60 protein-coding genes, 1 tRNA gene and 2 pseudogenes (2 of these 63 running past the window's edge) are annotated in these 55,667 nt (G+C 69.0%); 29 read left to right on the forward strand and 34 right to left on the reverse strand.

Translation table 11 applies throughout. The annotated features are described in order from the left end of the window. Both QE412_RS17210 and QE412_RS17815 read right to left on the reverse strand, forming a co-directional pair. Nucleotides 1-407, reverse strand: partial view of a DUF5677 domain-containing protein gene (locus QE412_RS17210; protein ID WP_307486744.1) — the 5' portion only. It extends 346 nt beyond the left edge of the window; 407 of the gene's 753 nt are visible here — the first part of the coding sequence; its start codon is at nt 405-407; its stop codon lies beyond the left edge, outside the window. A gap of 72 nt (nt 408-479) precedes the next feature. Further along, on the reverse strand, nt 480-926 hold the full coding sequence (locus QE412_RS17815; protein ID WP_373426560.1) for a DUF2510 domain-containing protein: 447 nt from the start codon (nt 924-926) through the stop codon (nt 480-482). Between the two features lie 183 nt (nt 927-1,109). Here QE412_RS17815 and QE412_RS17215 point away from each other — a divergent pair, with 183 nt between their 5' ends. Together QE412_RS17215 and QE412_RS17220 are read left to right on the forward strand one after the other, a co-directional pair. Next, a complete protein-coding gene (locus QE412_RS17215) occupies nt 1,110-1,391 on the forward strand; it encodes a helix-turn-helix transcriptional regulator (protein WP_307486747.1) in 282 nt (93 codons plus the stop codon). A gap of 277 nt (nt 1,392-1,668) precedes the next feature. Then, nucleotides 1,669-1,854: a hypothetical protein gene (locus tag QE412_RS17220; RefSeq protein ID WP_307486749.1), complete on the forward strand. Its 186-nt coding sequence runs from the start codon at nt 1,669-1,671 to the stop codon at nt 1,852-1,854. A 39-nt stretch (nt 1,855-1,893) separates the two neighbouring features. Here QE412_RS17220 and QE412_RS17225 read toward each other — a convergent pair whose 3' ends face one another. The 11 genes and pseudogenes from QE412_RS17225 to QE412_RS17270 form a co-directional block, all read right to left on the reverse strand. After that, a complete protein-coding gene (locus QE412_RS17225) occupies nt 1,894-2,109 on the reverse strand; it encodes a hypothetical protein (RefSeq protein ID WP_307486751.1) in 216 nt (71 codons plus the stop codon). 41 nt (nt 2,110-2,150) lie between these two features. Beyond that, nucleotides 2,151-2,876, reverse strand: coding sequence for a hypothetical protein (locus QE412_RS17230; protein ID WP_307486753.1), 726 nt, complete (start codon nt 2,874-2,876; stop codon nt 2,151-2,153). 74 nt (nt 2,877-2,950) lie between these two features. Continuing rightward, nucleotides 2,951-3,556, reverse strand: a complete 606-nt coding sequence (locus QE412_RS17235) for a tyrosine-type recombinase/integrase (protein ID WP_307486756.1) — start codon at nt 3,554-3,556, stop codon at nt 2,951-2,953. Between the two features lie 64 nt (nt 3,557-3,620). Then, nucleotides 3,621-3,887: pseudogene (locus tag QE412_RS17820) on the reverse strand (site-specific integrase); the annotation flags it as partial. A 41-nt stretch (nt 3,888-3,928) separates the two neighbouring features. Beyond that, complete coding sequence (locus QE412_RS17240; protein WP_307486758.1) at nt 3,929-4,171, reverse strand: WhiB family transcriptional regulator; 243 nt, start codon at nt 4,169-4,171, stop codon at nt 3,929-3,931. Nucleotides 4,172-4,207: 36 nt separating this feature from the next. Beyond that, nucleotides 4,208-4,852 (reverse strand): hypothetical protein, encoded by a 645-nt coding sequence (locus QE412_RS17245; protein ID WP_307486760.1) that lies wholly within the window; start codon nt 4,850-4,852, stop codon nt 4,208-4,210. Between the two features lie 9 nt (nt 4,853-4,861). Then, nucleotides 4,862-5,215: a hypothetical protein gene (locus QE412_RS17250; RefSeq protein ID WP_307486762.1), complete on the reverse strand. Its 354-nt coding sequence runs from the start codon at nt 5,213-5,215 to the stop codon at nt 4,862-4,864. A gap of 239 nt (nt 5,216-5,454) precedes the next feature. Next, on the reverse strand, nt 5,455-5,844 hold the full coding sequence (locus tag QE412_RS17255) for a hypothetical protein (protein WP_307486764.1): 390 nt from the start codon (nt 5,842-5,844) through the stop codon (nt 5,455-5,457). Beyond that, nucleotides 5,844-6,428, reverse strand: coding sequence for a hypothetical protein (locus QE412_RS17260; RefSeq protein ID WP_307486766.1), 585 nt, complete (start codon nt 6,426-6,428; stop codon nt 5,844-5,846). The genes QE412_RS17255 and QE412_RS17260 overlap by 1 nt, the downstream gene beginning before the upstream one ends. After that, the gene (locus QE412_RS17265) at nt 6,425-6,856 is read right to left on the reverse strand and encodes a hypothetical protein (protein ID WP_307486768.1); all 432 of its coding nucleotides are present in this window, start codon (nt 6,854-6,856) and stop codon (nt 6,425-6,427) included. Before QE412_RS17265 ends, QE412_RS17260 begins: the two co-directional genes overlap by 4 nt. A gap of 220 nt (nt 6,857-7,076) precedes the next feature. Next, complete coding sequence (locus QE412_RS17270; RefSeq protein ID WP_307486771.1) at nt 7,077-7,988, reverse strand: hypothetical protein; 912 nt, start codon at nt 7,986-7,988, stop codon at nt 7,077-7,079. A 258-nt stretch (nt 7,989-8,246) separates the two neighbouring features. On the opposite strand from QE412_RS17270, the gene QE412_RS17275 reads away from it, so the two are divergent. The 15 genes and pseudogenes from QE412_RS17275 to QE412_RS17345 all read left to right on the forward strand — a co-directional run bounded on the left by QE412_RS17275 (nt 8,247) and on the right by QE412_RS17345 (nt 22,111). Continuing rightward, nucleotides 8,247-9,212: a hypothetical protein gene (locus QE412_RS17275; protein WP_307486774.1), complete on the forward strand. Its 966-nt coding sequence runs from the start codon at nt 8,247-8,249 to the stop codon at nt 9,210-9,212. A gap of 68 nt (nt 9,213-9,280) precedes the next feature. Beyond that, nucleotides 9,281-10,150 (forward strand): hypothetical protein, encoded by an 870-nt coding sequence (locus QE412_RS17280; protein WP_307486777.1) that lies wholly within the window; start codon nt 9,281-9,283, stop codon nt 10,148-10,150. A gap of 34 nt (nt 10,151-10,184) precedes the next feature. Beyond that, nucleotides 10,185-10,295 (forward strand): annotated as a pseudogene (locus QE412_RS17285) (DUF4244 domain-containing protein); the annotation flags it as partial. A gap of 14 nt (nt 10,296-10,309) precedes the next feature. Next, the gene (locus QE412_RS17290) at nt 10,310-10,651 is read left to right on the forward strand and encodes a TadE family protein (protein WP_307486778.1); all 342 of its coding nucleotides are present in this window, start codon (nt 10,310-10,312) and stop codon (nt 10,649-10,651) included. Then, nucleotides 10,651-10,971: an Rv3654c family TadE-like protein gene (locus QE412_RS17295; RefSeq protein WP_307486780.1), complete on the forward strand. Its 321-nt coding sequence runs from the start codon at nt 10,651-10,653 to the stop codon at nt 10,969-10,971. The genes QE412_RS17290 and QE412_RS17295 overlap by 1 nt, the downstream gene beginning before the upstream one ends. Before the next feature lie 68 nt (nt 10,972-11,039). After that, nucleotides 11,040-13,754, forward strand: a complete 2,715-nt coding sequence (gene topA / locus QE412_RS17300; protein WP_307486782.1) for a type I DNA topoisomerase — start codon at nt 11,040-11,042, stop codon at nt 13,752-13,754. Next, on the forward strand, nt 13,751-14,425 hold the full coding sequence (gene tmk / locus QE412_RS17305; protein ID WP_307486785.1) for a dTMP kinase: 675 nt from the start codon (nt 13,751-13,753) through the stop codon (nt 14,423-14,425). Before topA ends, tmk begins: the two co-directional genes overlap by 4 nt. 42 nt (nt 14,426-14,467) lie before the next feature. Continuing rightward, nucleotides 14,468-15,646: a DNA polymerase III subunit delta' gene (locus tag QE412_RS17310; protein ID WP_307486787.1), complete on the forward strand. Its 1,179-nt coding sequence runs from the start codon at nt 14,468-14,470 to the stop codon at nt 15,644-15,646. Then, a complete protein-coding gene (locus tag QE412_RS17315; protein ID WP_307486789.1) occupies nt 15,643-17,175 on the forward strand; it encodes an alpha/beta hydrolase in 1,533 nt (510 codons plus the stop codon). Before QE412_RS17310 ends, QE412_RS17315 begins: the two co-directional genes overlap by 4 nt. Nucleotides 17,176-17,237: 62 nt before the next feature. Further along, the gene (deoC, locus tag QE412_RS17320; protein ID WP_307486791.1) at nt 17,238-17,909 is read left to right on the forward strand and encodes a deoxyribose-phosphate aldolase; all 672 of its coding nucleotides are present in this window, start codon (nt 17,238-17,240) and stop codon (nt 17,907-17,909) included. 71 nt (nt 17,910-17,980) lie between these two features. Further along, nucleotides 17,981-18,056: transfer RNA gene (locus QE412_RS17325), tRNA-Thr, on the forward strand. Between the two features lie 152 nt (nt 18,057-18,208). Then, nucleotides 18,209-18,766: a hypothetical protein gene (locus QE412_RS17330; RefSeq protein ID WP_307486794.1), complete on the forward strand. Its 558-nt coding sequence runs from the start codon at nt 18,209-18,211 to the stop codon at nt 18,764-18,766. 65 nt (nt 18,767-18,831) lie between these two features. Further along, nucleotides 18,832-19,227 (forward strand): hypothetical protein, encoded by a 396-nt coding sequence (locus tag QE412_RS17335; protein WP_307486796.1) that lies wholly within the window; start codon nt 18,832-18,834, stop codon nt 19,225-19,227. Between the two features lie 41 nt (nt 19,228-19,268). Next, entirely contained in the window at nt 19,269-21,536 is a 2,268-nt protein-coding gene (locus QE412_RS17340) for an MMPL family transporter (RefSeq protein ID WP_307486799.1), read from the forward strand. Continuing rightward, nucleotides 21,533-22,111: an isochorismatase family protein gene (locus QE412_RS17345; protein WP_307486801.1), complete on the forward strand. Its 579-nt coding sequence runs from the start codon at nt 21,533-21,535 to the stop codon at nt 22,109-22,111. Before QE412_RS17340 ends, QE412_RS17345 begins: the two co-directional genes overlap by 4 nt. Here the strand turns inward: QE412_RS17345 and QE412_RS17350 are convergent. The 3 genes from QE412_RS17350 to QE412_RS17360 all read right to left on the reverse strand — a co-directional run bounded on the left by QE412_RS17350 (nt 22,092) and on the right by QE412_RS17360 (nt 25,881). Next, nucleotides 22,092-23,114: a PAS domain-containing sensor histidine kinase gene (locus QE412_RS17350; protein ID WP_307486803.1), complete on the reverse strand. Its 1,023-nt coding sequence runs from the start codon at nt 23,112-23,114 to the stop codon at nt 22,092-22,094. The genes QE412_RS17345 and QE412_RS17350 overlap by 20 nt on opposite strands. 197 nt (nt 23,115-23,311) lie before the next feature. Continuing rightward, complete coding sequence (locus QE412_RS17355) at nt 23,312-24,898, reverse strand: molybdopterin-dependent oxidoreductase (protein WP_307486805.1); 1,587 nt, start codon at nt 24,896-24,898, stop codon at nt 23,312-23,314. 41 nt (nt 24,899-24,939) lie between these two features. Continuing rightward, nucleotides 24,940-25,881, reverse strand: a complete 942-nt coding sequence (locus tag QE412_RS17360) for a DMT family transporter (protein ID WP_307486808.1) — start codon at nt 25,879-25,881, stop codon at nt 24,940-24,942. Between the two features lie 80 nt (nt 25,882-25,961). Here QE412_RS17360 and QE412_RS17365 point away from each other — a divergent pair, with 80 nt between their 5' ends. Both QE412_RS17365 and QE412_RS17370 read left to right on the forward strand, forming a co-directional pair. Beyond that, nucleotides 25,962-26,432: an Lrp/AsnC family transcriptional regulator gene (locus QE412_RS17365; RefSeq protein WP_307486811.1), complete on the forward strand. Its 471-nt coding sequence runs from the start codon at nt 25,962-25,964 to the stop codon at nt 26,430-26,432. A 107-nt stretch (nt 26,433-26,539) separates the two neighbouring features. Then, complete coding sequence (locus QE412_RS17370) at nt 26,540-27,238, forward strand: hypothetical protein (RefSeq protein ID WP_307486813.1); 699 nt, start codon at nt 26,540-26,542, stop codon at nt 27,236-27,238. A 6-nt stretch (nt 27,239-27,244) separates the two neighbouring features. Here QE412_RS17370 and QE412_RS17375 read toward each other — a convergent pair whose 3' ends face one another. The 3 genes from QE412_RS17375 to QE412_RS17385 all read right to left on the reverse strand — a co-directional run bounded on the left by QE412_RS17375 (nt 27,245) and on the right by QE412_RS17385 (nt 29,583). Then, on the reverse strand, nt 27,245-27,430 hold the full coding sequence (locus QE412_RS17375; protein ID WP_307486815.1) for a hypothetical protein: 186 nt from the start codon (nt 27,428-27,430) through the stop codon (nt 27,245-27,247). Between the two features lie 102 nt (nt 27,431-27,532). Further along, nucleotides 27,533-28,570: a methionine synthase gene (locus tag QE412_RS17380; protein ID WP_307486818.1), complete on the reverse strand. Its 1,038-nt coding sequence runs from the start codon at nt 28,568-28,570 to the stop codon at nt 27,533-27,535. Between the two features lie 20 nt (nt 28,571-28,590). Then, nucleotides 28,591-29,583, reverse strand: coding sequence for a putative oxygenase MesX (locus QE412_RS17385; protein ID WP_307487286.1), 993 nt, complete (start codon nt 29,581-29,583; stop codon nt 28,591-28,593). Between the two features lie 123 nt (nt 29,584-29,706). On the opposite strand from QE412_RS17385, the gene QE412_RS17390 reads away from it, so the two are divergent. Then, nucleotides 29,707-30,675 (forward strand): LysR family transcriptional regulator, encoded by a 969-nt coding sequence (locus QE412_RS17390; RefSeq protein WP_307486820.1) that lies wholly within the window; start codon nt 29,707-29,709, stop codon nt 30,673-30,675. Nucleotides 30,676-30,756: 81 nt separating this feature from the next. On the opposite strand, the gene QE412_RS17395 is transcribed toward QE412_RS17390, so the two are convergent. Beyond that, on the reverse strand, nt 30,757-30,975 hold the full coding sequence (locus QE412_RS17395; protein WP_307486822.1) for a hypothetical protein: 219 nt from the start codon (nt 30,973-30,975) through the stop codon (nt 30,757-30,759). An 82-nt stretch (nt 30,976-31,057) separates the two neighbouring features. Here QE412_RS17395 and QE412_RS17400 point away from each other — a divergent pair, with 82 nt between their 5' ends. Both QE412_RS17400 and QE412_RS17405 read left to right on the forward strand, forming a co-directional pair. Beyond that, complete coding sequence (locus QE412_RS17400; protein ID WP_307486824.1) at nt 31,058-31,189, forward strand: hypothetical protein; 132 nt, start codon at nt 31,058-31,060, stop codon at nt 31,187-31,189. A 219-nt stretch (nt 31,190-31,408) separates the two neighbouring features. Next, nucleotides 31,409-32,683 (forward strand): hypothetical protein, encoded by a 1,275-nt coding sequence (locus QE412_RS17405; RefSeq protein WP_307486825.1) that lies wholly within the window; start codon nt 31,409-31,411, stop codon nt 32,681-32,683. Nucleotides 32,684-32,782: 99 nt separating this feature from the next. Here the strand turns inward: QE412_RS17405 and QE412_RS17410 are convergent, their stop codons facing one another. The 9 genes from QE412_RS17410 to QE412_RS17450 all read right to left on the reverse strand — a co-directional run bounded on the left by QE412_RS17410 (nt 32,783) and on the right by QE412_RS17450 (nt 44,220). Beyond that, a complete protein-coding gene (locus QE412_RS17410) occupies nt 32,783-35,491 on the reverse strand; it encodes a S8 family serine peptidase (RefSeq protein ID WP_307486828.1) in 2,709 nt (902 codons plus the stop codon). A gap of 79 nt (nt 35,492-35,570) precedes the next feature. Then, on the reverse strand, nt 35,571-36,752 hold the full coding sequence (locus QE412_RS17415) for a sensor histidine kinase (protein ID WP_307486830.1): 1,182 nt from the start codon (nt 36,750-36,752) through the stop codon (nt 35,571-35,573). Then, complete coding sequence (locus QE412_RS17420) at nt 36,752-37,426, reverse strand: response regulator (RefSeq protein ID WP_307486832.1); 675 nt, start codon at nt 37,424-37,426, stop codon at nt 36,752-36,754. Before QE412_RS17420 ends, QE412_RS17415 begins: the two co-directional genes overlap by 1 nt. A gap of 217 nt (nt 37,427-37,643) precedes the next feature. Further along, nucleotides 37,644-39,059 carry an NtaA/DmoA family FMN-dependent monooxygenase gene (locus QE412_RS17425; protein WP_307486834.1) on the reverse strand — a complete coding sequence of 472 codons (1,416 nt, stop codon included), beginning with the start codon at nt 39,057-39,059 and terminating at the stop codon, nt 37,644-37,646. Between the two features lie 18 nt (nt 39,060-39,077). Then, nucleotides 39,078-40,289, reverse strand: coding sequence for an acyl-CoA dehydrogenase family protein (locus QE412_RS17430; RefSeq protein ID WP_307486836.1), 1,212 nt, complete (start codon nt 40,287-40,289; stop codon nt 39,078-39,080). Further along, entirely contained in the window at nt 40,286-41,473 is a 1,188-nt protein-coding gene (locus QE412_RS17435) for an acyl-CoA dehydrogenase family protein (RefSeq protein WP_307486837.1), read from the reverse strand. The genes QE412_RS17430 and QE412_RS17435 overlap by 4 nt, the downstream gene beginning before the upstream one ends. Then, nucleotides 41,470-42,132, reverse strand: a complete 663-nt coding sequence (locus tag QE412_RS17440; RefSeq protein WP_307486840.1) for a methionine ABC transporter permease — start codon at nt 42,130-42,132, stop codon at nt 41,470-41,472. Before QE412_RS17440 ends, QE412_RS17435 begins: the two co-directional genes overlap by 4 nt. Further along, nucleotides 42,125-43,171, reverse strand: a complete 1,047-nt coding sequence (locus tag QE412_RS17445; RefSeq protein ID WP_307486843.1) for a methionine ABC transporter ATP-binding protein — start codon at nt 43,169-43,171, stop codon at nt 42,125-42,127. The genes QE412_RS17440 and QE412_RS17445 overlap by 8 nt, the downstream gene beginning before the upstream one ends. Before the next feature lie 59 nt (nt 43,172-43,230). Continuing rightward, nucleotides 43,231-44,220 carry a MetQ/NlpA family ABC transporter substrate-binding protein gene (locus QE412_RS17450; RefSeq protein WP_307486845.1) on the reverse strand — a complete coding sequence of 330 codons (990 nt, stop codon included), beginning with the start codon at nt 44,218-44,220 and terminating at the stop codon, nt 43,231-43,233. Between the two features lie 260 nt (nt 44,221-44,480). Here QE412_RS17450 and QE412_RS17455 point away from each other — a divergent pair, with 260 nt between their 5' ends. Further along, entirely contained in the window at nt 44,481-44,789 is a 309-nt protein-coding gene (locus tag QE412_RS17455) for a MazG nucleotide pyrophosphohydrolase domain-containing protein (protein ID WP_307486848.1), read from the forward strand. Between the two features lie 268 nt (nt 44,790-45,057). Here QE412_RS17455 and QE412_RS17460 read toward each other — a convergent pair whose 3' ends face one another. From QE412_RS17460 to QE412_RS17480, 5 genes are read right to left on the reverse strand one after another with little or no spacing between them, the layout of a single operon-like run. Next, the gene (locus QE412_RS17460) at nt 45,058-46,077 is read right to left on the reverse strand and encodes an ABC transporter substrate-binding protein (RefSeq protein ID WP_307486850.1); all 1,020 of its coding nucleotides are present in this window, start codon (nt 46,075-46,077) and stop codon (nt 45,058-45,060) included. Then, nucleotides 46,074-46,886, reverse strand: coding sequence for an ABC transporter ATP-binding protein (locus tag QE412_RS17465; RefSeq protein WP_307486852.1), 813 nt, complete (start codon nt 46,884-46,886; stop codon nt 46,074-46,076). The genes QE412_RS17460 and QE412_RS17465 overlap by 4 nt, the downstream gene beginning before the upstream one ends. Beyond that, nucleotides 46,883-47,992: a FecCD family ABC transporter permease gene (locus QE412_RS17470; protein ID WP_307486854.1), complete on the reverse strand. Its 1,110-nt coding sequence runs from the start codon at nt 47,990-47,992 to the stop codon at nt 46,883-46,885. Before QE412_RS17470 ends, QE412_RS17465 begins: the two co-directional genes overlap by 4 nt. Continuing rightward, the gene (locus QE412_RS17475; RefSeq protein WP_307486856.1) at nt 47,989-49,674 is read right to left on the reverse strand and encodes a prolyl oligopeptidase family serine peptidase; all 1,686 of its coding nucleotides are present in this window, start codon (nt 49,672-49,674) and stop codon (nt 47,989-47,991) included. Before QE412_RS17475 ends, QE412_RS17470 begins: the two co-directional genes overlap by 4 nt. Further along, complete coding sequence (locus QE412_RS17480) at nt 49,671-50,879, reverse strand: hypothetical protein (protein ID WP_307486859.1); 1,209 nt, start codon at nt 50,877-50,879, stop codon at nt 49,671-49,673. The genes QE412_RS17475 and QE412_RS17480 overlap by 4 nt, the downstream gene beginning before the upstream one ends. 114 nt (nt 50,880-50,993) lie before the next feature. Here QE412_RS17480 and amiA point away from each other — a divergent pair, with 114 nt between their 5' ends. The 6 genes from amiA to QE412_RS17510 all read left to right on the forward strand — a co-directional run. Continuing rightward, nucleotides 50,994-51,092 carry a streptamidine family RiPP gene (gene amiA, locus QE412_RS17485; protein ID WP_268768111.1) on the forward strand — a complete coding sequence of 33 codons (99 nt, stop codon included), beginning with the start codon at nt 50,994-50,996 and terminating at the stop codon, nt 51,090-51,092. 103 nt (nt 51,093-51,195) lie between these two features. After that, nucleotides 51,196-51,972 carry a hypothetical protein gene (locus QE412_RS17490; RefSeq protein WP_307486861.1) on the forward strand — a complete coding sequence of 259 codons (777 nt, stop codon included), beginning with the start codon at nt 51,196-51,198 and terminating at the stop codon, nt 51,970-51,972. Then, entirely contained in the window at nt 51,969-52,943 is a 975-nt protein-coding gene (locus QE412_RS17495; RefSeq protein ID WP_307486864.1) for a CocE/NonD family hydrolase, read from the forward strand. The genes QE412_RS17490 and QE412_RS17495 overlap by 4 nt, the downstream gene beginning before the upstream one ends. Further along, entirely contained in the window at nt 52,940-54,331 is a 1,392-nt protein-coding gene (locus tag QE412_RS17500) for a YcaO-like family protein (protein WP_307486866.1), read from the forward strand. The genes QE412_RS17495 and QE412_RS17500 overlap by 4 nt, the downstream gene beginning before the upstream one ends. Before the next feature lie 10 nt (nt 54,332-54,341). After that, entirely contained in the window at nt 54,342-55,379 is a 1,038-nt protein-coding gene (locus tag QE412_RS17505; RefSeq protein ID WP_307486869.1) for a hypothetical protein, read from the forward strand. 171 nt (nt 55,380-55,550) lie between these two features. Beyond that, nucleotides 55,551-55,667, forward strand: the 5' end (the start) of a protein-coding gene (locus tag QE412_RS17510; RefSeq protein WP_307486871.1) for an ATP-binding cassette domain-containing protein. 1,353 nt of this gene lie beyond the right edge of the window; 117 of the gene's 1,470 nt are visible here — the first part of the coding sequence; its start codon is at nt 55,551-55,553; the stop codon falls past the right edge of the window.

Below are 55,667 nucleotides of genomic sequence, written 5' to 3' on the forward strand. Positions count from 1 at the left end.
GTAACGGTTTGGGTGTTACGCGCCTCCTCCGCGTCGAGTTGATCGCGCAGTTCCGTCAGGTCCGCGAGACCCAGATTGGTTACCTCGGTGAACATCGTGCGACGGCTTTTGGTGTCGACCGCGCTCAATGCGGCTCCGCCGTCGTCCGTCAGGAGTAGCCATGCAGCGTTCATGGCGCACTCCATGGTTTGTCGAATCAGTGGCATTGCCTCAAGGTCGTGGCCAGCTTGATGGAGAGCGAGAACGGCGCGCGAAAGTCGAGAGGCGTGATGAGCGAACGTCCACACTTGGACGGCATTGGAAGGTTGCATGCCGTCCTTGGGCGTGAAGGTGCGCGAACTGAGCTGCTCCCAGAGGGTGACCAGTCTCTGAGTTTCGACGGCGCCATCCGGCCACTTGTCGCTCATGGCCCGAATCTATCTCGCGCGTCTGTTGTCGGCGCCTCGCACAGCTTCTCGAATCCGTCGCTCTCCGTGTTATCAGCGATAGCCGATGCCGGAGCTGAGCGCAGCAGCGATTAGAGACAAGACGATTCCAACGAACGTACCCACGATGGCGACGACAATCGCGACGACGCCCGGCCACTTGGCACGGCCTCGGAGGCAAGCTGCGATAACACCTAAGACGAGAGCGACCGCCAGGAGTGCGAATCCCATTACCGGGTAGGCGAACCCAACGAGGAACAGAGCGCGAGAGCAGGCCAAGCCGAAGCCAAGTACTGCCAGCGCTATGGCGGCGAGTCCAAGGTAGTTGGGTTGAGACGCCTGCGGCCGGGGGCCAGAGTGTGCCCGCGCTGCCACACGAGGCGCAGCAACTATCCGTCGAGTGCGTGCAGTCCAAGACCGCCCGTTCCAGTACCGCACCACCCCCGGCATGGAGCGATCCGCGTACCAACCGGCTGGAGCCTGGGGCGCGTTTTCGGTCATGGTTTCCTCATCTTCTGTGGCACTGATCGATCATCTGGGTGTCTTGCAGCATCCGGGCGTGCCAACTGCCGCTCGTGCTCCAGAGCTGAGCGCAGACGTGGCACCCTGTTGGCGCCGCTGACATTCCTAGTTGTGCTGTAATTACATAACATAGCTCGACCCCATCCCGGGTTGCGTTGTCGAGTGCCCGAAGGACCGATCCCTGACCCAAACTTTGACGCTCTCCGACTACACCTCGCTCAGCTTCGTGCGGAGCGCGGCTGGTCGTTCGACGAGCTTGCCGCTCGGGCTGGGATCGGTCGGGCGACGCTGGTGACGCTGGAATCAGGTAAGGCACGGGCGACTACCGCCGGCCCTGCATCGCAAGGGACCTTGGCGACTTGGTGGAAGATCGCCACGGCGCTCGGGGTGAGTCTCGAAGAACTGACACGTCCCCTGTATGAGGGCACCGGTCTCGACGTCTAGAAGGACGGTGTCGGACGCCCTTGTAAGCACGCTGGCTACCCATGCCAGGCTCAGGGTGAGAGCGACCGCAGGAAGCGCGTGCCGTGGATCATAATTATCGTGTTGGGTGTCCTGAGCCTCATTGCCGCCGTGGTCAGGGTCGCGATGATTATCAGCGAGGGGCGCATTGACGGTGGAACCATCGTCGGCGCGTTCGGATCACTAATTGGGGGTATCGCGTGCACCTCATTCGGGTGGACGACGCTTAGTCGGTCACGCAATCCCATTGAGGGCAACGATGAGCGGTAGAACGTGGGCGGGGGTGATCTGCGTTGCGGTGATCCTGCCCTTCGCCGTGGCCATGACGGTGCACGACTTCTCGGTCGGACAGTTCCCCGCCCGTCCGGTCGCGATCATCGTGCTGGTCATCGTGGGGGTCGTGCTGTGGCTGCGTCGTAACACGCGCGACGACAAAGACGCCTAAGCCGTCAGGCGGTAAGCGCTCTCATGGCACGACGGGGTTCTAGCTAGCAGGCCAGACCTCAGGCTCGGGCACCGGGCGCAGGCTGAGCGCGCCGATCGAAGCCCAGGGGACGATCTCCGTCTCGTCCCGGTTCTGGAAGACGAGGAAGCGATCGTCGTAGTCGATTAGCTCGCGTTCCTGCTCGCCTCGGCTGGCGTCGAGAAATGTGACTTTGACTGCGGCGGGAAGAGACGGGATGTATCCGCGAAGGTTCATGGCCAGACAGTAGCCCCGTCGCGGCCCGCCCTCGTGCATGCTCAGGCCGACGGCATCGTGTCGTCCTTGACGATACGCGCTCGCACCAAAGCAATACCCTGCTGGTGTGCCCGGTCGGCCTCTCGGATGCGCTTACGCAGGAGCACGGCGTGTGCCAGGAAGAACACGCTGGCTGTCCCCGTGAGCTTCTCGATCTGGAGTTCCCTGTAGAGACGGTGCGTGTATCGCTCGCGTAGTTCGTCGCAGGCTTCCTGCGCGGCCTCCAGGTCGACGATGGCGGTAAGCAGGTCCGACTGCTGAGTCCCCGCATTGACGGCATCTACGACCTCGGCGCGCTTGTCGTCGAATGCGCGCATCGCCGTGTAGGTCTCGTCTGAGGCGAAGACGTGGGCCTCGGCCATGACGGTACGCCAGGCCTCGGTGGCGGCGATGACGCGGGCATCCTCTTTTGGGCTGAGCGTGTCTGCGTCGACATTGACCGTGACGGTTCCGGAAGCCCCCGCGGCGGCTTGCGCGCGGAGTCCAGCCTCTATCCCTTGCAGGCCTTGCAGTCGGGCGCGGATGAGCTGGCCGGTAGCGACCCCCAGAACGTTGACGGCTGAGACCGCCCGCACCTGGAAGGCTCGGCGCTCGCGTTCGTCGTCGCGCAACATGTCGATCAAACGGCCACGAAGGGACGATCGCGCCGCCATCCATCCGCCGATCGCGACCGCAACGGCCCCGACCGCGGCGACGACGAGGGGCACGACGGCGGAGTTCCAGTCCATGGGCGGCACCATACCGGGCCGTGACGCGAGAGAGGCCCCCGCCGCCCCACGAGACGCGCCAAGGGCCTGGGCGGTCAGCTCAGCACGGATGCCACGGCGTAGGCGCTGCTGCGCTCCAGGCGGGCACGGGCGCGATCGTATCGGCGGGTCGTGCGGGGGTCGGCGTGGCCCATTGAATCCTGGAGGTCGCGGAGGGGTACCCCGGCGTCCAGGGCGAGGGTCGCGTGCGTGTGACGAAGGCCGTGCGGCGACACCTGGCCCTCGATGCCCGCGGCTCGCGCCAGGCGCTGGACAGTACGGAACGCCTCGGATGCGGCCCAGCGCTTGCCTGTGCTCGTGGTGAAGATCGGCGCGTCCGTCTGCGCGGAGGCGTTCGTGATGACCTCGGCCCCTTGGGCGGTGGATGCGCCGAGATATGCGGCGAGGGCATCCAGAACGGGGGCGGGTAGGGCGATCTTGGCGCGCTTGCCACCCTTGCGGGAGACGACGAGCACGCGGTGGCCGGTGTCGTGCTGGAGGTCGTCGTGGGTGGCGGCGAGAGCCTCGGAGATGCGCACGCCCGTGTGCACGAGAAGCGCGGCGAGGGCACGGGATCGGGGGCCGTCCTTGGCGGCGGCATCCAGGAACGCGACGGCCTCGGTCTTGGACAGTCCACGGGTCGAGCTGTGGTCCGCATCCACACGGGGGGCGGATGACGCGGCGCACCGGGTGCGGGTCGTCGGCGGACATTGCGCCCTCCTCGGCGGCGTAGCTGTAGAACGACGAGGCCGCAGACAACTTGCGGGCGGTGGTCGAGGCCGCACCTGTCAGGGTGCTGCGCCATAGGTCGACGTGGCGGCGCTGAGCCTGGAGGGCGTCCACGCCGCCGGAGTCGAGGAACGCGAACAGCTCGTGAAGATCGCGACGGTAGGCGCGGCGGGTGTTCTCGGAGGCGAGCGAGAGGAGCCATTCGCCTGCGAGGCCGCCGTGCCGTTCGGCGTTGGTCGAGCCGTGGGTGGCGAGCGTCGTCATACACACATGATAACTGACATTATCGTGTGTGTATGACGATGCTAGTCGTCGTCCAGGCCGTACAGGCCGGCAGACCGACAAACCAGGCCACCGAGCACGCCATAGACCTTTCCGGCGAGGTTGGCGAGCGCGAGAGCACGGCACTGCGTCAGGAGGGGGCACCCACGACACACCAGCTTCAACGCCGCGGGGTCGCTCTCATCGCTCGTGAAGCGGCTGTCGCCATGGCACGCTGGCGACGTCGTGCGCAGGGCCACCTGGAGCGCGGCGAACGCCTGCGCCACGGTCGGGGCGTCGGCGGTCTTCGCCCAAGGCGCGGCTCAGCCGTCCGAGAGGCCGTCGGCCAATCGCACGAGGCGGTCGACCTCGCTGTCGCCGCTGGTGGCGCCGTCGTCCATGGTGGCCGCCAACGCGACGAGTCGGTCGACCTCGCGAGCGTCGCCGGTGGTCGCCCTGGCTGCCACGTAGCTGTTGTCGATCATCGGAGCGGTGGAGGCCGACAGGCTGAGGAGCTTATCCAGGCGGGCCGCCTCGGCTGCGGTGACGTCCTTCCCCTCGATCGGTCGCCCGCCGGTGCGCTCGCCGATCTTGGCCAGGAGCTTTTCCAGCTCCGTCTGGTTCTCGGGGGTCACGGCGGCGACATCGAGCCATTCGCGGATCGCGTCGACCTGCTCGGCGCTCCAGCCGATGACCTCGACGACGCCGCCCACGCTATCGACGAGGACGTGCACCGCCTTGCCAGCGCGGGCGAGGAGCACGGGCGCGCCATCGATCTTCGTCGCCCGCGCCTCGAAGCTGCGGGGCAAGCGGATGACGTGGGCACCGACGGCATGCGCGGTCGCCTTTGGATCAGTCGGAGCGGGCGCGAGGAACGTCGGACGCACCATACGGAGGTCGTCCGGCTTGCCGGTCGGCTGAGCACCCGTGATGTTCGCCGGAAGGCGGAGGGGGGTGAGGTTGGTCATGGCGGACTCCTACGAGTTGGTGGGAAACAACGTGCGGCGGAGGCGCACGAGGACGTCGGCAGGGACGCCTGTCAGCTCGCGCACACCGCCGCGGGTGCCGACGAGAACGTGGAGACGGCTGTGGTCCTGGGAGCTGCCGCGACGGGTGTCGAGCACGTAGCAGTGGTCGATCCCCCGGGACCGTCCGAAGGCGATGCCGATGCCGCCGGGGAGCCGGTGCTGGTGCCCGCCGAGGAAGACGAACGGCCCCTGCGCGTCGCCCAGGATCGTGGGGTGCACGAGCTGCTGGTCGCCCACGACGAGGCTGTCGAGCGCGTAGGCGTCGGGCGCGCCCTGGGCGAGCTTGGAGCTGATGTCGCGCATGGTCGTCCTGTCGTGGTGGGAGGGGAGCTGGGCGCCCGGGAAAGGTTGAGCCAGGCGCCCGGCCGTCGAGGGGTGCCCCGCTCGCCGGGAGACCCTCCAGCGAGCGGGGCGTGACGCCGGGTCCTGACTCCCGGGTCGCCGCCGCAGATCGCCATGCCCAGCGAGATGCGACGGAGCTTGTGTTGAGTTGTGGCCTGCCCCTGCTCGGCGATGTCCGGACTCCGAGAAGGGGCAGGGGCTTAGGGGGTCGAGCTGCTGCGCAGGAGCTTCGCGAAGTCCGTGAGGGACAGGACGACGAGCGAGTCACCAACCGATCGGCCGCTGCGCCACTGGCAGAAGGCCGCCACAGGCTTGCCGGTGATGTCGGCGCCGACGCGGGCGCGGTCCAGGTCGTCCCAGGGCCGGAAATCCTGCCTGCTCGTGACGTTCACGTAGATGCCGTCGAGGCCGCGAACGTCGCCGTCAAGGCCGTTCTCCAGACCGGCGGCGAGCGCGTCGCTGATCTTGGACCCACGGGCTAGGAACGGCTTCGGGGTGGCGGGAAGTCCGGCGTCCTCCAGGAAGGTGCTCACGAGCTGCACGACACCTCTGTGCATGGCGCGGTTCACGTTGCCGATGGCGGCGCTCATCATCGGCCCCGAGGGAGGTCGCCGTCGTCGCCGCGGTAGACCGTCGAGGAGCTGTTGGACGCGGGCGGCCCCCCGAATCGGGCGTTCACTGCGGCGATCGCGTCGGCGCGCTCGTGCGGGTCTCCCAGGGCAGCGGCGGCCAGCATGGCGCGCTCGCGAGCCTCGCTCCAGTCGCGGTCGCCTCTTACCCAGGGTTCCATCCCCACGGGGCGGGGACCGGGAACGATAACGACGTGACCCCAGCGCCGCATCTGCTCCGACGGGTCGTGGACGAGGGCCAACCATCCCGGCTGACCGAGGCGGTTCCGTGCCGCCTCGCGGTGACGCTCGGTGATCACCAGCTCATCGCCGCGGGTCATCGGGCGGTTGCCGGGGCCGCCGAAGAGTTCGTGATCCAGGGACTGCGGCACCGAGAAGCCGGACCGCACGAAGTGGACGGTCTCACCGACCTGGGCCACACGGGGGCCGTCGTCGGGGGCGGCGGGGTCCGCGGTGGCGGCGGCCTTGCGCTCCGCAAGTTCTGCGGCCTCGGCGCGCAGGGCGGCCAGGCGTTCCTGGGCGGGGGTGAGAGTCGAGTCGGTCATGCGGATGCCTCCGGGGCGTCGGTGCGAGTGCTGTCGAGAAGGTCGTCGGCGAGGTCGTCTCGGTCTCGACGGTGAAGATCGGCGGCAAGGAGTGCGGCCAGCTCGGGGTGCTGCTGGGCGACGGTGAGCGCACTCCGGGCGAGCACGGCCACGCCCTGCTGGAGGAACACGTCGGCCTCGGTGTCGATCCCTGCCCCGCCGAGTGCCTGGAGGGCGCGTAGCTCGCTGTCACCGGCCGCGAGGACGCCACGGCGGTCCCGGGCCTCCTGCGCCTCCAGGGCGGTCTCCCTTGCACGTCGAGCGATGTCGACGACGCGAGCCGCGATCGAGGTCGCGTCGAGACCGTGCGCTCGTGCGACCTCCTCAGCGATCGCTGCCGGAAGGTGACCGCCCTGCACGTGGCGCCGGATGGAGTCACGGCTGGGCATCTCGTGATTGCGCGAAATGCGCGCAATGCTGTGACCGGCGAGGAGGGCCTGCTCCAGCCGCGATCGACGAACGGGATCGAGAGAACAGCACTCACAGCGACGCCCACGACGGGCGGGGGCTGCTGCTAGTGCGTTCATGTCGACTCTCCCTCACCTCAAGATGTCGACCCACGCGCTGCGATCGTGCATCGAATCGCGTATCCCGCGCGTGTCGGGATGCTCAGCCCCTGCCCGAGGCCAACCATTTGTCGAAGTCGATTGGAGATTCAGAGGTGGGGGGATCCAGGCGGACGTGGGCGGTGTCGGCGTTGCGGGAGAGGGTGCCGTACTGGCGTACAAGACCGCGGTGTCGTGCTGCGTCGAGATACTCCCGGTATGCGAGGAGGTCGTCTGCATCGCCCGCGTGTGCTCCAGCGAGAAGATCACCGGGGTACCGACCCAGCTTTGTTTCCGGGGCGCGCTTCAGGAGCGTCTGCTTGGTGACGTACTCGGCCATGTCGTCGGCGCTGAGATCGTCCCGCATCCAGGAGAACGTCTGTAGGTGTTCTGCGGCGTCATGGCCCAGGTGACGAGCGGCACGTACCCACCGGGCGGTTACGGCCTGCTGAAGGCGCCGACGGCCTGCTGGAGAGGAGTTCTGGTCGAAGGTGAGGATGACGTGGGAGTGCACGTTCCAGCCGTCTGAGGTCTTCGTCAGCTCCTCAGTGACGGCGTACCCGGTAATGCCGTGCTGTTTCTTGAAATGAGACCAGTCCCCCCTCTTCGTGAACCGAACGAGGATCGCATCGAGGTCCGACCACTCCTCGGCCAACGGCTTCGTGTCGTGGCGGAACGTCAGCGACACCATGACGGCGGCGGGCGCTACGCGCAGGGCTGCCGCAAGGGTGGCTTGACGCTCGGCCATGCGGTAGACGGAGCACGTGACGCACCGGAGGGTGCTGTCGCACTCGTGCCCACGACGGCAGAGGCGCACGGTGTTGTCGTCTACCAGCGCCCTGTTCCACTCATCCTGGGATGCATTCTGAGCACTCTCTTTGACCACGAGAAAACGGAGCGACGGCGGGCGCTCATATTTTGCACGTGACGCACTAACCAAACGGAGAGGGTCGTCGGTGCGGTAGTCGAAGGGCACACGCCGAGGAGTGCGCGGGTATGGGTGATCGTCTACGATCGTCACAAGAGAACATCTCCGTAAGCCGCCACTGACCTTGGTACGTCGGGGGCGGCTTTCTCTTTGCCCACGGGCGGATGTCGCCGACAGTACACGCATTCTGAGATGTATGCTCTCACCAGGTATTTAGTGCGCGTTACGCACTAGTCTTATCCCCAGGGTTCTCCCCAGTTTCGTCCACAGGCGGCACGGTTCCGTCGCCGTCGACATGATGGAGCCGTGGACGACGAACGCGAAGAGCGGGAAGACCAGTCAGAGATCTTTCGAGACTCGTGGCGCCGCCTTGCATGGGTAGAGGCACAGGTGGATCGCGTGCAATCCCTAACCCAGCCTTGGGATGAGATGCCCCGCTATGCACGGCTAGAAGGTCATCTTCACGAGGAAACCGTGCGCAAGGGCTACTTCGAGTTCTCGGTGAGCGTGACTGAGCTAGCCCACCCCGCCGAAGAGGTGAACTTCCGGCTGGGCAACATCGTCACGGACGCCCGCTCCTGCCTCGATATGGCGATAGAGCAGATCTGGAAGGAGTACGGCATCGATCGGAGCTTCGGCAGGAAGGGGACGTTGACGGTCCAGTTCCCACTGGAGGACAACTTCGAGGAGAAGCGCAAGAGCGAACGCTTGCAGGCGTTCCTGGCTCGCATGGACGAGCGTTTTGTCGAGGTCATCGAGGCGGCCCAGCCCGATTACACGATGCGTGACATACCCGGCAACATCTCGGCCCTCTTCATCCGCAACTTCTCGAACGCTAACAAGCATCGGAACATCACGCCCGTGCAAGTCGTCCAAGATCACGTCAGCACGGGTACGAACGGCTACGGTCTCAAACTGGACCGGATCGGGGACCCTCAGGTAGAGAAGGACTTGCGATTCGCGCTGACGTACAAGTCCGAGCACTATTCCGAGTCCGAAGCGCGTTCGTGGCTCCCCATTCTTAACGATCTGCGGGCGTGCCCTATTCACGTCACTGTGATGCAACGGCTGGTCGTGACCGGCGACGAGCTGCTCATCTATCCGCCACGCCTCGGTGGCCAAGGCGTGCCATGGCGAGCGGAGCTGGACGATCTTCTGCGCCAGGTCCCGGCTTACGTGCGCCTCACGCTGCGAAATCTCAACCGTGTGCACAACATCATCCGTGAGGGTGGCGACGCCTTCTACATGCTCGACTGGGATGGCGCACTATGAAGACGTCTTGACGCGGGCCGAGCAAGTGCCGCATCAAGTCGTGCTGACGGCGTGGCAGGATCTGCGCCATGGGGAATCTCTTCGACCGACTGACGGGGCGCGCTGAACGTAGAGTGAGTCAACGCTCTGAAACACCAGCTAGAGACGCCCCCACGCCGCTGTCAGACCGCCCACCCGGCCCCGCGGACGAGTTGCTTCCGATCAAGTTGGGGCGGGCGCTTCTGGACGCGCGCTGGCAGGCAGACCCCAGCTACAAGTCGATGGTCACTCGTCACACATGGATTGTGGGACTAGCAGTACTCCTCTTCCTTGGTGCAATCGCCTCCGCGTTGTTGATCCCAAGTGAGGTGATCAGTGGCCCCATGGTCGGAGTGCTAGCTGGCCTTGCCGTCGTAGTTGCATACGCCGCCGGACTTTACGTGTTCTGGGACAGGGCGCGCCGACGGAGAGTATTTCAGGCGCTTGTCGCGATGGGCATGGCTGGCCAACTCCAGGAACGAGAGCGGGATCTCGCCCAGTCCGGAGAGCCACTGAGCCTCGCCGCACTCTGGTCCGTGACGCAGGAACGCATCGAGTATTACCACCAGATTGTGACCACTCAATCTGAGGTGAGCTTCCGCAACGGGGCCATCACCAGTTACCTGGGGCTGGGCCTGCTGCTGACCCTTGCGGTTGTGGCCATTTTCGCTGCTGGAAACCTGGCCACCTCGATAACTATCGGCGTCCTCGGGGCGGTTGGAGCGGCCCTGTCCGGCTACCTCGGTGCAACCTTCATCAAGCTTCACACCGAGTCGTCCGCTCAGCTGCGTGAGTTCTTCTCTCAGCCTGTCGAGTTCTCCCGTCTGCTCGGCGCCGAGCGGTTGATCGAATCTCTTCCGCCGACAGAGAGAGCTGAATCGGTCCAACTAGTGATCCGCGCCATGATGGGCGATGACTAAGCGAGACTGCGCGCGGTAGACCTGTCGAAAAACTGCGACGATGGCGGCCGTCGCCTTCGCCGGGCTGCTGGTCATCATCATGCGCAGCGACGAGGTGCGCGGAATTCTCACGGAGCTGGTGCGTCGCGCGTTGACGGTGCAGTGAGACGCGGGCTGAGCGTGCACGTCACGCGATGGCGTCGACGACTCGATGATCGGGGATCCGTCGCCGCTGAATTCGCCGTGGCGCTTCCCGCCGTGGTCGTCGTGCTGGCACTGGCGGTCGGAGCGCTCGGCTCCGTGGCCACCGCGGTTCGCCTGCAGCACGGCGCGGCCGAAGCGGCGCGCCTGCTCGGTCGCGGTGACGGCGACGGGCTCGCAGCGGTCGAGGGCGGGGGCGTGGCGGCCGTCGTCGAGCACGCCGGTGGCCTCGTGTGCGTCACGGCATCCGCTCCCGTGGCGGCCGCACTTCCCCTTCCTCCCGTCACGGCACGTGCCTGCGCCCTCGACGGCGGCCGCTGATGGCGGGCACGGTGGCGACGGTCGGCGTGACGGTCGTCGTGGTCGCGACCGGCGCCGCGTTCGGGCTGGTCCTCGGCGCCGTGCTGCACGTACAGCGACTCGCCGACACGGCGGACGCTGCCGCGCTCGCCGCCGCCGACACGGCGAGCGGGGCGGTCTCCGGCATCCCCTGCGACGCCGCATCTGCGGTCGCCGCGGCGGCGGGCGCGAGGGTCCAGGAGTGCGACGTCGACGGCCTCGTCGCGACCATCACCGTCGCGGGGGCGTACGGTGGAGTTCCATTCGATGTGCGCTCGCGGGCCGGCCCCCCGACGTCTTGAGCCCGTCAGACCTCCCGGAACCCGGATAGGGAGGCGTGTGTATGGTGTGCATCGACGAAAGGACCCCAGTGGCAAACGGCAAGAAGCTCGTCATCGTCGAGTCCCCGACGAAGATGAAGTCGATCCAGGGATACCTCGGCGACGACTACGAAGTGCTCAGCTCGGTCGGTCACATCCGCGACCTGGCGTCGAAGAAAGAGATCCCGGCCGACAAGAAGGCGGCGTACGGCAAGTACTCCATCGACGTCGAGAACGACTTCGACCCCTTCTACGTGGTCAACGACCGCAAGACGAAGACGGTGGCCGAGCTCAAGCGGGCTCTCAAAGGCGCCGACGAAGTCCTGCTCGCCACCGATGGCGACCGCGAGGGCGAGGCCATCGCGTGGCACCTGCTCGAGGTGCTGAAGCCCAAGGTCCCCGTGCGCCGCATGATCTTCCACGAGATCACCAAAGACGCCATCCGCGACGCCGCCGAGCACACGCGCGACCTCGACGTGTCGCTCGTCGACGCGCAAGAGACCCGCCGCGTGCTCGACCGCCTCTACGGCTGGGACGTCTCGCCGGTGCTGTGGCGCAAGGTCGGCTCCGGCCGCGAGGGCACCGCCCTCAGCGCCGGTCGGGTGCAGTCCGCCGCCACCCGTATGGTCGTCGAGCGCGAACGCGAGCGCATGGCGTTCGTGTCCGCGTCGTACTGGGATGTCGAGGCGCTCGCCTCCCAAGCGGGATCGTCGTTCACCACCCGCTTGGCACGTCTCGACGGTGCGCCCATCGCCCGAGGCGGCGACTACGACGACAACGGAAAGCTGAAGAAGGCCGTCGTGGCCCTCGACGAGGCGCAGGCTCGTGCCCTTGCAGAGGCCGTCACCGCCGCGGGCCGCGCCACGGTCGCCAAGGTCGAGGCCAAACCGGGCACGCGCAGCCCCCGTGCCCCCTTCACGACCTCCACCATGCAGCAGGAGGCGGGTCGCAAGCTCTCGATGAGCGCCAAGCACGCCATGGGCGTCGCACAGCGGCTCTACGAGAAGGGCTTCATCACCTACATGCGTACCGACTCCGTCGCCCTCTCGGGTCAGGCGATCTCGGCCGCGCGCGCGCAGGCGGTCGCGCTGTACGGCGACAAGGCGGTGCCCGCCAACCCGCGCGTCTACAAGAGCAAGTCGAAGAACGCACAAGAGGCGCACGAGGCGATCCGCCCCTCCGGCGAGACCTTCCGTACGCCGTCGTCTGTTGCCTCCTCGCTCGACCGCGACGAGCAGAAGCTGTACGACCTCATCTGGAAGCGCACGATCGCCAGCCAGATGTCCGACGCCAAGTACGAGACCACGACCGTCACCCTCACGGTGCAGGCGGGCGGACAGGTCGCCGAGTTCACGGCATCCGGAACGGTTTACACCTTCAAGGGCTTCCTCGAGGCGTACGAAGAGGGCGCCGACGAGAAGCGCAACGGTCGAGATGACGACGACGACCAGTCGCTGCCCGCCGTCGCCGAGGGCCACGAGCTCAGCGTCAGCGAGGTGGAGCCGAAGGGCCACAGCACCTCGCCGAAGCCCCGCTACACCGAGGCGAGCCTGGTGAAAGCTCTCGAGGAGAAGGGGATCGGACGCCCCTCGACCTTCGCCAGCATCATCGGCGTGATCCTCGACCGTGGCTACGTGTCCAAGCGCGGCCAGGCGCTGGTTCCCAGCTGGCTGGCCTTCAGTGTCGTTCGTCTGCTCGAGGAGCACTTCGCCGACCTGGTCGATTACGACTTCACGGCGGCCCTCGAAGACGACCTCGACGCGATCGCCCGCGGCGAGCAGCGCCGCACCGAGTGGCTGAAGGCCTTCTACTTCGGCTCCGACAAGCAGGTGGGTCTGCGTCACATCGTCGACAACCTCGGCGAGATCGACGCGCGCGAACTCAACTCCACGCGCATCACCGACACCGCGACCCTCCGCTTCGGCAAGTACGGTCCCTACCTCGAGGTCACCGACCCCGCGGCCGACCCCGAGGCCAAGCCTCGCATCGTCAACATCCCCGAAGACCTCGCCCCCGACGAACTCACCCCCGAGAAGGCGCAGGAGCTCATCGATGCCCCCGTCGCGGGTGACCGCGTGCTGGGGGAGAACCCCGAGAACGGCAAGCTGGTCGTCGTGAAGGACGGCCGGTTCGGTCCGTACGTGCAAGAGGTCGACGCCGAGGAGCCCGAGGAGGTCGACCAGGCCACGGGCGAGGTCGTCGAGCAGCCGAAGAAGCGCGCGACGAAGAAGGATGCCGCCCCCAAGCCCCGCACGGCGTCGCTGTTCCGGTCGATGTCGGTCGACACGATCGACCTCGACACGGCGCTGCAGCTGCTGTCGCTCCCGCGCGTGGTCGGCACGGACCCCGAGACGGGCGTCGAGATCACGGCCCAGAACGGCCGGTTCGGCCCGTACCTGAAGAAGGGCACCGACTCGCGCTCGCTCGACAACGAGCAGCAGATCTTCGACATCACCCTCGACGAGGCGATCGCCAAGTACGCCGAGCCCAAGTACGGGGCTCGCCGCGCGTCGAGTGCGCTGAAAGAGTTCGACGCCGACCCGGTCAGCGGCAAGCCGATCAAGCTGAAGGACGGCCGCTTCGGCCCGTACGTCACCGACGGCGAGACGAACGCGACAGTGCCGCGCGGCGAGAACGCGATGGAGATCACCTTCGAGCGCGCCGTCGAGCTCATCGCCGACAAACGTGCCAAGGGCCCCGCGCCCAAGAAGACCACGACGCGCAAGACCACGACCACGCGCAAGGCGCCGGCGAAGAAGTCGTGACCACCGATCGGACCCGGCCGTTGCACGCCCCGCGTGGGGCGACGGCCGAGGGCCCTGGCCTGTTCATCACGCTCGAAGGGGGCGACGGGGCAGGGAAGACGACCCAGGCGACGCTTCTCGAGGAGTGGCTGCGTCGCCAGGGACGCGAGGTCGTGCGCACGCGCGAACCCGGCGGAACCGAAGTCGGTGTGCGCATCCGCGACATCGTTCTTCACCATCGGGGTCACATCGCCGCGCGCGCCGAAGCGCTGCTCTACGCCGCCGACCGGGCCCACCACATCGAGACCGTCGTGCAGCCCGCCATCGCGCGGGGCGCCGTCGTCATCCAGGACCGCTACCTCGACTCCTCTGTCGCATACCAGGGCGCGGGTCGTGTGCTCGACGCTGACGACGTGCGCGCGCTGTCGCTGTGGGCCACCGACGGCCTGCTTCCCGATCTCACCGTGCTGCTCGATCTCGACCCCGCCGCCGCTCGGGCCCGCCTCGACGCCGACGACAAGCCCTTCGACCGTCTCGAGGCCGAGAAGGGCGAATTCCACGCGCGCGTGCGGGCGGGTTTCCTCGACCTCGCGCGCGCCGAGCCGGAGCGCTTCCTCGTGCTCGACGCGACCCATCAGCCCGCCGCGCTCGCCGACCGCGTCCGCGAGGCCGTCGTGGCGCGACTCGGCTGACCCCCAGTGGGAGTGTCGGACCCCGAGGTTAGGCTGAAACCCATGTCCACCGCCCTCGACCCGCACGCCGCCACGACCGGTGCGGCGCCGTTCCCGTGGAACGCCGTCTGGGGGCAAGACGACGCTGTCCACACATTGCGCGCCGCCGCGTCCGACCCTTCCGCGCTTGCGCACGCGTGGCTCATCACCGGGCCCCCCGGATCCGGGCGGTCCACTCTGGCGTACGCCTTCGCCGCGGCGCTCATCGCCGAACCGGGCGACGAGCGCGCCCAGCACCAGGTCCTCGCCCGAACGCATCCCGATCTCACGGCCCTGCGCACCGAGCAGGTCGTCATCCGCATCGACGAAGCGCGTCGACTCGTCGAGCGGGCGTCCTTCGCCCCCTCGCTCGGGCGGTACCGGGTGATCGTCGTCGAAGACGCCGATCGCATGGCCGAGCGCACCTCGAACGTGCTGTTGAAGGCCCTGGAGGAGCCGCCCGAGAAGACCGTCTGGGTGCTGTGCGCCCCCAGCGACGCCGATCTGCTGCCCACGATCCGTTCGCGCGTGCGCCTGCTGCGCCTGACAGAGCCCTCCGTCGCCGACGTCGCAGCCCTCATCGTCGAGCGCACCGGCGTCTCGCCCGAGGTCGCCGAGGAGTCGGCCCGGCATGCCCAGCGGCACATCGGCATGGCACAGCGGCTGGCCACCGACGACGACGCCCGGGCCCGCCGTGCCGAGAGCCTCTCGGCGGTTCTCGCGGTGCGCGGTATCGGCGACGCCGTCGAGGTCGCCGGGCGCATCGTGCGGCTGGCCACCGACGACGCCAAGGCGCTCACCGCCACGCGCGACGACGAGGAACGGCGTGCGCTGCTGCGCACGCTCGGGGTCGCCGAAGGTGCGGCGGTCCCGCCATCGGTGCGGGGCCAGGTGAACGCCCTCGAAGACGATCAGAAGCGTCGCGCCACGCGCAGCCTGCGTGACGGCATCGACCGGGTGCTGACCGATCTTCAGTCGTTGTTCCGCGACGTCGTGATGATCCAGTACGGCCGCGAGGGCGATCTGGTGAACGAGGAGCGTCTCGAGGACCTGCGCGCGCTCGCGGGGGAGTGGACGCCTGCCCGTACCCTCGGTGTGCTCGAGCGCATCTCCGATACCCGCCGCAACCTCGAGCAGAACGCCGCCCCCCTGCTCGCGCTGGAGAGTCTCATGATCACCGTCGCGAACGGTTCCGCCCCGTGAGCGCGCGTCGCCGGCTCACCGCCGTGGTCGCCGGAGCCATCGGCGTCGCTCTGGCGCTGTCCGGGTGCCTGTACGCCCAGATCCCGCCCCTGGCGCCCGACGACGGCCCCTCCCTCGCGCCGCAGACCGAGGGCATCGACGCCTCGCTTCTGCCCTATTACGGCCAGACCCTCACGTGGGAACCCTGTGGTGCCGGCTTCGACTGCACCTCCGTCACCGCGCCGCGCGATTATGCCGACCCTTCGGCGGGCGACCTCCGGCTCGCGGTCATCCGCCATCGTGCGACATCGGGTGCGCCTCTCGGCTCCCTGCTGACCAATCCCGGCGGACCGGGGGTCAGCGGCGTCGACACCGTTCGCGACTCGCTCTCGCTCGTCGCCGACGACAAGCTCACCAGCTCCTACGACATCATCGGGTTCGACCCGCGCGGTGTCGGGCAGTCCTCGCCCGTCACCTGTTTCGACGCGGCCGGCATGGACGCGTACCTCTACGACATCCCGCCGGGGGAGCGGGGCAGCGAAGAACGCACGGCGGCCCTCGAGAAGCGACAGGCCGACTTTGCGAAGGCGTGCCAAGACAACAGCGACGGCATTCTGCCCTACGTCTCCACCGAGAACGCGGCGCGCGACATGGATGTGCTGCGCGCCGTCCTGGGCGATCCGAAACTCAACTACCTCGGATTCTCGTACGGATCGCTGCTGGGCACGACCTATGCCGATCTGTTTCCCGAGCGCGTGGGGCGTATGGTCCTCGACGGCGGGATCGACCCCAGCCTGCCGGCGGAGGCCAGCGGCGTCGCTCAGGCGGTCGGGTTCGAGAACGCTCTGCGTGCCTTCATGGCCGATTGCCTCACCACGTCGGAGTGTGCGTTCTCGGGTTCGGTGGACGACGCCATGGCCGATCTGTCATCGATGCTCAAGCGCGCCGACGCACGGCCGCTCACCGCTGGCGACGGTCGGCGGCTCGGAGCAGACTCATTGATGACCGCGATCATCGCGGCGCTGTACAGCGATCAGAGCTGGCCCTACCTGCGCACAGCTCTCGCCGGCGTGCAGAACGGCGACCCGACCGTCGCGTTCCAACTCGCCGACTTCTACAACGGTCGCGTCGACGGGGCGTACACCGACAACACGATGGAGGCGCTGCGCGCCTACAACTGCATCGACTACCCGGCTCAGGGCGACGACGACAGCCTCCTGGCGCAGCTGGAACAGCAGGCGCCGATCGTGGCACCGTACTGGGTGGGCCCCGACCCCTGCGATGTCTGGTCGGCACCCGCCACGGGCGCACCGCACGTCATCACCGCCCCCGGCTCACCGCCGATCGTCGTGCTCGGTACCACCGGCGACCCGGCGACGCCCTACACCGAGGCGCAGAGTCTGGCCGAGCAGCTGTCGCAGGGTGTTCTGGTCACCTACGTCGGTGAGGGGCATCTGGCCTACAACAAGGGCAACGTCTGCGTGAACGACGCCGTCGACGACTACCTGATCGACGGCACCGTTCCCACCGACGGGCTGCGCTGCGAGTGACGCCGCGCGCCTCAGCACCGCTCGCACCTAGGCTGGATCCGTCACACCCTGAGGAGATCCCTATGACCGCGCCGATCGCCGACCTGGCGTCGTACATCGACCACACCCTGCTCAAGCCCGAGGCCACCCGCGCCGATGTCGAACGCGTCATCGCCGAGGGGGCGGAGCTGGGCACGTACAGCGTGTGCCTGTCGCCGTCGTTCCTCCCCGTCGAGATCCCCGAGGGGCTCAAGCTCGCCGTGGTCTGCGGTTTCCCCAGCGGCAAGCACCACGCCGAGGTCAAGGCGGCAGAGGCAGCGCTGGCCGTCGCGCAGGGTGCCGATGAGATCGACATGGTGATCGACGTGGGCGCCGCGATCGAGGGGCGTTACGACATCGTCGAGGCCGAGATCCGCGCCGTGCGCCTGGCCGCGCCGGCCCCCACGGTGCTGAAGGTCATCATCGAGTCCGCTGCGCTCGCCGACGAGGCCATCGTCGCCGTCTGCGAGGCCGCGGTGTCGGCCGGCGCCGATTTCGTGAAGACCTCGACCGGCTTCCACCCCGCCGGCGGCGCGAGCGTCCACGCCGTGGAGCTGATGAAGCGCACCGTCGGCGACCGCGCCGAGGTCAAGGCATCCGGGGGAGTGCGCACCCGCGCTGCGGCCGAGCAGATGATCGCGGCCGGGGCGACCCGCCTCGGGCTGTCGTCGAGCCGTGACATCCTCGCCGATCGCACGGCGGCCGGCGACTACTGAGCCGTCCCGCGTACGCCGGACCCCGCTGGAGCATGTAAGATCGATGATCGTGCACGCGACAGCGCGCACATGCCGCCTTAGCTCAGACGGCAGAGCGATTCACTCGTAATGAATAGGTCAAGGGTTCGATTCCCTTAGGCGGCTCCAGCAGGCCCTCATCCGCAGCGCGGGTGGGGGCCTTTTGGTTCACCGGCGAGATATTCGGCGGGGCGCGTTCGCGGTGAGGCTCTAGCCTCGGGCCGGGGGCCGGGGGCCGGGGGCCGGGGGCCGGGGGCCGTCGGTCTCGGGAAGGGGCGCGCATGTCCGGTGTGACGACGGCGAGACCGGCGGGTGTCGGCGCTGGAGAGCGCCGGCGGCTGCTCCGTGAGATCCGGATCTGCCTGGGGGTCGTCGTCGCGGGCCTGCTGGTCAGTGGGGTCACCGCTTTTCCGCTTCGCGAGGAGCTCTCGTTCGCGAGCGGTGTGCTCGCACGCGTAGGGGCCGCCTCGTTGGCGCCCGAGGCGGTCGGGTGGGTCGATCGTGTGTCGGAAGGGTTGGATGCCACGGCCGCGGCGTACCCGTTCATCGCCTACGGCACCGACTGGTTGGCGTTCGCGCATCTGCTCATCGCGGTCGCCTTCCTCGGGCCGCTGCGCGACCCGGTCCGCAACGTGTGGGTGACGGCGTGGGGCGTCATCGCCTGTGCCGGTATCGTCCCGCTCGCCCTCATCGCGGGGAGTTTCCGGGGCCTTCCGTTCGGCTGGCAGGTGATCGACATGTCGTTCGGCGTCGTCGCCGCCGTTCCGCTCGTGCTCGCCCTGGTCTGGACGCGACGGCTGGAGCGGTCGTTCTCGAAGACGACGGTGACCGCCCGATAGGCTGAGACCCGCCTCGTCCCGTTCTGTGGCCCGGCGCCCCTCGCTCGACGACCACAGGAGTCTCCGTGTCGAACGCACTCGACGCCCTCATCGAGATCTTCACGTGGGTGGGGTTGGGTGGCGGCATCCTGCTGGCGTTCATCGCGGTGGTGCTGCTGTTGGCCGACGGCACGTGGGTGTCCGCCCGAGCCGTGGTCGAGGTCGTCGACGGCCGTCGCGTCGTGCGCTGGTTCGACGAGGGCGGGGGAGTGAACGAGGCTCCGCTGTCGCCGCACGACGACGCGCGCGTGGGTGACGACGATATGGCCGACATCTTCTTCCGTCGGGGGACGCCGAATCGTATGCGGTTGACGCGGTCGTCGCCGACGGTACGGTTCGTCTCGCTGTTGTCGGCGGGCGTGCTCGCTCTGGGTGCGGTGTCGTTCATCGCGTCGATCGTGGTGCTCTTCGTGCGGGGGTGAGGGGTTGACGCCACGGGCATATCGCTAGATAAGCTAGCTATATGCCTGTGGAGCCTGCCTCGAACCGTCCTTCCTCGACACATTCCGCGCCCCGCGGCGACCGCCGTCGCCGCGCGGCCCCGAGGGTCTCGCGGTGGCTGCGCATCGGCATCCCGAGCGTGCTCGTGCTGCTGTGGGTGGTGGGCGGATCCATCGGCGGGCCGTTCTTCGGCAGAGTCGACCAGGTCGCCACGAACGACCAGTCATCGTTCCTGCCGCAGTCGGCAGATGCCACGAAGGTCAGCGAGCGGCTCACCGACTTCACCGGTAGCGACACGATCCCCGCCCTCGTCGTGGCCGCCACCGATGACGGCAGCAGCCTCACCGACGCCCAGCGGACCGCGCTGCAGACGCTCGCCACCGACGTCGCCTCGACCGACGGGGTGACGGGTCAGGCGTCGCCCCCTGTCGTGTCCGCCGACGGGCAGGCGGCGCAGATCTTCGTGCCCATCGACAGCGGGAGTGAGGTGCGAGAGGTCGTCGAGCAGATTCGCGAGCGGGTCGGCGCCGATCTTCCCTCCGGCGTCGAGGCCTGGGTCACCGGACCGGCCGGTTTCACCGCCGACCTGGTCAAGGGCTTCCTCGGTATCGACGGCCTGCTGCTGGTCGTGGCCCTCGTCGCCGTGTTCGTCATCCTCGTCGTGGTCTACCGCTCGCCGCTGCTGCCGCTGCTCGTTCTGCTGACCTCGGTCTTCGCGCTGTGCGTGGCGCTGCTGACGGTGTGGTGGCTCGCGTACGCGGGGGTCGTGGTGCTGAACGGGCAGGTGCAGGGCATTCTGTTCATCCTGGTCATCGGAGCCGCCACCGACTACGCGCTGCTCTACGTCGCCCGCTTCCGCGAGGCGATCGGAGAGGGCGAGGGCCGGTGGGATGCCACGATCCGGGCGTGGAAGGGAGCGGTCGAGCCGATCCTCGCATCGGGGGGCACAGTGATCGCGGGCCTGCTCTGCCTGTTGCTGTCGGATCTCGCGACCAACCGGGCGCTGGGACCCATCGCATCGATCGGCATCGCCTTCGCGGTGCTGGCGGCCCTCACCTTCCTGCCGGCTCTGCTCGCGCTCGTCGGGCGCGCCGCGTTCTGGCCGTTCGCGCCTCGACCCGGCGCCGCGACGATCCCGGCCGACCTCACCGCCCCCGTGACGGGCGTGTGGGCACGCCAGGCCCGCTTCGTCGCCCGTCGCTCACGACCGGTGTGGATCGTGTGCACCCTGGTGCTGTTGACCGCGTGCGTCGGCGTCACGCAGCTGCGCGCCGACGGCGTGCCGGCGAGCGACCTCGTGCTCGGTGCGTCCGAGGCGCGCGAGGGCCAAGCCGCCCTGGCCGAGCACTTCCCGGGCGGATCCGGCAGCCCGGCGTACGTGCTGGTGCCGGAGGACCGCGCGGCCGAGGCCGTCGCCGTGCTCGACGCGGCCGCGGGCATCGACAGCGTCGCCGTGCTCTCCACCGAGGCCCCCGGCGGGCAGGCGCCCGTCGCCGTCACCGACGGTCGCCTGCAGACCACGGCGGTCGGCGCGCCCGGAACCCCGGCGCCGGCTCCGACCGTCTCCGACGGCGACGTGCTGCTCGCCGCCACTCTCGCTGACACCGTTGATTCGCCGGCCGCCGACGACACCGTCCGCGCCCTACGCGCCGATCTGAGCACCGCCCTCGGCGAGGGCACGGCCCTGGTGGGCGGGGTGACGGCGACCGACATCGACTCGATCGACACGTCGATCCGCGACCGCACCCTCATCATCCCGCTCGTGCTCGTCGTCATCCTGCTGATCCTCATGGCGCTGCTGCGCTCGATCGTCGCGCCGCTGATCCTGATCGGCACCGTGATCGTGTCGTTTGGGGCGGCGCTGGGGGTGAGCGCAGTGGTGTTCGACGGCGTCTTCGACTTCCCCGGCGCCGACCCCTCCGTTCCGCTGTACGGGTTCGTGTTCCTCGTCGCCCTGGGCGTCGACTACAACATCTTCCTCATGTCGCGCGTGCGCGAGGAATCCCTCGTCCACGGCACGCGCGCCGGCATCCTGCGGGGACTCGTGGCCACGGGCGGGGTCATCACCTCCGCCGGTCTCGTGTTGGCCGCGACCTTTGCCGCGCTCGGCGTCATCCCGATCCTGTTCCTCGCGCAGATCGCGTTCATCGTCGCCTTCGGTGTGCTGCTGGACACCTTCGTCGTGCGGTCACTGCTGGTGCCGGCGCTCGCGTACGACCTGGGGCGCCGGATCTGGTGGCCGTCGACGCTCGGCCGCACGGATGCCGACGCGCGTAGGCTCGGAGCATGACCCGGGCGCTGTTCATCGTCGACGTACAGAACGACTTCACCGAGCACGGTGCGCTGGGCGTCGAGGGGGGAGATGCGGTGGCGGAACGCATCTCGCGCTACCTGGACGCTCACGCCGACGACTACGCGGTCGTCGTCGCCTCGCGCGACTGGCACAACGCCGACGACGACAACGGGGGCCATTTCTCGGCCACACCGGATTTCGTCGACACCTGGCCGGTGCACTGCGTCGCCGGGACGCCCGGCGCCGCGTACGACGACGTCTTCGACACCACGCGTGTGACGCACCACCTCAAGAAGGGTCAGGGGCGACCCGCCTACTCGCTGTTCGAGGGCGTGTCAGACGACGGTGAGACGGCCGCGACGATCCTCGACCGGTACGGCATCCGCGACATCGACCTCGTCGGTATCGCCACCGACTACTGCGTGCGCGCCTCGAGTCTCGACGCGCTCGCCGCGGGCAGGGGCGTGCGCGTGCTCACCGACCTGATCGCCGGCGTCCATCCCGCCTCGAGCGCCGCGGCCCTGGCCGAGGTGGCCGAGGCCGGTGCGCAGCTCACGCACTCTCCGCGATGACGTCGTCGGCGCGCGGGATCGTGATCGTGACGGTGGTCCCCGCGCCCGGCTCGCTCGCGATCCGCAGTGCCCCGCCGTGGGCGGAGACCACTTGCCCCACGCTGGCGAGTCCGAGCCCGCTCCCGCCGTCGTTGTTGTCGGCGTAGCGCCCGCGTTGCCCTTCGGCGGTGATCGTCGACAGGTCGTCGGGATGGATGCCACGACCGTGATCGCGTACGCGCACGACGGCGCCTTCGTCGGTCTCGAACAGGTCGATCTCGATGAGGTCGTCGGAGTACTTCGCCGCGTTCTCGAGCACGTTGGCGACCGCGCGGCGCAGCCCCAGCACGTCGCCGACGACGGGGACGGCGTCGATGTGCGCGAAGACGACGCGCGTGATCCCTTCGCCCGGCAGAACGAGGGAGACCGCCTCGCGCGTGATGCGTTCGAGTGTCGTGCGCCGCTGCCCGCGGTCGGGGGTCGCGGTGACCTCGGCGAGAAGCGCCTGAGCCATCGCGACGAGGTGGTCGCTCGCCTCGCCGGCCAGGCCCACGAGACGGTGGCCGGGCAGCTCTTCGGCGATCAGGTCGAGGTATCCGCGCAGGGCCGTCGCCGGCGACAGCAGGTCGTGCGCGAAGGTGCGCTGCAGGGCGGCGCGCTGGTCGGCATCCCGCTTCTCGCTCGTGAGGTCGCGCACGATCTTCACGAAGCCCAGCACCTGGCCCTGATCGCTGCGGATCGCCGAGATCGTCACGCGCGCCCAGAACTCGCTGCCGTCCTGGCGCACCCGCCAGCCGGTGTCTTCGACGTGCCCGTCGCGCTGCGCTGACGCGAGCAACCGGTCGGGAACGCCTCGGCGACGATCCTCTTCGCGGTAGAAGCGCGAGAAGTGGGATCCGACGATCTCGGCCTCGGTGTAGCCCTTGATGAGCTGCGCACCGAGGTTCCACCCGCGCACGAACCCGCCGCTGTCGATCTTGACGATGGCGAAGAGGTCGACCTGGTGGTCCCAGTCGGTCGGCATGGAACGACGCAGGGCAACGGGTCGCGGCTCAGCCGCGTCGGCGGCGGGAGATGGGATCACGAGTGTCTCGCTCTCGGCGGTGCTCAGGAATGCACGCGCGAACGGATCGGGGTGCTTGCTGAAGGCACCGTCCGATGATGCCCGCCAACCCGTCCCCGGCGACAGTGATTGACAAGACCGTCTCGCTCCCCATCGGCTCAGGACACCGTCACGAGCGTGCGCTGCCAGCCACTGGATCCGTCGGGTGCGATCGGGGCGGATTGCTCGATCTGCACGTTGCCCTGCTTGTCGGTCGCTCGCACGGCGATGTAGTGCGTACCCGCCTCGGCGGTCCAGTCGAACTTCCACTGCACCCACGACTGGTCGTTGATGGGCGTCGAGAGCTGCGTCTGCTGCCAGTCGCCGTTGTCGATGCGCACTTCGACCTTCTGCACGCCGATCGGCTGTGCCCAGGCCATCCCGGCGACGGTCACGGCGCCCGCCGGAACGGGGGATCCGATCTTGGGCGTGTCCACGCGCGACGACATCTTGATGGGCGCCTCGGCGGAGTATCCGCGCGGGGTCCAGTACGCCTCGTCCCTGTCGAAGCGGGTCACGGTGAGCTTGGTCACCCACTTCGTCGCCGACACGTAGCCGTACAGTCCGGGTACGACCATGCGCACGGGAAAGCCGTGCTCGAACGGCAACGGCTCGCCGTTCATGGCGACGGCGAAGATGGCATCCAGGTTGTCGTCGGTCAGCGACGACAGGGGAGTGGATGCCGTGTACCCGTCGACGCTCTCGGAGAGCACCATGTCGGCGTCGGCCTGCACGCCGGCCATGCGCAGCACGTCGCGGATGGGGACGCCGGTCCAGATGGCGTTGCCGACGAGGTTGCCGCCGACCTCGTTCGAGACGCACGTGAGCGTCACTCCATACTCGTCGAGTCCCATGCTCACCAGGTCGTCGAAGCTCAGCTCGACCGGGGTGTCGACCATTCCCTCGATCGACAGGCGCCACGTCGTGGGGTCGACGTTCGGCACCGTGAGGGCGGTGTCGACGCGGTAGAAGTCGGCGTTGGGCGTGATGATCGGGCTCAGCCCAGGGATGTTCCAGCTCGCGCCCTCGGGCACGGTCACGGTGGTGCGAGCCGACGGAAGGCGCAGTGCCTCGCGCGCGGCGGCGACGGAGCCGGCCGTGGCGTTCAGCACACGGGCGCCGACTCCGACCACGACGGCGCCGATGGCGGTGAGCCCGGTGAAGAGCAGAAAGCTGCGACGATCGGTGGCGCGGGCGTCGGCGTCGTCGGTTTTCGCGGCGGTCATCCAGCGCCGCAAGCGGGCGACCGAGAAGACGATCACGACCACGCCGGCGATCGTGCCCAGCACCGGGGGCAGCCAGGCGAGCGCGCCGGCGCCGGCGCGCGTGATGATCGCGACGGTCGCGAGCACGCCGCCGATGCCGATGAGCACCGCGCCCGTGGGCCGGAAGCGGTACTGCAGGACGCCGGCGACGGCCGCGGCGACCGCGGCCCCGAGCCCGACTCCCACCAGAAGGGCGATCTTGTCGGTCTCGCCGAACAGCGTGATCGCGAGTTCCTTGAGGGGACGCGGCACGATATCGACGATGAAAGATCCGACCGCCAGCACCGGGCTCGCCGAGCGGGCGAACAGCGCCGCGAACAGTTCCGCCACGGCGAGCAGGGCGGCCGCCGACACGATCCCGGCGAACGCGGCCCACGGCCATGCGCGGGGGGTGCGCGTCTTCGCCCGGGTGTCGTTCGTGGCCGCGGTGTCGGTCGTCATGGCATCCCTCGTTCCTGCTCGCCGCGCACGCGCGGATCGCCTCACTCTCTCTTCGGAGCGGCGGGGCGATCGGATGCCGTGGCGGGCGACAGCGTGAACACGGCGACGCCCGCGGCGATGAGCGCCATTGCGATCGCGAGCCCCGAGGTGAGGGGTTCGTGCAGCAGGGGGACGGCGACCGCCGCGGTCAGGACGGGGCTGAGCGCTCCCGCCGTCGCGGTGATGCTGCTGCCGAGGTTCTTCACCGCGATCACGTAGCACGCCGTCGACAGCAGGCCGGTGCCGACGCCCTGCACGAGCGCGTACCAGCCGAACCCGGACAGATCGGCGGTTCCCGCCAGAATGCGCGACGGTAGGAAGCCGGTCGTCGCCAGTGCGAGCGCGGCGATCGTCGAGGTGACCGAGACGATCAGGATGACTCCGATGGGGTCCAGGCGCGTGCGGGCGAGGCCCAGCGTGTACAGGGCCCACACCAGACCCGCCGTGACGAGGACGCAGATACCGCCGATGTCGGCGGTGCCGCCGGTGAGCAGAGCGCTCGCGGCGACCCCCGCGACGACCGCGAGCAACGCCAGCAGGCGTCGGCCGCGGATCACCGTGCCCTCGCGCAGGAACAGCAGGATGGCGACGAACAGGGGCACCGTCCCCGGAACGAGGAGCCCGGTGAGTGCGGCCGAGGTGAGGTGGGCCCCCTCGGCGAACAGCAGGAAATGGGGGAGGCCCGCGAGCAGGACCAGGGCGATCACGAGGGGGCGTTCCGTGCGCAGTGCCCGCACCGTGCGCGGGAGGAAGGGTGAGAGCAGCAGCGCGGGCACGGCGAAACGGGCGAGGGCGGCGTCGACCGTCGTGAGACCGGCGGTCTCGAGCGCGCGCGTCGACAGCGCGAAGGCCGCCCAGAGCGTCACGACCGCGGCGAGAGCCGCACCCCCGACGAACAGGCGCGGCGAGAGGCTCGGGCGGCGGGCGAGGGCGAAGGTGGTCACGAGTCGACGCTAAAGACTTCCGCCCCGCAGTCGATTGCGAATATTGCTGAGAATACGTTCACATTGGCAGAATCTGCTACATGCACGATCTCGATAGCATCGACCTCCTGATTCTGCGCGAGTTGCAGCACGACGGGCGTCTCACCAACCAGGAGCTCGCCGACCGCGTCGGCCTCTCGCCCTCACCGTGTCTGCGCCGCGTGCGGCACCTCGAGCAGACGGGGGTGATCGAGGGCTACCGCGCTGTCGTGTCGCCGAAGGCCGTGGCGCTGCCCATCACCGCCTTCGTGCGCCTCCGACTCGCTTCTCACGAAGGCGCGACCGTCGATGCCGTGGAGGAGCGCCTGCGCAGCATCCCGCACATCGTCGAGGCGCACCTGCTCGCCGGTGACTGGGACTACCTCGTGCGCATCGTGGTGCCGAGCTTCGACGCGTACGAGCGGCTGTTGCGCGAGCATCTGCGGGGGATCCCCTCGATCGCGTCCATCGACACCACCTTCGCCTTCGGCGTGACCAAGCCTGTCTCGCCCCTGCCCCTCGACGCCCGCTGAGCGCGCGCGGCGCTCGCCGCGCCGGAGTCGACCGTCGTGCGTCGCTACGATGTGACCAGCCCGCGGTCATGGCATCCGGGATCACTCGGACGAGAGGACGCCGCCACGTGGACGACATCGCCCGGTGGGCTGCGGCCCTGATGACGATGATCGGTCTCGGGCTCACCCTCGGACTCAACCCGGCGCTGTACGGAGCGACGGCCGAGATGCTCGCGCAGAACACGCGCATCGCCGCCCGCATGGCGTGGATGATCGGCGGCCTCGCGAGCGGAGCGACCCTGCTGTACGTGCTGTTGCAGAGCTTCGATCCCGCCGAGTTCGTCGCCGTCGCCCAACGGCGCACCGCCGAGGCGGTCTTGGACCGACGGGTCGATCTCACCGCCGGAGCGCTGTTCCTGGTCGGCGCGGCCGCCATGGCGTGGTGGAAAGTGAGGGTGCCGATCCGGCCGCGTGCGCGCACACCCGCGAAATCGCGCTCCCGCTCCTGGAGCTACTACGTGCTGGGGATCAGCTGTTCGGTCATCGGTTTCACCACCCTGCCGATCATGTACATGACCGGCAGGGTCGCCGACGGCGTCAGTGACCACCCGCTGCTGCGCTGGCTGGCGTACGCCGTGTTCCTCGTGGCGCTGGCCGCGCCCTTCGTGCTGCTCGCCACCGCGTGGGTGCACTTTCCGACCACGGCCGCCCGGGTGAACCGCGTGTACACCCGAGTGATCGACATGGATCACCGGTGGGTGTACGCCGCCGTGCTCGGCGTCGCCGGCGTCGCGTGCCTCGTGCTGGGCGTGATGCCCTGGCGCTGACGTCGGTCAGCGACTGGTGCGCTGCTTCAGCACCTTGGCCTGTACCTTGCGGCGCACCTTCTGCACCTTCGGGTCCTTCCAGACCCGGTAGGCGACCGTGCCGGCGGCTACCGCCCGCCCGATCGCGGTGCGCGCGAGCACCGCTCCCGCAAGTCCGACCGCTCCCGTTCCGATCCATCGTCCGACACCCATGGCGCCTCCTCGTTCTCGCGTCGTGAGGTCTCCACTCAACGCGAGGGGATGCCGGATGCCAGGGCGGTTGCGCATCCGGCGCCGATGTGGGTGAAGGAGAACTCAGACGGTCGCGCCGACGAGCTCCTCGCGCAGCAGGCGCGCTCCCGCCGACAGGGCGCTCAGCTTGTCGAAGGCGACCTGGCGCGGAAGGGGCGCCATGCCGCAATTCGAACTCGCGATGAGCTTGTCGGCATCCACGTACTCCAGTGCCCGCCGCAGCGTCTCGGCGACCTCTTCGGGCGTCTCGACGCGCTCGCTGGCCACGTCGAGGGCACCGAGCATGACCTTCTTGCCGCGGATCAGCTCGATGAGCTCGACAGGAACGTTCGAGTGGTGGCTCTCCAGCGACACGACGTCGATGCGGGAGCGCTGCAGCAGCGGGAACGACTCCTCGTACTGGCGCCACTCCGAACCGAGGGTGGCCTTCCAGTCGTTGTTCGCCTTGATGCCGTAGCCATAGCAGATGTGCACCACGGTCTCGGCTTTCAGGCCCTCGGCGGCCCGCTCGAGAGCGGCGACGCCCCAGTCCTTCATCTCATCGAAGAAGACGTTGAACGCGGGCTCGTCGAACTGGATGACGTCGACACCGGCCGCTTCCAGCTCGCGCGCCTCCTGGTTGAGGATCGTCGCGAACTCCCACGCCAGCTTCTCGCGGCTGCCGTAGTAGCGATCGGACAGAGTGTCGATCATCGTCATCGGACCGGGCAGTGCCCACTTGATCGGCCGGTCGGTCTGCCGGCGGAGGAACGCGGCGTCGTCGACGAAGACGGGGGCTCGCCGGCTGACCGCGCCGACCACGGTGGGAACGCTCGCGTCGTAGCGGTTGCGGATGCGTACGGTCTCGCGGTTCTCGAAGTCGACCCCGTCGAGATGCTCGATGAAGGTCGTGACGAAGTGCTGGCGGGTCTGTTCGCCGTCGCTGACGATGTCGAGACCGCGTCGCTCCTGCTCCTGCACGGCGGAGCGCAAGGCATCGTGCTTGCCCTCGACCAGCGTGTCGCCGTCGAGCTCCCAGGGCGACCAGAGCACCTCGGGCTTCGCGAGCCAGGCGGGCTTGGGAAGGCTGCCGACGATGGCGGTGGGAACGAGCGTGGGCACGGTGGCGGATCCTTCGGTGGTCATCGGACGGGCGCCGCGTAGTCGGCGGCCCATTGGTCGAGGATGCGCCGGTGGGGTTTCACGAAGTGCTCCTCGGCGTAGCGGCCCTGGACGACGGCGAGTTGGCTGCGTTCCTCGCGGTCGTAGTCGATGTCGGTGCGCACGAAGTCCGGCTCGTCGAGCGTGGGGCGATACACCGCACCCGCCGCGCTGACGGCGTTGTAGACCTCGGGCCGGTAGATCTTCTGGAAGGTCTCCATGGTGGAGATCAAGCCGATCAGCTGCAGGTCCGAGTAGTCGGTCGTGAGGTCGCCACGGAAATAGAAGGCGAGGGGCGCGACGCTGCCGCGGGGCATGAAGTAGCGCACCTGCAGGCCCATCTTGCCGAAGTACTCGTCGGTCAGCGAGAAGGCGTCCTGTTCGTACTCGACGCCGAGCACGGGGTGGACCGTGCCGGTACGACGGTACGTGCGGCTCGTCGAGACGCTGATGCAGATGACCGGCGACTGCGGGAAGCGCTCGCGGTAGGCGTCGGAGGCGAGGAAGTGCTGGAAGAGCTTGCCGTGCAGGTCGCCGAAGTCGTCGGGCACGGTGAAACCGGTCGCCCCCGCGTTGGCGGCGGGAAGCACGACGCTGAAGTCGTAGTCGCGCAGGTACGACGAGAAGTTGTTGCCGACGATGCCCTGGTGCCGCTCTCCCGTGAGCGTGTCGACGATGTGCACATCGAGCACCTCGATGACGGGGAACTGCTCGTCGTCGGCACCGTCACCGAAACGCAGCTGCACCGACACGATGTCGAGCTCTATCCGGTAGCGGTCGCCGCGCGGGTTGTCGGTGGCCGCGAGATCGTTGAAACGGCGATCGATCATCGACAGGGCGTTGCGCAGGTTCTGCTGACGCCCCTCGCCGCGGGCGAGGTTGGCGAAGTTGGTCGTCACGCGCGAGTTCTCGGCCGGGGCGTAGTCCTCGTCGAAACGGGTCGTGGTGATGCTGAACGTGATGTCGTTCGCCATGGGATGCCAATCGGAGACGGGCGGGGCCGGGTCGGTCGCGCGGGAGTCGGTGTCTTCATGGTGCGCCGGGACATCGGTCATCGGGTAATTCGGTCGTTCTATGACGTCATATAGCCTGGCGCTATGCCTCGGCCGTCGAGTGGGATCACGCTCCAGCAGCTGCAGTACTTCATCGAAGTGGCGGCGGAGGGGTCGATCTCCGCGGCGGCGGATCTGCTGTACGTCGCGCAGCCGACGTTGTCGGCCGCGATGAAGGACCTCGAGGGCCGCGTGGGGCGATCGCTGCTGAACCGTTCGGCCCGCGGGGTCACGCTCACCATCGACGGCGTGGAGTTCCTCGGCTACGCGCGGCAGGTGGTCGAGCAGGCCGAGCTGCTCGAGCAGCGCTATCTCGGACGGCCGCCGTCACGACGCTTGCTCGGCGTCTCCGCCCAGCACTATTCGTTCGTGGTCGACGCGTTCGTGCGCATGGTGAAGGCGACGGATGCCGCCGAGTACGAGTTCTCGCTGCGGGAGACGCGCACGTTCGACATCATCGAAGACGTCCGCACACTCCGCAGCGAAGTCGGCATCCTGTTCCGCAACGACTTCAACCGCAACGTGCTCGAAAAGCTGCTGCGGGACTCGGGGCTCGCCTTTCACCCCCTCTTCGTCGCGGAGCCCCACATCTTCGTCTCGCGTCGTAACCCGCTGGCATCCCGTTCCCGGGCGACGCTCGACGACCTCGTCGACCTCCCCCGCCTCACGTTCGACCAGGGAGCGAACAACTCGTTCTACTTCGCGGAGGAGATCCTCTCGACCCTGTCGAGTGCGCAGGAGATCCGCGTGTCCGACCGTGCGACCATCTTCAACCTCATGATCGGTCTGGGCGGCTACACGATCTCCACCGGCATCATCAGCGACGACCTCGACCCCGAGATCGTCGCCGTGCCCCTCGACGTCGACGAGCGCATCGAGATCGGCTGGATCGGCCGAACCGCCATCCCCCTCACCGAACAGGCACAGCGGTATCTCGCCGAGGTGCGCGAGGTGGTGGCGGAGTTCGGGGTGGAGGTGCTGGGGGAGGGATCCGGCGGAGTTCATCGCTCCTGACCTCGCCGGGGTCGTCTTGTGAAATTCATCACGCCAGAGCGAATATCGTCTGATCGGATGATTTCGATGGGTCGTATGAATTCACTCCTGAAGGCGAGAGATGTCGACATCCTCCACCTTTAGTTGATCTTTTTGGAGATCTCTTGCCTCAGGAGTGGAGGCCCAAATTCCCGTGGCTTGCCGCTCTTCCACGAGCGCGACGCCCAGGCCCGCCACCCCCCAATTCACGAGATGATACGAACGGGCGGGCGTGTTCGACCCTTGACTGACGATGACCCCACCGACGGAGGGAACGGTCACGCTCGCACCGTCAGGGAGGGCGAGAGTCGAGCCCGCCAGGTCGCATTCGGGAGCGCCAGCGCCGTCGAGAGAGGCCACCGACATGCTCCTCGCCTCGCATCTGTCGAACCTGTCCGGGACCGGCGGCACCGTGACACCCTGGGGCGATGAACAGCTCGTCAAAAGCACTGTGAATGCGATAATGGCGGCGCCGGCTATCTTTTTCGCCGAGTGATGCATTATCACACCCTATGTGATTATCGCCGGCCTGTCACGGGTGAGCTTTCGATATCACGCGAGGTGATGTAATTCAAGGGTGACATGAAGCGAAGTGCCTGCGAGGCTGATTTGTGTGAAACTGATATCGAAAAGTAAACCATCCCGAATTCTTTCTTCCGGACTCGCATGCATCGGAATCTGGGGTCTCGTCATCGCTGCCGCGCCGGCACACGCGATGACGAAGGCGTCGGGCGAGAGGGGCAGCGCCGCTCCGGCCGTCGAGCTCGACGCGCCGGTCGAGGAGTTCTCCGACGTCGTCGACGCCCGAGGCGAACGGCTTCGGGTTGTTTCCGAGGAAGGTCGAGGGTCGGCCGACCGTTCGGCCGTTGCGCTCACCGAAGACGACGAAGCCGTCCTCTTGAAGAGCTTGCACGGGGACAAGGACCCGTCTTCTCTCCAGTCGCCGTCGCAGCTGCAGGAAGCGAGGGAGCCCGGTCTCGACGGGTGGGTGGAGGGTGAGAACTACTTCGTCGATGGGCGTGCCCAGACCTCGACGCAAGAGCTCGCCTTCGACGACATCGCGGCGTTGGACGAGTCTTCCTTGGACGTGCTCGTGTCGACGGCGACAGGAAGCAGCAGCTTCTCTGCAGCGTGGGCCGCGGACGGTGCGACCTCCTACGAGATCTACCGTGACGGGCAGTTCGTCACGAAGACGGACCGTCACTCCTTCGCCGACGCCGGGCTCGAATCCGACCGGGATTACGTATACGTCGCTCGCGCGGCCGACGGATCCACGGCAGGGACCGAGACGATCTTCCAGGCGCACACGCTTCCCTCGGACGCGAGTCGGATCGCGCAGTCGTCGCGTTCGCCCGTGCAGACGCTGGCCGTCCCGCGCGAAGCCTCATGGTTCGTCTACAACACCTTCATTCAGCAGGACAAGGTCGCGTGGGACATCTACAAGGCTGTGGGCGGCCAATGCGCGGGTGTTCCGGGGGATCAGTACGGTGGCGACAACCGCTCGTTCCGCACCCCGCTCGTCGGCGAGGACCCCTGGGCCAGCGGCTCGTTGCGCACGGGTGCGCGCGTGAAGATCGACTTCGGATCAGCCGCTGTCATCGAACAGAAGAACGTCGGGACGACGTATCTGTACAACAGCTCGGGTGGTGTGAAGGAGACGCGCACCGCTTCCACGGCGGGCATCACGTTCAGCGAGCGATCCGTGGGGGCCACCCTCTACAAGGTGCGGATCCAGCAGCAGGTGGGAAACCCCTTCTGCCAGTACGGTGCCATCCGCGCGAACGTCTACGTGAACATCTGGAAGAGCGGGACCATGCAGATCAACGGGTCCCGCCACCCCGTTCCCGCGCACGAGGCCTATGGGCTCTTCACGAACTCGAGCGGAGGGCAGTACTGGCTGCGCATGTACGAGGGTGCCCAGGGCGACTTCCACTGCGTGTCGGGAACGTGCCCGGAGCAGGTGATCGGGAGGACCCACACCCCGTCCTGATCACCGGACCGCTCGGGCGGGGGTGAGTCCAGAAGTCGTTCTGGAGGCTTCGGCACCCCGCGGTGCCCTTCGAGGTGCGCGAGGTGCGCGCGCAACCTCTCAGCGAAGGGCACGCCGCCGAACGGCGGCCATCGTGGCAGCCCCGGCGCCGAGCACCACGGCGAGGATGCCGATCAGCCCGCCCACGGCGAGACCATCAGTGTCCTGACCCGTCTTCGCGAGCCGCCCCGCGCTGGCGGCCGACGACGGAGTCGGGGCAGATGTCGGTGTCGTCGTGGGGGTGGGGCTGAGAGTGGGTGTCGGCGTCGGGGTGGGTGTCGGGGTGGGCGTCGGTGTCGGCGCGGGCTGATCGATCGCGGCGCGCATCACGGCCGCCCACTTCCACGGCGCCTCGGGGCCACCGGGGAGCGAATTGAAGTACTCCCAGCCCGCCACTCCGCCGAAGGTGGGGGAGTCGACCTTGATCTGCTGGATTTCCGCTGTCAGCTCCTCGAGCGGGATCCACCCGCTGCCGCAGTTTTTCGGGTTGGTGAGTGCCGCCATCACGATCTTGCTCGCGGGGATGCCGGCACCCTCGGTGTCCTGGTACTCGACGATCCTGCGGTACTCGGCCGCCGTCGGCTCTCCCCACCCGCAGTAGAACTGCGTGTTGAACCAGTCGATCGATTGCCCGGAGCTCGCGTAGAGGTCGTCGTAGTCGAAGCCGGAGAGGTTCCCTTCGCCGACGAGCGCGTCGGTGACGGGCGACAGGGTGATGAGGAACGACGGGCCGAAGTCGGCGTCGAGGTCGGCGATCACTCTTTCGACGACGGAGATGTCGGTCTCGGTCTCCACATCGAGGTCGATGCCGTCGAGCGAATACCTTGTGACGAAGTCGTGAAGTCGTTGGTACTGCACGTCGTAGTCGTCTGTCAGGCTCTCCCAGGTCGCGTTCTGCGCGCCGCCGATCATGCCGACGACCGGCACACCCGCGGCTTGGATCTCGGCCAGCTCTTCCCACATGCGGTCGAACGACGGATCATCCGGCAGGAGGTCGTTCAGCTTGAGCTCGTCGCGGTTCATGTGCACGGCGGCGAGATTGACGACGTCGACGCCGGTGTTCTCGGTGACGAGCGGCAGCGGTGAGATGAAGGGGCCCGTCGAGCCGTCGACGAACTGCTTCTGGTAGTACACGATCACCCGGCCGCTGTCGCGCACGACGCGGTGGAAGCTGTCCAGCAGGGCGTAGGCGTCGATGCGGCCTGCGCCGGTGACGTTCTCGTCGGCGAACCCGAATTGCGCGTAGGGGTTCTGCACGGGTGCTGCGGTCTCGAGCGCTGCGCGCGTGAGGGCCTCGGCTCCGGCTTTCGGAGCGTATTGTGCGGCGAGTGCGAGTACGCCCGCGGCGTTCGGCGCGGCCGCGGAGGTGCCTTCGAAGCGGTAGACCTTCTCGCCGTCCTCGACGGATTGCCAGCCGAAGAACGAGGTGCGGACGTCGTCGACCCCGACGAGGTTGGGGGCGTTCACCGTCACGGGTGCAGCAAGCGCCGCCGACGGCTTGCCCGACGTCACATCGACCGGTTCGAATCGCAGCGTGCCCGGCCCGATGGACTGGGTCTCGCGGACGACATCGGGCGCCGACAGGTCCACCGTGCCCACCGATAGAGCGGTGCCGTCGGACTGATGCCCGTAGGTGCTGGGGCCCACCACGTCTGCACCGGAACTGCGGTCGTACTCCTGAGACAGGATGACGCGGGTGTTCGATGTCTGCCCGATCCACATGGCGGGAAGCGAGCCATCGTCGGCGGCCGACGTTCGCATCACGACGAGTTCGTAGGAGCGGTCCTCGACGGGCTTGTCGATCGAGAGGGTGACGATCGGCTCGTCGTCGCTCACGCGGATCGCCTCACCGATGGGAGTGCGAGTGCCGGCATCCACCGAATACAGCTGGAGCTCGAAATCGGACGAGACGCCATAGACGGGCTCGGCCCACTGCAGAATGAACGTCGGCGCCGCGCCCTCGTCGGTGTCGATGGTGTTGGTCGGGTCCTCACCCGTACCCGGGTCGAAGTCGAGGCAGTCCAGGACCTTCCCCTCGGCGCTGTGTACCCACTCGGGGCACGCCATGGGACGGTAGGCGGCCGTCTGCCACCCGCCGATGGGGCGACCGGCGCTCGGCCAGCCTTCGTCTCCCACGACGGTCTCGTTGCCCGCGGAGGTGAGATAGAGGACGCCCTCGGCCTTCACTTCTTCGATCGTCTGCGACAGCTCGCTGCGTTGGAAAGCGAGTTCCCCGGCCGGTGACACGTCGTCGACGATGATCGTGGCGCCGGCGTCGGCGAGCATTCGCACGGCCTCGGCGGCAGTCGCGACCTCGCCGCCGTCGGCGGCGAACAGAATCCGAGCGCCCGGGGCGACGCCATGCACGAGCTGGGCCATCGCGCGGCCCTCGTCTGCGCCGGATACGCCCTCGCGCAGCACGTCGACGGGGGTGGTGTAGCCGCAGGGGTTACCGGGGCCGGGCAACACCCCGGCACGCACGTCGTCTTCCGGGGTCGTGATCGTGGTCGCCCGCGCCCAGGAGTCGGAGACGATGCCGACGGTCACACCGCTGCCGTCGACACCGAAGGTCTCGCGAGCCAGTCCGGAGCGGAGGGGTCCGTCGGCCTCGACCGGGATGCTGCGACAGCCCTGTGTCGCTTCGGCGGTGCGGGCGATCGCGGTCGAGGTCGAGGCCCCTGCGGCGGCGGCTGCGGTGCCGGGTGCGAGCACGGCGGCGCACAGCACAGCAGACACGATGAACGGTAGGACGGCCCGGTGGTTCCCCATGGCTGCATCATGGCGGATACCGGGGCCGGTCCCCGTCGCGTTAGGCGAAACCACCTAGTCGACGGCGATCCCGCGACGATCAGTCGAGAGGCAGGCGCGCCCGCAGGGTGCTGCCGCGCTCGCCGATCCCGCCGGGATTCACGACCAGCGCGCCCCCGCGCAGGAGTGCTTGCCGGGACAGACGGGCGAGCCCGGAGTGCACGGCAGTGGCCTCGATCCCCACACCATCGTCGGCGACGGTTACCTCGACCCACCGTTGCTCCGCCTCGTGAATCCCGATCCGGATGCGGGAGATGGCGCCGTGCTTCACGGCGTTGGTGACGCCTTCTTCTGCGATGTGTACCAGCAGCAGCGCGAGTGCATCGCCGTCCGGCGGCCGCTCATCCGTGGCCCGCGCGTCCAGGGCACGCGCCCCCGCCCGGTAGCCGTCTTCGACGGCGATCGAGGCGGGCAATCGTGCGACCAGGGCGTCGAGCGCCGCCTCGACGCCTCGATCCAGGTCGGCCGGAAACAACCTCGACGTGAGACGGCGCAGCTGTTCGTCGCGGATCACCCGGAGCGACTCGGCGACCGCCGCGAGCTCGGCCGAGTCGACGGGGGAGGCGCCATCCGCGTTCGCGGCCAGGTGATGCACGTGGGCTTCCGCGATGACGAGTGCTCCCTGCACGGTGCCGTGGAGTTCTTGGGCGACCTCGCGTCGGATGCGGATCTCCTCGGCTCGGAGTTCGTCGTGGGCGGCCAGGGCGAGGGCGTGGTTACGTTCTCGCTGGCGTTGCTCCGAACGCTGCCGACGCCACAGGAGGGCGACGGCGAGACCGATCCCGAGCGTGAGGAGTGCCGCGCAGGTGGTCGTCGCGATCTCTGTGACGACGACGGGCACGTCTGTGCACGGGTAGAGGCCGGAAGCCACTTGCGCTATGGCGCGCATCACGGCTGCCGCAAGCGCGATCAGGACGGCGAGTGCGATCCGCAGGACTGGTCGCTGGCGAGCGAGGTCGACCAGTACCGCCATGCCGAGCATCACCGCGACGGTGCCCAGATTGATGAGCCCCCGTGCGACGAGCTCCGCGGCGGGACTCGCCGCGACAGCGCGCATCTGGACGGAGAAGATGCCGAGCGCCATCACCGATTGCGTGGTCGTCGCTACCGCGAAGAACGTTCCCACCACCGCGACGGCCGCCTCGAAGACTCGACGCTCGGCGCGTGCGTCCTCGATCTGCGTGGATGTCGTGTCCGACGGCGGCGCGGGGGGACGCATCATCAGCGCGTGTGATCCAGGAACAGAGAGGCGGCCGTGACGCGCGCGTTCGTCTGCGCCGTCGCCGTGACGCCGAGGGCGAGATAGACGGCGTTGACGTGGTTGTCGACGGATCGCACGGCGATTCCGAGCTCCGCGGCGATGGCGGCGTTCGTGAGGCCCGCGGCCAGCAGCTTCAGTACCTCCAGCTGTCGACCGCTCAGGGCGTCGAGCGGGCTGTCGGGGAGGACGACGCGACGCTCGGCGAGTCCACGATCGATGACGGGGCGCCCTTCCGCCGCGCTCATCAATGCCTGGAGCAGGGATGCCGCCGACAGCGCCGACGTCTTTGAGAGATAGCTCCACGCGCTCCGTTCCGACGAGGGAAGTGCCCGGATGCGATGACTCGCATCGGCTGCCGACAGGAGTACCACGTGCAGCGTCGGTGCTTCCGCCCTCAGTTCTCGAGCGAGATCGATACCGTCGCCGTCCCCGAGGTCGAGGTCCACGAGCACGACGTCGATATCGTGGACGGGAAGCGCCCGACCCTCGCAAGCCGAGGACACCGACGCCCGCACTCTCACTCCCGGAGCGGCATGCAGAAGGCCGGTGAGCATTTGGCGGTAAAGCGGCTGGTCTTCCACCACTGCCACACGAACCCCACTTGCCACATCATTAATCGTAGCCACACGGGGCACTTTTGGACTTGCGTGTCAGCGTTGTATGGCGGCGATATCTTGGGATTCATATTCTCTCGATGGAAACCGAACATCTCTCGCACGAGACCTTTTCTTCAGACGCCGAGAAGATGGGAGAAGTCTGATTGGGCCGGTTTCGGCGCCGCGAGCTGGGCGTCTCGAGAGCGGGAGTTATCGCGAGGCCGTATACACGAATCCGATTTGGGGCGGCGATGCTTCATCGCGCGCCGAAGCGCAGCGGAGGTCGATGCAGCCGCACACCCCGGGCACCTCGGTAGCTGTCTACCGGGTGCGGTGCGCTCAGTCGGGGCCCGTTACCGAAAAGGCGCTCCCGAAGCGTCTGGGCCGACGCCGGACGTTCTCGGATGCGGCCACGCCGGCGGAGCTCGGGAACGACGAGCTCGACGAAATCCCGGGCCGTGTCGAAGGAGTGGTATTGCCGCAGATTGATGCCGTCCACCCCGTCTTCGTCCAGCCAGCGCTCGATCTCGTCAGCCACGACCGTCGGTGTTCCGGCCACGAAGAAGCGCCCCTCGCGCTGCTGCGCGAACCGGTCGAGCGTCGCACCGACCGTCGTCTCGGGATCGATCGGACCCATCGCCTTCGCGGACAGCCCTGCGTCCGCCAGCGCCGCGCGGATGGTCTGCTCCCGGGGCAGGTTGGGCAGATCGAGCGGGGCGCTCGCATGCGCCAGGATGGCATCGAGGCTGCGCCGCTCACGGTATCGCTGCCACTTGTCCGCCGCTTCCTTCTCGGTTCGTCCGGTGATCACACCCGCTTGGACGATGAATCGCAGATCGTCCGCGCCGCGGCCGTTGGCGACGGCCGCGGCGCGCATCGCGCCAGCGTGACGTCGGAAGTCGTCGGCGGTCCGGCCGCCGGTGAAGACCAGCTCGGCGTGCCGACCCGCGAACGCGATCCCGGCCTCAGACTGTGTGGCCTGGTACAGCACGGGCGTGCGTTGCGGCGACGGCTCGACCAGGTGGGGGCCGGCGACGCGGAAATGCTCCCCGGCGTGGTCGATGTAACGCACTTTCGCGGGGTCCGTGTACACGCCCCGGTCTCGGTCGGCGAGAACGGCGTCGTCGTCCCACGATCCTTCCCACAGTTTGTAGACGACCTCGAGGAACTCGTCGGCGATCTCGTAGCGCGTGTCGTGGGGAATCTCCTCGGCCAGTCCGAAGTTGCGGGCGGCGTTGGGGAGATACGAGGTGACGATGTTCCACCCGACGCGTCCGCCGGTGAGGTGGTCGAGCGTTGACATGCGTCGAGCGAACGAGAACGGCGGCTCGTAGCTCGTCGAGAAGGTGACGCCGAATCCCAGATGCGTGGTGGCGGACGCCATCGAAGGGATCACGAGGAGGGGATCGTGGGAGGGGATCTGGAGTCCCTCGCGCACGGCTGTCTCGGGGCCTCCGCGGAAGGTGTCGTAGGCGCCGACCACGTCGGCCAGGAAGACGCCGTCGAAGTCTCCCTCTTCGAGGAGCTGCGCGAGCTCCGTCCAGAAGCCGATCTCACCGAACCGGTGACGGTTGTTCTCCGGCAGCGACCACAGACCGTGGGAGATGTGGCTGACGGTGCTCATCTCGAAGAGATTGAGAATGAGGGGCTTCTTCTCGGAATCCGAGGTCATGACGTGTCCTTCTCGTGCTCATGCCTCGCCGCTGGTCCACCAGGACACGACGGGGGTGCCGTTGACGAGGTGATCGCCGACGCTGCGCGCCTTGTATCGAGCCGGGTTGTGGGAGGCGATCGTGCGGGCGTTGCGCCAGTGGCGGTCCCAGGCGAGGTCGGCGCCCACGGCGGTGGCTCCGCCCACCTCGAACAACTCGGTCGTGGCACGCAGAATCGCGGGGATGATCACCAGTTGCGCCCTCGCCGTGGCGAGGTGCGCTGCGGCGGGGTCGTGGTCGGGGGCGGTAGGCCGACCCCCGTCTGTCTCCCGGAGTGGAGCGGCGACGCGGTCGAGAACCGTTACCGCCGCCGCCAAGGCGGCATCCGCGCAGAACGAAGCCGCCGAGAGATCGCCGATCACCTCCTGGACGAGGGGATCGTCTTTCGGGCGCGCGGCGCTCGCGTGGCTGTAGGAGCGCGTGCGCTCGCCCACGTACCGCGTCGCATCGTCGACGACTGCTCGACCGATGCCGGTCAGGGTCGCGAGAAGGACCAGCTGTACGAACGCGCCGGCGTGACTCGGTTCGGGGGAGCGGGAGACGAGGTCGCTCTCGTTCACACGGACACCCTCGAACACCGTCGAGCCGCTGCCGGTCAGGCGCTGGCCGAATCCATCCCAGTCGTCGATGCGGGTGAGTCCGGGTGCGTTCGTCGAGACGAGGACCCCGACCGTTTCGCCGGGCACTCCCGACCGCGCATCGGGAGCGGCGAGCACCGACACGATGTCGGCGAAGAGTGTGCCGGTGCTGTAGAACTTGCGGCCGTCGAGCCGCAGCCCGCAGTCGTCACGTGTCAGGACGGTGGAGTACGAGCCCACCCGAGCAGAGCCCCGCTCGAAGCTTGCGTTGCCGTGTATGGCTCCCTCGGACAGGCGGCGGAGCAGGGCGCTCGAGAACTCCGACCGCGGTGCGTGAAGCGCGCGGTCGATGACGGAGAAGTGAGAACGGAAGAGCTGTGCGAGATTCGGATCGCGCCGGGCGAGCTCCGCGAGCAGTTCGAACAACGCGAGGTGGTCCGCTCCATCGCCGCCCAGTTCGACGGGCAACGTGACGCGGGTGAAACCGGACGCGCGCAACGTCTCGATCTCGGCGTACGGCAGTCGTCGCTCTTTCTCTCGCGCGATGGCATCGGCACCGACCTCGTCGAAGACGGGAGCGAAGCGCTGGATGAGGTCCGCGGTGTGGCTCATGCGCCCGGCGCCTGCCACGGAGGGAGCGTGCCGTGAAGAGCCCACTGGCCCAGTGCGCGTGTGCGCTGGGCCACCGGGTTGTGGGAGGCGATGGTGCGCACGTTGCGCCAGTGACGATCGAGCGCGGGTCCCGCCCCGACGGCCGAGGCCCCTCCCACCTCGAACAGCCGCGTCGCGGCATCCAGCACGAGCCGCGGAACGATCTCCTGCAGTCGATAGACCTCGAACTGGATCTCGCGCAGCCGAGCGACGGCTTCGTGTCCGTCGAGAGCCGCGCCGAGCTCTGCTGCCGTCGACAGGACGAGTCGGCGCGCCGCGGAGGCGACGGCCCCGACTTCGCCCACGACGATCTGCACGAGCGGATCGTCCGCGGGGACGGATTCTCCCGCGAAGCCGTACGTCCGACGGCGCGGGAGCACGTACGCCACCGTATCCTCGAGCGCTCGCTGGGCGATGCCCGCGATGACCGCCAGGAGAGACAGCTGGAACACGCTTGCGAGCGCGGGCCCACGCCGTTCGTCGTCGGTTGCGGCGACGATGTCGGCGGGGTCCACCGGCACGCGGTCGAACGTCGTCGTTCCGCTCCCGGTGAGGGTTTGCCCGAAGCCGTCCCAGTCATCGACGCTGCGCACGCCGGGGTGACGGGCCGACACGGTGAGCGCGACCCGCTCATCACCGTCGAGGGCGGCGAGATGGATCCAATCGGCGTAGATGCTGCCCGTCGTGTAGAACTTCCTCCCACTCAGCAGAACCTTGTCGCCGTCTCGTTCGATGCGCGACTCCAGGCGAGCCGTCGTCTGACGTTCCGACTGCGCGTTGCCGATGAGATCCCCTCGACCAACCCGCCTCCACCAGTCTTCGGACGCGTCGGCCCCTTGCATCCGCAGGTCTTCGACGAAGGCGAGGTGTCCACGCCACACATGCGCCAGGCTCGCGTCGGCGGCAGCCAGGCGGATCAGACGGTCGAAGACCGCATCGAGAGGCATGTCGACACCTCCCCGTGAGGCAGGGACGCGCAGCGCGCCGAACGACAGGTCGTGCAGGTGTGCGATCTCGTCGTGCAGCAGCCGACGGTCGCGTTCTCGTTCGACGGCACCGTCTGCGGCTTCCCGGAGGAAGGCGTCGAACGCGACGTCGTCGAAGAGGCGCGAGGGGTGCGTGGCGGTGGGGGAGGCAGCACTCAATGCAGCACCCGTCGCGCGATGCGGTTACCGATGAACTGAGCGAGCTGAACCAGCACGATGAGGGTGATCACGACCAGCAGAACCGTGATCCAATCGAACCGCGCGTAGCCGAACTTCAGGGCGAGATCGCCCAGACCCCCGCCGCCCACGACACCCGCGACGGCGGTGGCGTCCACCAGCGCGACCAGGATGTAGGTCAAGCCGAGCGTCAACGGGCCGAGCGCCTCCGGGATCACGATCGTGAACAGCACCCTGGCCGGACTGGCGCCCATCGCTGCCCCCGCTTCGATGGCCCCGGGATCGACGGACACGAGATTCGACTCGGCGACCCGTGCGATCGCCACGCTCGCCACGAGAACCAGCGGCAGCGTCGCCGGGAGGGGGCCGATTCCCGTACCGAAGACGAACCGTGTCAGGGGAATGAGCGAGATCGCGACGATGAGGAACGGAATGGGGCGGATGATGTTGATCGCACCGTTCAGGACGGCGAACACCACGCGATTCTCCAGCAGATTGCCGGGGCGGCTGGCATAGAGCAGGAGCCCGAGGAGAACCCCGAGCACGGAGGCGGCGAGGAACGCGACCGAGACCATCAGCCCCGTCTCTGCCAATGCCGTGAGGAAGCGGGGGAGGAAAGCGTCGAAGCTGAATTCACGCATGGATTGCCTCCGGGGTGGGGGCGGACGGGATTTCGGTGACGGAGGTGATCGCCTTCAGATCGGCGACCGCGGCGGCCACGTCGGCGTCAGCGCCGACGAGTTCGACGGTGAGAGTTCCGAACGCGCGGCCTTGGAGCTCGTCGACGCCGCCGAAGACGACATTCACGTCGACATTGCGGACCCGCGAGATGCGCGAGAGGAAGGCGTCGCCGTGCTCGGTCACACGAACGTGCAGCAGGCGGCCCGGGTGCAGGGCCCGGATGCGTTCGAGGACCTCCGGCGTCGGGAGGTGTCGAAGCACCGAGGCCACGAAGCGCTGCGAAGTGGGGTTCTGCGGCGCGGAGAAGACGTCGTACACGCTGCCGGTCTCGACCACGCGCCCGCTGTCCATCACGGCGACGCGGTGGGCGATCTCGCGCACGACGTCGATCTCGTGCGTGACGAGAGCGATGGTGACCCCGCGTTCGCGATTGGTCCGGCGCAGCAATTCGAGGACTTCCCCGGTGGTCTCGGGATCGAGTGCACTCGTCGCCTCGTCGGAGATCAGGATGCCGGGATCTGTCGCCAGTGCGCGAGCGATCCCCACTCGCTGCTTCTGACCGCCCGAGAGTTGCGACGGATAGGCGAGTGCCTTGTCCGCGAGTCCGACGAAGTCCAGCAGCTCTTCGACACGGTCGAGGATGCGGTCCTGCGACCAGCCGGCAAGGCGCATCGGGTAGGCGATGTTCTTGTACACGTTCCGTGAGCGCAGCAGGTTGAACTGCTGGAAGATCATCCCGATCCCTTGGCGAGCGGCGTACAGATCCCGGCCCGTGAGGTCGGAGATCACTTTGCCGTCCACGACGACGCGGCCCGAGGTGGGGCGTTCCAAGGCGTTGACGGTTCGCAGCAGCGTGGACTTGCCCGCACCCGAGTACCCGACGATCCCGAAGATCTCCCCGCTTTCGATGGCGAGATCCACTCCGTGGAGAGCTTCGACTCGACGCCCTTCGATATCGAACGACTTCGATACGTTCTCGAAGACGATGGCAGCACTCATGCGTTCCCTCTTTCAGCACGGTGGGGCCGGGACTCATCCCGGCCCCACCGTGGCCGTGGTCACTTCTTCGACGCGGACTTCTGCAACTCGGCGAGCTTGTCGCGGAGCGTGTTCACGTCCACGTCGACCAGCACGCTGTTACCGAACTGCTCCTTCTCCAACGCGTCCGCGACACGAGGGTCGGCGTAAGCCTCTTTGAGGGTCGCCCACGCGGGGTCGTCGGCGTTGTCCGCCCGCGTGGCGACCACGTTGACGTACGGCAGGTTCTTCTCGTCGAGGGAGTCGTCGAGAAAGAGCGCGTCATCCTTCGACACGTTCTGTGCGGGGTCGAAGTAGGACGTGCCGACGACGACGGCCGAGAGGCTGGGGTCATTGAACTGCAGCGGGATGTCACGGGCCGGAAGCGCCACGAACTGCAGGTTCTTGGGGTTGGACGTGACGTTCTCGACCGTGGGGAAATCCCCCGCGTCGGCGGCGAGCTCGATCAACCCGGCCGAGGCGAGGATGTTGAGCGCACGGCCCCCGTTCGACGGGTCGTCCGGGATCGCGACGCGGCCGCCCGAGGGAATCTCGGACACGTTCTTCAGCGTGGACGAGAAGATGCCCCACTGCGTGATGACCGTTGAGAACACCGGCGTCAGATCCGCGTTGTTCTGCGCGTTGAAGGCGCTCAGGTAGAGAATGTGCTGGAAGGCATTGGCGTCCACCGACCCGGCGACGAGTTCCGTGTTCGGCAGCACCCAGTCGTCGACGTTCACCCACGTGACGTCCAAGCCCTTCTCCGAGGCGACGGCTGCGATGGCATCCTGGAATTGGCTGTCTTCGGCCGTGGCGATCTTGACGCTACGACGCTCACCGGCTGCCGGGGTGCCGGCAGCGCTGGAGGCGGTTCCGCCGAGGTTGGAGACGATCGCGACCACCCCGACGATCAGGGCGACGGCGACCACGGCGGACGTGGTCAGGATGATGGTGCGGCGCTTCTTGCTGCCGGCTGCGACGGCGCTGCGCAGGTCGCTCGGTCCGGAAGAAGGCGGGTTCTGGTCGGACACAGTTGTTCCTCTCGTGGTTCGGGTCCCTGGTGTGGGAGAGCCAGTACACCCCACGGAGGGCGGCCGATTCGACTTCGATGACACGCAAGGAATCGTCGCGAAACAATCGGACACCTCGGGGTGCGGGTCGTGCCGTAGCCGTTGTTCTCGTCAGCCGTGAGGAACCGACGCCGACGTGGGATTCGGCGCTGTCGAGTGGTGACGCGCGATGTCCGCAATGCGATTGCGCCGACTGATCGTGAGGATGCGACACTGCCCGCGTGCACATCAACGATCTGAGCGAACACGTCGAAGCGGTGTCGGCGTTCTATGCCGAGCGTCACGACATCGACCGCACCGGTGACTGGTTCGTCCTCAAGCTCAACGAGGAAGTCGGCGAACTCACGCAGGCGTATCTGGCGCGGGAGGGTCAGGCTCGCGACAAAGGGCGCACCCGGGACGAACTCGAGACCGACTTCCGGTCGGAGCTGGCCGATGTCCTCGCTCAGGTGCTCCTGATCGCACGCCGCTTCGATGTCGACCTCACCGCGGAGGTCGAGAGGAAGTGGCTCGTGTGGAAACCGTCGTGATCCCGGTGGGTCGCATCACGCCCACGGCGACGGCCCGGACGACGAGCCGAGCGATGCCGCCCGGTCAGATGAAGGACGCGGGCAGGTCTCACTCCGCCGTGTAGGACGCCGCGCTCGCCGCGGAGCGAGGGCCCCCGCGATCGTCGGCATCATCGTCGGAGCCGGGCTCGATCGACGAGGATCGGGCCGGAACGGCCCCGGACTCATCGTCACCCGTCCCGCCCGCTGCCGGGCTCCGCGCGGTTCACGCGGAGCCCGGCGGGCTCTCTCAGCCGAACGAGGCGTCGGGGTAGAGCGCTTCGGCGATCTGGCGCACGACCGAGACGTTTCCGAGGGTGCCCGGGAACATGTCGGAGCTCGAGACCGCGATCAGGCGACCGTTTCGCACCGCCGGCATGTCGGGGAACGTCGCGGTGAGGTACGCGCGTACGGCTTGCTCGTGGGCGGGATCGGTGACCGCGAACACGAGCGCGTCCGGTGCCTGGGCGGCGAGGGACTCGGGGGTGATCTCCGCGGCGAAGAAGTCGGCGAACTGGGGGTCGTCGGGCGTGTAGATCGTGTCGGCGCCCGCGTGACGGAGGATGTCGTACTCGACCCCCGCGCCGATCGCGCTGAGCGTGGTGCCGTCGACGTAGATCTGCGCGACGCGGGGCTTGGTACGGCCCTGGATCGCCGTGTCGACGGAGGCCAGCTGCGCTTTCGCGTCGGCGATCAGCGCCGCAGCTTCGTCGTGCACGTCGAAGATCTCGCCGAGGTTGTTCAGATCGACGAACAGGTCGTCGACCGTGCCGTCCATCCGGCGCGAGAAGCATCCCCCCGTCGCGGTGTACGCCGCGACTCCCGCCTCGGCGAGCTGCTCGATGCTCGCGAAGCCCTGCTCGGCCGTGAACTCGTAGGTCGTGGGGGAGTAGACGAAGTCGGGGTGGACGGCGAGGAGGTCCTCTCGGCTCGGGGGCGTTTCGCCTCCGATGACGGGTACGTCTGCCGCGAGGGGCGCCACGTCTGCCGGGAGCTCCTGCACGGTCGCCTGGGCTTGGCCGACGAGGTGGTCGGCGAGTCCCAGGCGCAGCAGGAGCTCGGTCTGCGAGGGGTGCAGGCCGACCGCGGCGGTGGGGACGTGGGTGATCGTGACCGGTGCGCCGCAGTTCTCGATGACGAGGGCGTCCCCGGTGGGGGTGGCCGCACCTTGGGGCGCGACGGCGGAGCCGCAGGCGGTGAGCGCGAGTGCGCCGAGGCCGCCGGCGATCGCCATCATCAGGCGGGCGGGTCGAAGGGAGTGCTGTGTCATTCGTTTCTCTCTGTCGGGGTATCGGATGGGGAGGGACCGCGAAGCGGACGGGGGTGAAAGGCCATGACGCGCGCGCCCGTGTCGATCTCCGTCGCCACGCGCGCCGTGACGCGGAAGACGCCGCCGACCAGGTCGGGGGTGAGAACGGCATCCGGCTGCCCGACCGCGACGAGGTGACCCTCATCGAGGACCGCGACCTCGTCGCAGAACGCCGCGGCGATGTTGAGGTCGTGGAGGGCGGCGATCACGGTCGTTCCGAGGCCGCTGACGACCCGCATGAGGTCGAGCTGGTGAGCGATGTCGAGATGGTTGGTCGGTTCGTCGAGCACGAGGATCTCGCCGTCCTGTGCCAGGGCGCGCGCGAGCATCACGCGCTGCCGCTGGCCTCCGGAGAGCCGGCGCACGAGGCGGTCCTCCAGATCGAGCACGTCGGCGGTGCGCAGCGCCTCCGTGACGATCCGGCGGTCGTCGTCGGTGTCGCGGCTGAAGGGCGCGTGATGCGGAGCGCGCCCGACCATCACGGTCTCGCGCACCGTCAGGTCGAACTCCGAGGGGGCGTCCTGCAGCATGACCGCGACCCGGCGGGCGAGGGTGCGCGGCGGCAGCGTCGAGACGTCGACGCCGTCGATGCGTACGCGGCCGGCGTGCGGCCGGCGGCCCGTGAACAGGGTGCGCAGCAGGGTCGACTTGCCGCTGCCGTTGGGCCCGAGCAGGCCGAGGATCCGGCCGCGGCCGACCTCCAGCTCGACGTCGTGCAGAACGCGCCGTCCGCCGAGCTCCACGCTCACGGACTCGAAGGACACCGTCATCGGTCGAACCCCGCCCTCTCGCCGCCGCGTCGCATGAGCCACAGGAAGAACGGCGCCCCGACGAACGCGGTGAGGATGCCGAGGGGGATCTCGGTCGGTGTGGCAACGGTCCGCGCGAGGAGATCGGCCACCATGAGGAAGAGCGCACCCCCGAGCACCGCGACCGGGACCATCCGGCGATGGTCCGAGCCCACCAGCAGACGCGCGACGTGCGGGACCACGAGCCCCACGAATCCGATGCCGCCGCTCACCGCGACGATCACCCCCGTGAGCAGGGAGGCGATCACGAGGAGGATTGCGCGCACCCTGGTGGTGCGCACCCCGACCGCGAGAGCGGACTCGTCGCCGGCTAGCAGGGCGTTCATCGATCGCGAGAGTCCGAAAGCGGCGATCAGAGCGATCGCGAGCGCGATCGCGGGGATCGTCAGCGACGACATGGTGGCGGCGGACACGCTGCCGAGGAGGAAGAACATCACGCTGACGACGTTCTGCGCGTCCGTCGTCAACGTCAGGTAGCTCGTGACGGCGCTCAGCAGGGAACCGAGAGCGACCCCCGCGAGGATCATGCGGGTCGGTGACAGCTCTCCGCGCGTCCGCGCCAGGAGCGCGACGAGCACGCAGGACCCGACGGCTCCGGCGAAAGCCGCCCCGCTCATCGTCACGCCGAGGAACGCGGCGCCGCCCGAGACGATCACGAGCACGGCACCCACGCTCGCGCCCGAGGACACCCCGAGGATGTAGGGCTCGGCGAGAGGATTGCGCACCACGGCCTGCATCATCGTGCCCGCAAGGGCCAGCCCCGCCCCGGCGAGTCCCGCGAGCAGCGCCCGCGGCAGACGGAACTGCCACACCGCCTGATCCTGCAGCGGGGTGAGAGAGCCGTCCGTCATCCACGGCATCCCCGGCACCAGGTGCCCGATCACGAGCTTCGCGGCGTCGATCGGCGGCACGGGCACGGGGCCGATCGCGCCGGAGAGCACGACCGTCACCACGAGCAGGACGGCGCTGACCGTCACTGTCACCCCGAGCGGCACGACCCTTCCTCCCTGCCGCGCGGCGCGCGGGACTGTCCGCCAGCGCGCGGTGCGCTGCGTCGTCGCGGTCATCGGATGCCTCCGCTCGTCACGTCGGCGGCGAACTCGAGCACCGTGAGACCCAGTGCGTGCAGGTCGTCGAGCGCGTTGGCTCCGTGCCCCGCCGATGGAGCGGTCCACATCCGCGCGGGCGCGCCCAGTCGCTGCAGGGCGTCGACCGTGCGGCGCGTGTCGATGGCCCGGACGCGGGTGTCGCGGCCCAGGGTGATCCCGAGGAAGGCGGGGAGGCCCTCGGCATCCGTCCGCTCCTCGACCAGAGCGAGCGGGGAGAGACGGCGGAGCCGGTTGCGGGATGCGGCACTGCCGTCGTCGCCGAACTCCGATCGCCAGCCCGCCCCGAGCGGGTGCTCCGCGAGCGAGAGGAGGTCGAGGGGCGCGGCCGTCGTCACGACGCCCGCGCAGAGACCGGGATGCTGGAACGCGCAGCTCGCGGCGACGACTCCCCCCAGCGACGCGCCGACGAGCACGAGGAGATCGGGTCGTGTGATCCCCCGGTCGATGAGGGCACGCGCGATGTCGGCGAGGTCGTCGACCGCCTGCTGCTTACGCGCACCGCTGCCGGCCGCGCGCCACGAACCACCGCGCTCGCCGCCGCCGCGGATCTGGGCTGTCACGTAGGCGCCGCCGTGCGCGACCCAGGCGGGGACGGTGGGCTCGAAGACGGGGAGATGCGGAACCCCGAAGCCCCCGTAGCAGGCGAGGAGGAGCGGCCTCGGCCCGGAACCCTCGGCGGGTGCGGTGAGGTGGGCGGTGAGGGTCTCGCCGTCTCGCGCCGGGACATCGAGGCGGCGCGTCTGGCCCGTCGGCGCCTCGGGCGCGGCATCCGTCTCGGTGACGATCCGCGGCGGCGTGAGCGGGCCCTCGACGGCGAGATACAGGATGCCGTCGTCGATGCGCACCCCGGTGGTCGTCGACTCGCCCACCGCGGCGATGGTCGCCTCCCGTGCGCCCGTGGCGTCGACGCCCGAGACGACGGTCCGACCGTCGCGGACCCCCAGGATGACGATGCGGTCGTCGGCGACGGTGACATCGGTGATCCGCAGCGAGTCGTCGCGACGCGTCCAGCGGGTCGTGCCGGAGCAAGCGAGAGCGTCCACCCCGTCCGCGTGCCAGACGAGCACGCCGTCGGTGAGCGGGAAGGCGCCGTGCAACGCGTTCCATCGCCCGAGCTGTCGTCCCGTGGCGCGATCGAACAGGCTCGTGCCCTGGCCGCGCGTCGTGCGGGCGAGCAGCCCGCGCGTGCCGCCGGGGAACAGGCGGCTGCGATGAGCGGGTTCCAGGGGCGTGGACGTCCACGCGCCGGAGTCGACGTCGAGGGTGACGAGTGCGTCGTCACGACTGGCGACGACCTCGAGGCAGCGCGAGTCGTCGCTCCACAGCACGGTGTCGTAGCGCAGCCGGATCTCCGGATGCAGGCGGAGGGCGCCGGATGCCACGTCGACGATGCCGAGCACGGCGTCCTCGCTCGCGTCCGCGGCCCATTCGATCGCGATGTGCCGGCGGTCGGGGGACGGGCTCATGCGATGGATGTGCCCGTCCGGGGCGATCACGGTGCGGCCGTCGGCATGCCGGAGAGCGGGTCGGGGAGTGCCCGCCGCGCGGTCGAGGACGAATCCGCGAACGGGCAGCCCCGGGCGGGGGTGGCGCTCGTGCGCGGTGAGCGCCTCGTCGAGCGCGTCGCGGAGCGCGGTCATCGGCCCACCGGGTCGGTGAAGCGCCCGGGAGGGGCGGGCCACAACAGGTGCCCGCCCTCGTCGAGGGAGTCGGGCATGTCGATCGTGGTGAGGCCGCCCTCGTCGTCGACGAGATGGATGACGCCGTCGCCGCCCGCTGTCACGGCGATGATGCCGGAGCGGGGATCGATCGCGACCGCTCGCCTGTGCGCGGGGCGCCCGTCGACGCCGTCCCACGGCATGCGGCCCGGGTGCGGCGGTGAGCCGAGCGGGGGGAGGGGAACCACTCGGGCGATGCGCCCCCTCACGCGGTCGATCACGACGAGGGCGTCGCCGTCGGGATGGATCACGGTGGTGGCGGCGATCCCCTGGGCCAGTGCGAAGCGGAAGACGAGGCCGTTCGGCAGCGGCACGGTGCGTGCGGCACCCGAGTGAAGGTCGATCTCGGCGAAGACGTTGGTCCACTCCGTCCAGCGCGACGGGTTCGTCGGGCCGCCGCGGAGCACGCCCGTCGCGTTCCCGGTGTCACTCGCGCGGCGCAGGTAGTAGGCGCGTCCGTCCGCGGGCCAGGGGATCACGCCAAGGGCGTGCGGGGCGCCGTCGTCGATCGCGAACCTCTCCAGACCGCGCCCCGTGGCGACGCCGACGACACCCGTCTCGTGGTCGACCACGTCGCCGTGCCCGTCGTCGGCGAGGTCATCGCACACGCTGCCACGCAGTACGGGCACGTGCGCACCGAGGTCGAGAGCGCTCGCGAGCGGTATCGCCTCGATCGCGCCGGGATCGCGGTGGCGCAGCACGATCGTCGGCCGCCCGGTCGCCCGGTCCGGCGCTATCACGACGCCGGGCTCACCGGTGCGGGTTCGGAACCGCACGGAGGAGTCGCGAGCGAGATCGACGACCGTCACGACATCGTTCCACGCGTCGTCGTTCGCGCCGAGCCCGGGGGTGACGACGACCTGGGATCCGTCCGCCGAGGCGGCGAGGTGCTCGGCGGGGATCGCGATCGGGATGCGACGGATGCCATCCGGACCGCAGACGACGAGAGCACCGCCGCGGTCGTCCGCGAACGCCCAGGAGTCTCGCGCCTCGGGAGGGAGCACGAGGAAACCGGCGTGCTCGGCGAGCAGGGCGTCCGAGGCGACGACATGCCGAGAGTCCCCGTCGAGGGAGAAAACGGTTCCTGCCCGGTGATCGGCGGCGAGAAGAGCAGTCCCTGAGAGCATGACGGCGATGCTACTAGATATTGAGAATCATTCTCATTTAGGGTCGATGACGTTCACGACGGTGAACGCCGCTTCGCACCCGCGGAGTGGACGTAACGAGAGAAGGAGAAGGAAATGGACAAGCAGATCCTGTCCGAGATCGAAGAGACCGAGCAGCTGGCGCACCTGTCGGCGACCCACTCGAACGCGCTCGTCGAGAACCCCTTCGAGTGATCCTCGAGGTCGCGTCACGCTGACGCGACCCCCGGCCGGGCGCCTCGCGCCCGGCCGGGCTTTCGGAAAGACATCCATGCCTCACCACCCCCGAATCACCCCCGTGCCCGCAACCGGTGCCCATGTCGTCGCTGTCGACGAGGACGCGCCGCTGCTGCGACTTCGCACCGGAGACCACGCCGCGATCGGCTCCCCGCCGTCGGAACTGCACGGCGTCCTCGACTCGCCTGCCCCGGGTGCCGCCGCATCCGCGTATCGGGATCGGCTGGTCGGCGAGGTCCAGGAGCGCGAGCGCGCCGACGACGAACGCCGCTGGCCTTCGGCCCGCCGCCGCATCGGCGTGGTGGGCACCGGCGTGCTGTCCGACGAGATCGCGCGTGCACTGGGGGCGTGGGGCGCTCGGGTGGGGAGGGGCATCTCCGCCGCGGAGGCGCGAGATTCCGTCGCGCTGGTCATCTCGGTGTCAGACGGGGCGTCGGAGCGCCGCGATCACGCCGTGCTCGACGACCTCCTCGCCACCGGCACCGCTCGGTTGCGCGTGTACCGGGAAGGGGAGTGCGTTCTCGTCGATCCGCTCGCGGTCGATGTCACCGACATCACGGCCGCGCAGGTCGCGCGGCGTCGGATCGCCGCCAGCACCGTGCCGGACGCTCTCGGCGCGTGGCAGCGCCACGGACCTGTGGCGGATCAGCCCGTGGACTCGGCGACCGTCAGCCTCGTGACGGCGCGCGTGCTCACGATGACTCTCGCGTGGGCGCAGGACGACGAGGCGCTGCCCCGACTGCGCACCACACTCTGGAAACTGGTGCCCGCGCTCGGCCGAGTGACCGAGCACCCGGTGCTGCCCTACCCGACGCCGTACCCGGGAGCGGGCCGGTGATCCCGCCGCGGGACGCCCGCCCGCACGTCTGGCGCACCGACGACGGCGTCGCTCTGCACGGCTGGATCTGGGAGCCCGAGACCCCGCGGGGCATCGTCGTGGTGCGCACGCCCTACGGCGTCTGGCGTCACGGGGACACCGCCCGCTCCTGGGTGCGGCGCGGGTACCGCTGCCTCGTGCAGGACGTGCGCGGCCGCCACGACTCCGGGGGCGAGTGGAACCCCTACCTCCACGAGCGTCGTGACGGCGCATCCGTCGTCGCCGCGCTCCGCGCCCAGGATCCGCACCTCCCCGTCGTGCTCTCGGGAGGGTCGTACGACGCCCACGCGGCGCTGGAATGCGCCCGCGACGTCGACGTCGACGCGCTCGTGCTCATGGTGCCCGCCCTCGGACTCGCCGAGACCGCCTGGGACGCGGAGGGTCGCCCCCAGCTCTTCGACCGCATCGGGTGGTGGCATCAGCACGGACGCGGTCCCCGCTCGTTCCCCGCGTTGACGGAGGGCGAGCTGCACGCGCGGGTTGCGAGCGCTGAGCGGCGGGGCGTGGAACGGGCGGCTCGGGACTGGGAATGGGCGCCGGCCGTGCTCGCGGGGTGGCGGAGACTGTGGACGACTCCGCCCGTCGACCTGGACCGCGCGTACGGGGCGATCGACGCCCCGCTTCTGCTCATCCGCGGCGACGACGACTTCTTCTACGCCGATGCCGGGCGACTGGCCGCCGCGTGGGGAGCCGACGTGCACGTCGTCGACGGGCCGTGGGGCCATCGCCTCGGAGCCGACATCCACGATGAGGATGTGCGTGCTCGCCTCCGGGACTCGGGCGGGATCGGCGGTGTGCTCGATGCGTGGCTCGCACGTACCGGCCTGCCCTCGGGAGTCGCCGGCACTCGCCATGTCGTGCCGGTGGGCCGACGATCGCGGTCCGCCTTCGAGCCGCGCTCCGGTCGCTGGCATCACGAAAGGACAGCATGACCCGCGACAGCATCTCGTCCCTCCCGCCTCTTCCCGTCGAGACCCTGGTGGACGCCGAGACCGGTGTCATCCGGTCGATCCGCGCGGTTGCGCACCCGGCGGGGGCTCCGCACCGCTACCTCGCGCTCACGGCATCCGTCTCCGACGCCCGAGCCCTGGGCGAGTGGCCGGCCGATCGGGTCTCGCTCGGCACGTCGTTCGGCGACCCCGCCCAGGCCCGGATCGCGGCGATCGGCGAGGGCGTCGAGCGGTACTGCGGCAATTGGCTCCCCGAGACCTTGCCGCACGACGACCTGCGCGTCGCCACCGCCGACGAGCTGCGGGCGGACGGGCACCCGGTGATCGCGCTCGACGACCTGCCCCGGTTCGCCGATTGGCAGCTCGCCCGGGAGGGCTTCGCCTACCGGGAACTGGATGCCGCGACCCCCGCGCTCTGGGCACGGTGCCGGGATGCCGAGGGCAGGCCGATCTGGCTGCCCGACGCCCTCGTGCACCTCAACTGGAGGCAGTCGCGCTTCCGGCACCTTCCCCGCACGCACCACCTCAACTACGCCGGTATCGCCACCGGAACGAGTGTCGACGACGCGCGCGACCGCGGGATGCTCGAGGTCGTCGAACGCGACGCGCTCGAGGTGTGGTGGCATCTCGACGGGCCGACGTTCGGCATCGATCCCGCGAGTGTTCCCGGCCTGGTGGACGACCTGCGGGGCAGCAGCTTGAGGGTCTGGCTGGTGGCGATGCCGTCGGAGTTCGCTCCCGCGATCGCGGCCCTCGTACACGACGCGGATCGCGGGCTGTACGCCGCGGGCTTCTCCGTCGCGCTCGACCCCGCGAAGGCGGCACGCAAGGCCGTGCTCGAAGCGGTCCACACGTGGATCTACACCCAGGGCTGCACGGATGCCGACGGGTGGGTCTTCCGCGCCGTGCAGGCCGGGGTCATGGCGAAGGGGCTGATGCTGGACTTCCGCCCCGACGCCGACTACCTCACCGCGGCCGGCCCGCAGTTCGAGCGGGTGATCGATCTCGGAGCCCATGTCCAGGTCTGGCTCGATCCCGCCGTTCACGGCGAGGCGCGGCGGTTCACCGATCCCGCGCTCGGGGTGCGACCGCTCAGCGCCGTGCCCGCGGTCACGATGGCCGAGGTTCACGACCGACTGCGTCGGCGGGGCCATCGCGTGCTCACGCGCGACCTCACCACCGCGGATGTGCGCCGCACCCCGCTGCGGGTCGTGCGCACATTCGTCACGGGGCTCGTGCCCAATGCTCCGGCGGCCTTCTCGTACCTCGGGATGCCGCGACTGCGCGACGCGGCGCACGAGCGAGGGTGGCGCGCGGCCTGGAGCGGCGGACCCGAGGATTTCACGCTCCTGCCCGCGCCCCACATGTGAGGCGGACGACGTGATCGATCCGCGACCGGCCGTTCTGCCGCACTCCGTCGGCCTTCTCGACGGCCCTCTCGCGCGCGTGCTCACGACGGACCCTCCGGGGGAGCCGTTGCCTCCGGGACCGCGCGTCAACGCCTGGCACCGTGCCGGTGCGGTGGCGGGGAGTCCCGGGGCGGCGCTGATCGCCCTCGTCGAGGCGCTGTGGCATCCGGGGGAACCGCATCGCGCCTCGAACGGCACCGAGACCGCAATCCCGCGCCGTCCGGTGCCGTCGGCGGGGGCGTGCTACCCCGTGCAGACGCACCTCGTCGTCGACGGCGCGCGCTGGGTCTACGACCACGACCACGGTGTCGCCCGCCGCAGGGATCCCGCCATCGAGCGCGCCGCGGGGTGGCCCGGCGGCGACGTCACGGCATCCGACACCGCGACGCTCGTCTTCACCGTGCAGCCGGGACGATCGTTCGGCCGGTACCGGCACCGCGCATGGCCGCTGTGGATCGCCGACGCGGCCTACGCGCTCGCGGCCTTGGAGTTCGTCCTCGGACGCCTCCCGGCCTCCGTGCGATACGGTCCTTCCGCGTCTCTTCGCACGGTGCTCGCCGTCCCTCGTGCGGCGCAGACGCCCTCGTGGACAGGTCTCGGGCTCGCCCCGGAGATCCCGCTCGTCGCCGTCGACGTGCCCTCGCGTCCCGAGCTGATCGGCGACGCCGTCCAGACCCTCGCGCAACGACGTTCGCCGAGCCTCGACCTCTTCCTCGCGCGCGCCGCGTCGCGTCGCCCGACGCCGTGCCTCGAGGATGTCGCCCGCGCCTCCGGTCAGGCATGGGTCCGCGGGGCGGCGGCGGTCCGCTCGTGGTCGGTTCGGATCCCGTCCTCGCCCGCTCAGCTCGCCCGGGCGGTGTGGACCGGTCATCTCGCCGCCGCCCGCCTCGCGTACGCCGGGGCGTTGCGCGGCGCGGACTCCCGCCCCGTCTCCGGTCTCGCCGCCCAGGGGGACCGGTGGATCTTCCACGCCCTCGCCTTCCTCGACCCTCCGGGAGATTGCCCATGATGATCGTCCCCGCACTGTGGCGGGAGGCGTGGCGCGCCCCACGCCTCCTCGCCGCGAGCGTCCTGCTCCAACTCCTCGTGTTCGCGACGCACGTCGCGCAGGCCGTCGCTCTCGCGGTCGCCCTGGCGGCGCTCGTGCACGGCGATGCGGGAGGTGCGCTCCTCGGCATCGGTGCCATCCTCGGGAACCGGCGTCGCGCGCCTGCTGCTGGGCCTCGCTCAGCGCGACGCCGCCGTGCGGCTCGGCGGCCGCGTGCGCGAAGAGCTGCGAGCGCGGGCCGTCTCGGCC

This window comes from Microbacterium trichothecenolyticum (genome assembly GCF_030818955.1).
In the GTDB taxonomy this organism is placed as follows: Bacteria; Actinomycetota; Actinomycetes; order Actinomycetales; family Microbacteriaceae; genus Microbacterium; species Microbacterium trichothecenolyticum_B.

Excerpts from the sequence above, each read along its gene's own strand:
- QE412_RS17815 (WP_373426560.1), bottom strand. The coding sequence starts at position 926 with ATGACCGAAAACGCGCCCCAGGCTCCAGCCGGTTGGTACGCGGATCGC.
- QE412_RS17220 (WP_307486749.1), top strand. The coding sequence starts at position 1,669 with ATGAGCGGTAGAACGTGGGCGGGGGTGATCTGCGTTGCGGTGATCCTG.
- QE412_RS17225 (WP_307486751.1), bottom strand. The coding sequence starts at position 2,109 with ATGAACCTTCGCGGATACATCCCGTCTCTTCCCGCCGCAGTCAAAGTC.
- QE412_RS17230 (WP_307486753.1), bottom strand. The coding sequence starts at position 2,876 with ATGGACTGGAACTCCGCCGTCGTGCCCCTCGTCGTCGCCGCGGTCGGG.
- QE412_RS17245 (WP_307486760.1), bottom strand. The coding sequence starts at position 4,852 with ATGACCAACCTCACCCCCCTCCGCCTTCCGGCGAACATCACGGGTGCT.
- QE412_RS17250 (WP_307486762.1), bottom strand. The coding sequence starts at position 5,215 with ATGCGCGACATCAGCTCCAAGCTCGCCCAGGGCGCGCCCGACGCCTAC.
- QE412_RS17255 (WP_307486764.1), bottom strand. The coding sequence starts at position 5,844 with ATGAGCGCCGCCATCGGCAACGTGAACCGCGCCATGCACAGAGGTGTC.
- QE412_RS17260 (WP_307486766.1), bottom strand. The coding sequence starts at position 6,428 with ATGACCGACTCGACTCTCACCCCCGCCCAGGAACGCCTGGCCGCCCTG.
- QE412_RS17265 (WP_307486768.1), bottom strand. The coding sequence starts at position 6,856 with ATGCCCAGCCGTGACTCCATCCGGCGCCACGTGCAGGGCGGTCACCTT.
- QE412_RS17280 (WP_307486777.1), top strand. The coding sequence starts at position 9,281 with ATGGGGAATCTCTTCGACCGACTGACGGGGCGCGCTGAACGTAGAGTG.
- QE412_RS17295 (WP_307486780.1), top strand. The coding sequence starts at position 10,651 with ATGGCGGGCACGGTGGCGACGGTCGGCGTGACGGTCGTCGTGGTCGCG.
- QE412_RS17310 (WP_307486787.1), top strand. The coding sequence starts at position 14,468 with ATGTCCACCGCCCTCGACCCGCACGCCGCCACGACCGGTGCGGCGCCG.
- deoC (WP_307486791.1), top strand. The coding sequence starts at position 17,238 with ATGACCGCGCCGATCGCCGACCTGGCGTCGTACATCGACCACACCCTG.
- QE412_RS17330 (WP_307486794.1), top strand. The coding sequence starts at position 18,209 with ATGTCCGGTGTGACGACGGCGAGACCGGCGGGTGTCGGCGCTGGAGAG.
- QE412_RS17340 (WP_307486799.1), top strand. The coding sequence starts at position 19,269 with ATGCCTGTGGAGCCTGCCTCGAACCGTCCTTCCTCGACACATTCCGCG.
- QE412_RS17345 (WP_307486801.1), top strand. The coding sequence starts at position 21,533 with ATGACCCGGGCGCTGTTCATCGTCGACGTACAGAACGACTTCACCGAG.
- QE412_RS17350 (WP_307486803.1), bottom strand. The coding sequence starts at position 23,114 with ATGCCGACCGACTGGGACCACCAGGTCGACCTCTTCGCCATCGTCAAG.
- QE412_RS17355 (WP_307486805.1), bottom strand. The coding sequence starts at position 24,898 with ATGACGACCGACACCGCGGCCACGAACGACACCCGGGCGAAGACGCGC.
- QE412_RS17365 (WP_307486811.1), top strand. The coding sequence starts at position 25,962 with ATGCACGATCTCGATAGCATCGACCTCCTGATTCTGCGCGAGTTGCAG.
- QE412_RS17375 (WP_307486815.1), bottom strand. The coding sequence starts at position 27,430 with ATGGGTGTCGGACGATGGATCGGAACGGGAGCGGTCGGACTTGCGGGA.
- QE412_RS17385 (WP_307487286.1), bottom strand. The coding sequence starts at position 29,583 with ATGGCGAACGACATCACGTTCAGCATCACCACGACCCGTTTCGACGAG.
- QE412_RS17390 (WP_307486820.1), top strand. The coding sequence starts at position 29,707 with ATGCCTCGGCCGTCGAGTGGGATCACGCTCCAGCAGCTGCAGTACTTC.
- QE412_RS17400 (WP_307486824.1), top strand. The coding sequence starts at position 31,058 with ATGCTCCTCGCCTCGCATCTGTCGAACCTGTCCGGGACCGGCGGCACC.
- QE412_RS17405 (WP_307486825.1), top strand. The coding sequence starts at position 31,409 with ATGACGAAGGCGTCGGGCGAGAGGGGCAGCGCCGCTCCGGCCGTCGAG.
- QE412_RS17410 (WP_307486828.1), bottom strand. The coding sequence starts at position 35,491 with ATGGGGAACCACCGGGCCGTCCTACCGTTCATCGTGTCTGCTGTGCTG.
- QE412_RS17415 (WP_307486830.1), bottom strand. The coding sequence starts at position 36,752 with ATGATGCGTCCCCCCGCGCCGCCGTCGGACACGACATCCACGCAGATC.
- QE412_RS17425 (WP_307486834.1), bottom strand. The coding sequence starts at position 39,059 with ATGACCTCGGATTCCGAGAAGAAGCCCCTCATTCTCAATCTCTTCGAG.
- QE412_RS17430 (WP_307486836.1), bottom strand. The coding sequence starts at position 40,289 with ATGAGCCACACCGCGGACCTCATCCAGCGCTTCGCTCCCGTCTTCGAC.
- QE412_RS17440 (WP_307486840.1), bottom strand. The coding sequence starts at position 42,132 with ATGCGTGAATTCAGCTTCGACGCTTTCCTCCCCCGCTTCCTCACGGCA.
- QE412_RS17445 (WP_307486843.1), bottom strand. The coding sequence starts at position 43,171 with ATGAGTGCTGCCATCGTCTTCGAGAACGTATCGAAGTCGTTCGATATC.
- QE412_RS17460 (WP_307486850.1), bottom strand. The coding sequence starts at position 46,077 with ATGACACAGCACTCCCTTCGACCCGCCCGCCTGATGATGGCGATCGCC.
- QE412_RS17465 (WP_307486852.1), bottom strand. The coding sequence starts at position 46,886 with ATGACGGTGTCCTTCGAGTCCGTGAGCGTGGAGCTCGGCGGACGGCGC.
- QE412_RS17470 (WP_307486854.1), bottom strand. The coding sequence starts at position 47,992 with ATGACCGCGACGACGCAGCGCACCGCGCGCTGGCGGACAGTCCCGCGC.
- QE412_RS17475 (WP_307486856.1), bottom strand. The coding sequence starts at position 49,674 with ATGACCGCGCTCCGCGACGCGCTCGACGAGGCGCTCACCGCGCACGAG.
- QE412_RS17480 (WP_307486859.1), bottom strand. The coding sequence starts at position 50,879 with ATGCTCTCAGGGACTGCTCTTCTCGCCGCCGATCACCGGGCAGGAACC.
- amiA (WP_268768111.1), top strand. The coding sequence starts at position 50,994 with ATGGACAAGCAGATCCTGTCCGAGATCGAAGAGACCGAGCAGCTGGCG.
- QE412_RS17500 (WP_307486866.1), top strand. The coding sequence starts at position 52,940 with ATGACCCGCGACAGCATCTCGTCCCTCCCGCCTCTTCCCGTCGAGACC.